At 63.9% G+C, this 55,213-nt stretch carries 57 protein-coding genes and 2 tRNA genes (2 of these 59 running past the window's edge); 34 read left to right on the top strand and 25 right to left on the bottom strand.

Annotated elements, in window-relative coordinates; all coding sequences use genetic code 11:
* Together pgi and map are read left to right on the top strand one after the other, a co-directional pair.
* Positions 1-401, top strand: the 3' end of a protein-coding gene (gene pgi, locus CCK88_RS05900; protein WP_086470838.1) for a glucose-6-phosphate isomerase. It extends 1,240 nt beyond the left edge of the window; 401 of the gene's 1,641 nt are visible here — the last part of the coding sequence; its start codon lies beyond the left edge, outside the window; it ends in the stop codon at positions 399-401.
* 3 nt (positions 402-404) lie between these two features.
* Positions 405-1,160, top strand: coding sequence for a type I methionyl aminopeptidase (gene map / locus CCK88_RS05895; RefSeq protein ID WP_086469551.1), 756 nt, complete (start codon positions 405-407; stop codon positions 1,158-1,160).
* A gap of 160 nt (positions 1,161-1,320) precedes the next feature.
* On the opposite strand, the gene CCK88_RS05890 is transcribed toward map, so the two are convergent.
* The 4 genes from CCK88_RS05890 to CCK88_RS05880 form a co-directional block, all read right to left on the bottom strand.
* The gene (locus CCK88_RS05890; protein WP_086469550.1) at positions 1,321-1,848 is read right to left on the bottom strand and encodes a hypothetical protein; all 528 of its coding nucleotides are present in this window, start codon (positions 1,846-1,848) and stop codon (positions 1,321-1,323) included.
* 55 nt (positions 1,849-1,903) lie between these two features.
* Positions 1,904-2,077 carry a hypothetical protein gene (locus tag CCK88_RS18375; protein WP_170926372.1) on the bottom strand — a complete coding sequence of 58 codons (174 nt, stop codon included), beginning with the start codon at positions 2,075-2,077 and terminating at the stop codon, positions 1,904-1,906.
* An 85-nt stretch (positions 2,078-2,162) separates the two neighbouring features.
* Positions 2,163-2,237, bottom strand: a tRNA-Lys gene (locus CCK88_RS05885).
* Positions 2,238-2,311: 74 nt separating this feature from the next.
* Positions 2,312-3,109 (bottom strand): coiled-coil domain-containing protein, encoded by a 798-nt coding sequence (locus CCK88_RS05880; protein ID WP_086469549.1) that lies wholly within the window; start codon positions 3,107-3,109, stop codon positions 2,312-2,314.
* Between the two features lie 138 nt (positions 3,110-3,247).
* Between CCK88_RS05880 and glmU the strand changes: the two genes are divergently transcribed.
* Both glmU and glmS read left to right on the top strand, forming a co-directional pair.
* The gene (glmU, locus tag CCK88_RS05875; protein ID WP_086469548.1) at positions 3,248-4,600 is read left to right on the top strand and encodes a bifunctional UDP-N-acetylglucosamine diphosphorylase/glucosamine-1-phosphate N-acetyltransferase GlmU; all 1,353 of its coding nucleotides are present in this window, start codon (positions 3,248-3,250) and stop codon (positions 4,598-4,600) included.
* 1 nt (position 4,601) lies between these two features.
* Complete coding sequence (gene glmS / locus CCK88_RS05870) at positions 4,602-6,428, top strand: glutamine--fructose-6-phosphate transaminase (isomerizing) (RefSeq protein WP_086469547.1); 1,827 nt, start codon at positions 4,602-4,604, stop codon at positions 6,426-6,428.
* A 49-nt stretch (positions 6,429-6,477) separates the two neighbouring features.
* Here glmS and recG read toward each other — a convergent pair whose 3' ends face one another.
* Complete coding sequence (recG, locus tag CCK88_RS05865; protein WP_086469546.1) at positions 6,478-8,628, bottom strand: ATP-dependent DNA helicase RecG; 2,151 nt, start codon at positions 8,626-8,628, stop codon at positions 6,478-6,480.
* A 171-nt stretch (positions 8,629-8,799) separates the two neighbouring features.
* On the opposite strand from recG, the gene CCK88_RS05860 reads away from it, so the two are divergent.
* The 3 genes from CCK88_RS05860 (at position 8,800) to CCK88_RS05850 (ending at position 13,521) form a co-directional block, all read left to right on the top strand.
* Complete coding sequence (locus CCK88_RS05860) at positions 8,800-9,090, top strand: FAD assembly factor SdhE (protein WP_086469545.1); 291 nt, start codon at positions 8,800-8,802, stop codon at positions 9,088-9,090.
* Complete coding sequence (gene mfd / locus CCK88_RS05855) at positions 9,087-12,575, top strand: transcription-repair coupling factor (RefSeq protein ID WP_086469544.1); 3,489 nt, start codon at positions 9,087-9,089, stop codon at positions 12,573-12,575. Before CCK88_RS05860 ends, mfd begins: the two co-directional genes overlap by 4 nt.
* Positions 12,576-12,720: 145 nt before the next feature.
* Positions 12,721-13,521: an invasion associated locus B family protein gene (locus CCK88_RS05850; protein WP_170926371.1), complete on the top strand. Its 801-nt coding sequence runs from the start codon at positions 12,721-12,723 to the stop codon at positions 13,519-13,521.
* Between the two features lie 86 nt (positions 13,522-13,607).
* Here CCK88_RS05850 and CCK88_RS05845 read toward each other — a convergent pair whose 3' ends face one another.
* Genes CCK88_RS05845 through CCK88_RS05835 form a run of 3 tightly spaced genes read right to left on the bottom strand, consistent with a single transcriptional unit; the run spans position 13,608 to position 15,687 of the window.
* On the bottom strand, positions 13,608-14,765 hold the full coding sequence (locus tag CCK88_RS05845) for an FAD-dependent monooxygenase (RefSeq protein WP_086469542.1): 1,158 nt from the start codon (positions 14,763-14,765) through the stop codon (positions 13,608-13,610).
* The gene (locus CCK88_RS05840; protein WP_086469541.1) at positions 14,762-15,235 is read right to left on the bottom strand and encodes a DUF6691 family protein; all 474 of its coding nucleotides are present in this window, start codon (positions 15,233-15,235) and stop codon (positions 14,762-14,764) included. Before CCK88_RS05840 ends, CCK88_RS05845 begins: the two co-directional genes overlap by 4 nt.
* A complete protein-coding gene (locus tag CCK88_RS05835; RefSeq protein ID WP_086469540.1) occupies positions 15,235-15,687 on the bottom strand; it encodes a YeeE/YedE family protein in 453 nt (150 codons plus the stop codon). Before CCK88_RS05835 ends, CCK88_RS05840 begins: the two co-directional genes overlap by 1 nt.
* 187 nt (positions 15,688-15,874) lie before the next feature.
* Between CCK88_RS05835 and CCK88_RS05830 the strand changes: the two genes are divergently transcribed.
* From CCK88_RS05830 to CCK88_RS05795, 9 genes are all read left to right on the top strand, one after another.
* Positions 15,875-16,834: a TerC family protein gene (locus tag CCK88_RS05830; RefSeq protein ID WP_086470837.1), complete on the top strand. Its 960-nt coding sequence runs from the start codon at positions 15,875-15,877 to the stop codon at positions 16,832-16,834.
* A complete protein-coding gene (locus tag CCK88_RS05825) occupies positions 16,831-17,802 on the top strand; it encodes a quinone oxidoreductase family protein (protein WP_086469539.1) in 972 nt (323 codons plus the stop codon). Before CCK88_RS05830 ends, CCK88_RS05825 begins: the two co-directional genes overlap by 4 nt.
* Before the next feature lie 246 nt (positions 17,803-18,048).
* Positions 18,049-18,138, top strand: a tRNA-Ser gene (locus CCK88_RS05820).
* A 55-nt stretch (positions 18,139-18,193) separates the two neighbouring features.
* A complete protein-coding gene (locus CCK88_RS05815) occupies positions 18,194-18,712 on the top strand; it encodes a hypothetical protein (RefSeq protein WP_086470836.1) in 519 nt (172 codons plus the stop codon).
* Between the two features lie 84 nt (positions 18,713-18,796).
* A complete protein-coding gene (locus CCK88_RS05810) occupies positions 18,797-19,033 on the top strand; it encodes a hypothetical protein (protein ID WP_086469538.1) in 237 nt (78 codons plus the stop codon).
* Between the two features lie 289 nt (positions 19,034-19,322).
* Complete coding sequence (locus CCK88_RS18370) at positions 19,323-19,499, top strand: hypothetical protein (protein WP_170926370.1); 177 nt, start codon at positions 19,323-19,325, stop codon at positions 19,497-19,499.
* Positions 19,500-19,633: 134 nt separating this feature from the next.
* Positions 19,634-20,296 carry a 5-oxoprolinase subunit B family protein gene (locus CCK88_RS05805; RefSeq protein ID WP_086469537.1) on the top strand — a complete coding sequence of 221 codons (663 nt, stop codon included), beginning with the start codon at positions 19,634-19,636 and terminating at the stop codon, positions 20,294-20,296.
* Positions 20,293-21,186 carry a 5-oxoprolinase subunit C family protein gene (locus tag CCK88_RS05800; protein ID WP_086469536.1) on the top strand — a complete coding sequence of 298 codons (894 nt, stop codon included), beginning with the start codon at positions 20,293-20,295 and terminating at the stop codon, positions 21,184-21,186. The genes CCK88_RS05805 and CCK88_RS05800 overlap by 4 nt, the downstream gene beginning before the upstream one ends.
* Positions 21,183-21,944 carry a LamB/YcsF family protein gene (locus tag CCK88_RS05795; protein WP_086469535.1) on the top strand — a complete coding sequence of 254 codons (762 nt, stop codon included), beginning with the start codon at positions 21,183-21,185 and terminating at the stop codon, positions 21,942-21,944. The genes CCK88_RS05800 and CCK88_RS05795 overlap by 4 nt, the downstream gene beginning before the upstream one ends.
* 120 nt (positions 21,945-22,064) lie before the next feature.
* Here the strand turns inward: CCK88_RS05795 and CCK88_RS05790 are convergent, their stop codons facing one another.
* The 5 genes from CCK88_RS05790 to CCK88_RS05770 all read right to left on the bottom strand — a co-directional run bounded on the left by CCK88_RS05790 (position 22,065) and on the right by CCK88_RS05770 (position 27,294).
* Positions 22,065-22,823 (bottom strand): ABC transporter ATP-binding protein, encoded by a 759-nt coding sequence (locus tag CCK88_RS05790; RefSeq protein ID WP_170926470.1) that lies wholly within the window; start codon positions 22,821-22,823, stop codon positions 22,065-22,067.
* 11 nt (positions 22,824-22,834) lie between these two features.
* Positions 22,835-23,602 (bottom strand): ABC transporter ATP-binding protein, encoded by a 768-nt coding sequence (locus CCK88_RS05785; RefSeq protein ID WP_086469533.1) that lies wholly within the window; start codon positions 23,600-23,602, stop codon positions 22,835-22,837.
* Positions 23,603-23,611: 9 nt separating this feature from the next.
* Positions 23,612-24,754: a branched-chain amino acid ABC transporter permease gene (locus CCK88_RS05780; protein WP_086469532.1), complete on the bottom strand. Its 1,143-nt coding sequence runs from the start codon at positions 24,752-24,754 to the stop codon at positions 23,612-23,614.
* A gap of 1 nt (position 24,755) precedes the next feature.
* Positions 24,756-25,787, bottom strand: coding sequence for a branched-chain amino acid ABC transporter permease (locus CCK88_RS05775; RefSeq protein WP_086469531.1), 1,032 nt, complete (start codon positions 25,785-25,787; stop codon positions 24,756-24,758).
* 148 nt (positions 25,788-25,935) lie between these two features.
* Positions 25,936-27,294 (bottom strand): substrate-binding protein, encoded by a 1,359-nt coding sequence (locus tag CCK88_RS05770; RefSeq protein WP_086469530.1) that lies wholly within the window; start codon positions 27,292-27,294, stop codon positions 25,936-25,938.
* A gap of 190 nt (positions 27,295-27,484) precedes the next feature.
* Here CCK88_RS05770 and CCK88_RS05765 point away from each other — a divergent pair, with 190 nt between their 5' ends.
* Genes CCK88_RS05765 through CCK88_RS05750 form a run of 4 tightly spaced genes read left to right on the top strand, consistent with a single transcriptional unit; the run spans position 27,485 to position 32,481 of the window.
* Positions 27,485-29,107 (top strand): XRE family transcriptional regulator, encoded by a 1,623-nt coding sequence (locus tag CCK88_RS05765; RefSeq protein WP_086469529.1) that lies wholly within the window; start codon positions 27,485-27,487, stop codon positions 29,105-29,107.
* A gap of 56 nt (positions 29,108-29,163) precedes the next feature.
* Complete coding sequence (locus tag CCK88_RS05760; RefSeq protein WP_086469528.1) at positions 29,164-29,547, top strand: response regulator transcription factor; 384 nt, start codon at positions 29,164-29,166, stop codon at positions 29,545-29,547.
* Complete coding sequence (locus tag CCK88_RS05755) at positions 29,534-29,764, top strand: hypothetical protein (protein ID WP_086469527.1); 231 nt, start codon at positions 29,534-29,536, stop codon at positions 29,762-29,764. The genes CCK88_RS05760 and CCK88_RS05755 overlap by 14 nt, the downstream gene beginning before the upstream one ends.
* A complete protein-coding gene (locus CCK88_RS05750; protein WP_086469526.1) occupies positions 29,764-32,481 on the top strand; it encodes a sensor histidine kinase in 2,718 nt (905 codons plus the stop codon). Before CCK88_RS05755 ends, CCK88_RS05750 begins: the two co-directional genes overlap by 1 nt.
* Here CCK88_RS05750 and CCK88_RS05745 read toward each other — a convergent pair.
* The gene (locus tag CCK88_RS05745) at positions 32,478-33,284 is read right to left on the bottom strand and encodes a potassium channel family protein (RefSeq protein WP_086469525.1); all 807 of its coding nucleotides are present in this window, start codon (positions 33,282-33,284) and stop codon (positions 32,478-32,480) included. The two genes, CCK88_RS05750 and CCK88_RS05745, sit on opposite strands and share 4 nt — an antisense overlap.
* 86 nt (positions 33,285-33,370) lie before the next feature.
* Positions 33,371-34,141 carry a FecR family protein gene (locus CCK88_RS05740; RefSeq protein ID WP_170926369.1) on the bottom strand — a complete coding sequence of 257 codons (771 nt, stop codon included), beginning with the start codon at positions 34,139-34,141 and terminating at the stop codon, positions 33,371-33,373.
* A gap of 207 nt (positions 34,142-34,348) precedes the next feature.
* Between CCK88_RS05740 and CCK88_RS05735 the strand changes: the two genes are divergently transcribed.
* From CCK88_RS05735 to CCK88_RS05720, 4 genes are all read left to right on the top strand, one after another.
* Entirely contained in the window at positions 34,349-35,092 is a 744-nt protein-coding gene (locus tag CCK88_RS05735) for a glycosyltransferase family 2 protein (protein WP_086469523.1), read from the top strand.
* Positions 35,093-35,186: 94 nt separating this feature from the next.
* Positions 35,187-37,130 carry a flagellar hook-length control protein FliK gene (gene fliK, locus CCK88_RS05730; protein WP_086469522.1) on the top strand — a complete coding sequence of 648 codons (1,944 nt, stop codon included), beginning with the start codon at positions 35,187-35,189 and terminating at the stop codon, positions 37,128-37,130.
* Positions 37,127-37,399, top strand: a complete 273-nt coding sequence (locus tag CCK88_RS05725) for an EscU/YscU/HrcU family type III secretion system export apparatus switch protein (protein ID WP_086469521.1) — start codon at positions 37,127-37,129, stop codon at positions 37,397-37,399. Before fliK ends, CCK88_RS05725 begins: the two co-directional genes overlap by 4 nt.
* A gap of 58 nt (positions 37,400-37,457) precedes the next feature.
* Entirely contained in the window at positions 37,458-37,997 is a 540-nt protein-coding gene (locus CCK88_RS05720; protein WP_244557436.1) for a DUF2076 domain-containing protein, read from the top strand.
* Between the two features lie 6 nt (positions 37,998-38,003).
* Here the strand turns inward: CCK88_RS05720 and CCK88_RS05715 are convergent, their stop codons facing one another.
* Together CCK88_RS05715 and CCK88_RS05710 are read right to left on the bottom strand one after the other, a co-directional pair.
* Positions 38,004-38,477: a cell wall hydrolase gene (locus CCK88_RS05715; RefSeq protein WP_086469520.1), complete on the bottom strand. Its 474-nt coding sequence runs from the start codon at positions 38,475-38,477 to the stop codon at positions 38,004-38,006.
* 91 nt (positions 38,478-38,568) lie between these two features.
* A complete protein-coding gene (locus CCK88_RS05710) occupies positions 38,569-38,889 on the bottom strand; it encodes a hypothetical protein (RefSeq protein ID WP_086469519.1) in 321 nt (106 codons plus the stop codon).
* A gap of 103 nt (positions 38,890-38,992) precedes the next feature.
* Here CCK88_RS05710 and CCK88_RS05705 point away from each other — a divergent pair, with 103 nt between their 5' ends.
* Complete coding sequence (locus CCK88_RS05705; protein ID WP_086469518.1) at positions 38,993-39,328, top strand: hypothetical protein; 336 nt, start codon at positions 38,993-38,995, stop codon at positions 39,326-39,328.
* On the opposite strand, the gene CCK88_RS05700 is transcribed toward CCK88_RS05705, so the two are convergent.
* Positions 39,325-39,915, bottom strand: coding sequence for a 5'-methylthioadenosine/S-adenosylhomocysteine nucleosidase (locus CCK88_RS05700; RefSeq protein ID WP_086469517.1), 591 nt, complete (start codon positions 39,913-39,915; stop codon positions 39,325-39,327). The genes CCK88_RS05705 and CCK88_RS05700 overlap by 4 nt on opposite strands.
* 193 nt (positions 39,916-40,108) lie before the next feature.
* Here CCK88_RS05700 and CCK88_RS05695 point away from each other — a divergent pair, with 193 nt between their 5' ends.
* Together CCK88_RS05695 and CCK88_RS05690 are read left to right on the top strand one after the other, a co-directional pair.
* Positions 40,109-40,324 (top strand): hypothetical protein, encoded by a 216-nt coding sequence (locus CCK88_RS05695; RefSeq protein ID WP_086469516.1) that lies wholly within the window; start codon positions 40,109-40,111, stop codon positions 40,322-40,324.
* A 142-nt stretch (positions 40,325-40,466) separates the two neighbouring features.
* The gene (locus CCK88_RS05690) at positions 40,467-41,816 is read left to right on the top strand and encodes an MFS transporter (protein ID WP_086469515.1); all 1,350 of its coding nucleotides are present in this window, start codon (positions 40,467-40,469) and stop codon (positions 41,814-41,816) included.
* Positions 41,817-41,831: 15 nt separating this feature from the next.
* On the opposite strand, the gene CCK88_RS05685 is transcribed toward CCK88_RS05690, so the two are convergent.
* On the bottom strand, positions 41,832-43,055 hold the full coding sequence (locus tag CCK88_RS05685) for an MFS transporter (RefSeq protein WP_086469514.1): 1,224 nt from the start codon (positions 43,053-43,055) through the stop codon (positions 41,832-41,834).
* A gap of 289 nt (positions 43,056-43,344) precedes the next feature.
* Here CCK88_RS05685 and CCK88_RS05680 point away from each other — a divergent pair, with 289 nt between their 5' ends.
* Positions 43,345-43,911, top strand: a complete 567-nt coding sequence (locus CCK88_RS05680) for a VWA domain-containing protein (RefSeq protein WP_140048897.1) — start codon at positions 43,345-43,347, stop codon at positions 43,909-43,911.
* Positions 43,908-44,612 carry a DnaJ domain-containing protein gene (locus CCK88_RS05675; RefSeq protein WP_086469512.1) on the top strand — a complete coding sequence of 235 codons (705 nt, stop codon included), beginning with the start codon at positions 43,908-43,910 and terminating at the stop codon, positions 44,610-44,612. Before CCK88_RS05680 ends, CCK88_RS05675 begins: the two co-directional genes overlap by 4 nt.
* 28 nt (positions 44,613-44,640) lie before the next feature.
* Here the strand turns inward: CCK88_RS05675 and CCK88_RS05670 are convergent, their stop codons facing one another.
* Both CCK88_RS05670 and fni read right to left on the bottom strand, forming a co-directional pair.
* The gene (locus CCK88_RS05670) at positions 44,641-45,495 is read right to left on the bottom strand and encodes a sulfite exporter TauE/SafE family protein (protein WP_086469511.1); all 855 of its coding nucleotides are present in this window, start codon (positions 45,493-45,495) and stop codon (positions 44,641-44,643) included.
* 137 nt (positions 45,496-45,632) lie between these two features.
* A complete protein-coding gene (gene fni / locus CCK88_RS05665; RefSeq protein WP_086469510.1) occupies positions 45,633-46,643 on the bottom strand; it encodes a type 2 isopentenyl-diphosphate Delta-isomerase in 1,011 nt (336 codons plus the stop codon).
* Between the two features lie 148 nt (positions 46,644-46,791).
* Between fni and CCK88_RS05660 the strand changes: the two genes are divergently transcribed.
* From CCK88_RS05660 to CCK88_RS05640, 5 genes are read left to right on the top strand one after another with little or no spacing between them, the layout of a single operon-like run.
* On the top strand, positions 46,792-47,724 hold the full coding sequence (locus CCK88_RS05660) for a polyprenyl synthetase family protein (protein WP_170926368.1): 933 nt from the start codon (positions 46,792-46,794) through the stop codon (positions 47,722-47,724).
* Positions 47,721-48,668 carry an ABC transporter ATP-binding protein gene (locus tag CCK88_RS05655; protein WP_170926367.1) on the top strand — a complete coding sequence of 316 codons (948 nt, stop codon included), beginning with the start codon at positions 47,721-47,723 and terminating at the stop codon, positions 48,666-48,668. Before CCK88_RS05660 ends, CCK88_RS05655 begins: the two co-directional genes overlap by 4 nt.
* Entirely contained in the window at positions 48,665-49,870 is a 1,206-nt protein-coding gene (locus tag CCK88_RS05650) for an ABC transporter permease (protein WP_086469508.1), read from the top strand. Before CCK88_RS05655 ends, CCK88_RS05650 begins: the two co-directional genes overlap by 4 nt.
* Positions 49,871-49,883: 13 nt before the next feature.
* A complete protein-coding gene (locus CCK88_RS05645) occupies positions 49,884-50,654 on the top strand; it encodes a fatty acid desaturase (protein ID WP_086470833.1) in 771 nt (256 codons plus the stop codon).
* Positions 50,651-51,187 (top strand): sterol desaturase family protein, encoded by a 537-nt coding sequence (locus CCK88_RS05640; protein WP_086469507.1) that lies wholly within the window; start codon positions 50,651-50,653, stop codon positions 51,185-51,187. Before CCK88_RS05645 ends, CCK88_RS05640 begins: the two co-directional genes overlap by 4 nt.
* On the opposite strand, the gene CCK88_RS05635 is transcribed toward CCK88_RS05640, so the two are convergent.
* The 4 genes in view from CCK88_RS05635 to CCK88_RS05620 are tightly spaced (at most 19 nt apart) and all read right to left on the bottom strand, a layout consistent with a single transcriptional unit that may run on beyond the window.
* The gene (locus CCK88_RS05635) at positions 51,188-52,111 is read right to left on the bottom strand and encodes a phytoene/squalene synthase family protein (RefSeq protein ID WP_086469506.1); all 924 of its coding nucleotides are present in this window, start codon (positions 52,109-52,111) and stop codon (positions 51,188-51,190) included.
* Positions 52,108-53,601, bottom strand: coding sequence for a phytoene desaturase (locus CCK88_RS05630; protein WP_086469505.1), 1,494 nt, complete (start codon positions 53,599-53,601; stop codon positions 52,108-52,110). The genes CCK88_RS05635 and CCK88_RS05630 overlap by 4 nt, the downstream gene beginning before the upstream one ends.
* The gene (gene crtY / locus CCK88_RS05625; RefSeq protein ID WP_210189903.1) at positions 53,598-54,836 is read right to left on the bottom strand and encodes a lycopene beta-cyclase CrtY; all 1,239 of its coding nucleotides are present in this window, start codon (positions 54,834-54,836) and stop codon (positions 53,598-53,600) included. The genes CCK88_RS05630 and crtY overlap by 4 nt, the downstream gene beginning before the upstream one ends.
* A gap of 19 nt (positions 54,837-54,855) precedes the next feature.
* A protein-coding gene (locus CCK88_RS05620) for an arylesterase (protein ID WP_244557435.1) crosses the window boundary here: on the bottom strand, positions 54,856-55,213 show its 3' portion. The gene runs 272 nt beyond the window's last position; the window shows 358 of its 630 coding nt (coding positions 273-630); its start codon lies off the right edge, out of view; its stop codon occupies positions 54,856-54,858.

Here is a 55,213-nt window from a genome sequence, read left to right as displayed (position 1 = left end):
ACGACAAGCTGGTCGCCAATGTGCTGGCGCAATCGGAAGCGCTGATGCTGGGCAAGACCAAGGACGAGGTGGTCGCCGAGCTCAAGGCGCAAGGCCTCGACAAGGACCAGATCAAGGCGCTGGCGCCGCACAAGGTGTTCCCGGGTAACCGGCCATCCAATACGCTGTTCTACAAGCAACTGACGCCGGAAGTACTGGGCTCGCTCATTGCGCTCTACGAGCACAAGGTGTTCGTGCAGGGCGTGATCTGGAACGTCAACTCCTACGACCAGTGGGGCGTGGAACTGGGCAAGCAGCTTGCCAAGGCCCTCCTGCCCAAGGTGAAGGGCGAAGAGAGCGGCGAAGGACACGACGCCTCGACGCAGGGGCTGCTCGGATACTACCTTGCCAACAAGGCCTGACGCTTGATCATCACGACTGACGAACAGCTCGACAAGCTCAAGGCGATCGGGCGGATCTGCGCCATGGCCCGCGAGGCCATGGCGACGGCCATGCGGCCGGGCATGACGACGCTGGAGCTGGACGAAATCGGCGCCAAGTTTCTGGCCGGGTATGGCGCGGTATCTGCGCCGGTGCTGACCTATGACTTTCCGGGCGCGACCTGCATCTCGGTGAACGAGGAGATCGCGCACGGCATTCCGGGCAATCGGGTTCTTGCCGCCGGCGACCTCGTCAATATCGACGTTTCAGCCGAACTCGATGGCGTGTTCGCCGATTGCGGCGCGTCCTACATTCTGGGCAAGGCTGACAAGCGGCTGGAAAACCTTTGCCGTGACGGCAAGAAGGCGATGTGGGCCGGGATCAATGCGGTGAAGGCGGGAGGCGCGCTGGCCGATATCGGCACGGCCATCGGCAAGGTGGCCAAGAAGGGCGGATACACGCTGATCCGCAACCTCGCCAGCCACGGCGTCGGTGCCAGTCTTCACGACGAGCCTGGCGAAATTCCGACCTGGCCGGACCGGTCGGAGCGGCGAAAAATTCAGAATGGCCTCGTCTTTACCATCGAGCCGTTCCTGTCGATGGGCGGTCAGATGGCCGAGCAGATGTATGATGACGACGAGTGGACGCTGACGGCCGAGCCCCTGGCGCCGACCGTGCAGTACGAGCATACGGTGGTAGCGACGCCGCGCGGGGCGGTGGTTGTCACGCTGGCGGGATGATGTTCGTGGAACCGGCTCGCCACATAAGCTGCCCACATCCACCGTACCGCCCTCGGACCTGATCCGAACGCCACTTGCAATATTCGCGCATATCGCAGCTGTTCCGACGGTCAGGCCCGGGGAGCAGGTGGCGCTTGGACAAGACTTTCCTGCGGCGCGCCTAAAGCCAGACCAGCAGCAACGGCCCCAGCACAATCATGCCGACGCCGATGGCGAAGCGCAGGTTGCCCAACTGCCGCAGGGCGGGAACCGCGAGAAACGTCGAAAGCACAAAGAAGCCTGCCAGTGCGATCAGCGCTGGCATCAGCGGATTGAGGTTGAGCGCTGTGTTCTCGGTGAGCTGCAGATAGACCATGTGGCCGACTGCAAAGCCGAGCAGGGCCACGATAACCACCGCGACGGCCTTTGCTGTGATCAGCAGCGCCTGGTCGATGGTGGCGCTGGTGAGCAGCAGGGCGATGCCGGAGCCGGTGACATGCACCGCTGCCAGCGTGCCGAAGACGCCACTGCCGGCCAGGATGGGTATCAGTTCGGGTGGCGCGCTGAGCGGCAGGGAGCCGACCATGGGCAGGTTGGCGCCGTATTGCGCGAGCAGCAGGATGCCATAGAGCATGACCAGTGTGCTGGCGGCAAAGACCAGCAGGGTTACCGCCAGGACCTTGAGAAGGTCGGTCGTTGCTTGAGACATGACATTTCCTCGACGCGCCGTGGCCCTTGCCGATAGTACGGCATGGGGCTGATTCTCAAATGCGAATGCGACCGGGATTGGCGCTGAGACGCGTTCGCGTTACCCGCTGGTGGCGTTGAGCGTCCCGATGGATGCGGATCGGCTTGCGAAAGTCTTCCGACAGCTCGCCAGCGTCGGCCCGATAGTCGAGTTCAGCATAGGGATCGGGATCGTCGATTGTCTGGGTCATCGCTGGAGCGGGTCCAAAGCCTCTGGCGCATGTGCCGGACCAATGTGACCGCGGCGCGACAATCGAGATCGATCGGGAAGAAGTGTGGTACGCCGGGTGGGGATCGAACCCACGACCATTCGATTAAAAGTCGAATGCTCTACCACTGAGCTACCGGCGCCTACATTATCAACGCCTTGGGACGTTGCGGCGGAAAATAGCCAGACTCGTCCGGCTGTCAACCGAATTTGGCTGCTATTGCCCAGCGGCGAGCGGCGTGCCGCTGTAGGGCATGGGAATACAGGCGATGGAAACGCGCTCGAAGCGCTGACAGAGCGACCGGGCCTCGGCCAGCTGCTCGATCGGGCCGACGACGATGCGCTTGTTGTCGCCGCTGGCGTCGTCGACCACGAGCGGCGCAAGGCCGAAGAGAAGCGGCCCGAGCTTGAGCGTGAGGTCACTCCAAAGAGCTGGTGTTTCATCGAAGGGGACCGCACTGCCGATAGCGATGCCGTAAGCACTGGTATCTGATGTAGCCAGGGCCGTGTCGGTCGAGAGGATGTCGGGCAGGGTCTGCGCGGTACTGCCAGTCGTGGCCGCCGCATCGGGAATGGCGGATTGGCGGACGGCGACCGAGCCGCCGTCGGCGTCGAAGGTCAGCGTCTGGTTGGCGCCAATCGACGACGTATAGGTCGAACGATCGATCAGAGCATCCGGCGGCATGTTTTCGAGCAGGCGTGGAACACTGACCTCGAGCGCGCCGACGCGGCGTGTCACCTCGTTGTTGGAGCGTTCCTGCATGGTGAAGCGTGTGACGAGCAGTTCGTTCTCACGTTTCAGACGGGCGGTTTCCTCGCGCAGGTCCGAAACCTGGAGGCGAAGGGTCTCGATCGAGGCGCCCGCAACGCGCGGCTGGTGCAGTCCGCCGATGATGCTCTGCGGCACCAGCAGCGAGATGTTTGATCCGAACACGGCGAGAGCGACGCAAACAAGCGCAACGACGCCCCAAATGGTGACGTCCGATTGCCGGAACTGTTCGGATGCTTTAGCCAAGCGACGAGACCTCTGAAGCGCCCGAATCGCCGGGCTTATCGCGGCTAGAGTGGTCCCATTGTTAGGGGTTCGCCAACTGTTGGCTGCCATAAATTTGTGTAAATGCCCCGCGATACGTAGCGGCCTGGGGAGCGCGTCATGACTGAGTTGCTGTCGATCATTCTTGCGGCAGGTGAAGGCACGCGGATGAAGTCCGCGACCCCGAAGGTTTTGCACCCGGTAGGCGGACTGCCGATCATCGGCCATGTGGTGCGCGCGGCACGCGAGGCCGGCTCGAGCAAAATCGCCATGGTGACCGGGCCCAAGCACGGTGCGATCCGCGAGGCGGTTTCCGGCCTGGACGCGGATATCGTCCATTTCGAGCAGACCGTGGCCAAGGGCACCGGGCATGCGGCGGCCCAGGCACGCGCGCTGTTCGAAGCGCATGATGGCTATATTGCCGTGGTTTATGGCGACCACCCGCTGCTGCGCGGCGAAAATTTTCGGGCGGTGCTCGATCGGCTCGATGCAGGCCTCGATGCCGCCATCCTGGGTTTCGAGCCCAAGGATCCGACCGGTTATGGGCGGTTCATCACCGAGGGCGAAACACTGCGTGCGATCCGCGAGCACAAGGATGCCAGTGAAGCAGAGCGCGCCATCGGGCTTTGCAATGCCTGCATCCTGGCTTTCCGGGCCGACGTGTTCCGCGATCTCATCGACCGGATCGACACGAACAATGCGCAGGGCGAGTACTACCTGACGGACCTCGTGGGCCTTGCCAATGCTGCCGGCAAGAAGGTGGGATACGGTGTGGCGCCGGAAAACGACGTGATGGGCGTCAATGACCGTTCGCAACTGGCGCGTGCCGAGGCCCTGTTCCAGGAGGTGCGCCGCGAGGACGCCATGCGCGCAGGGGTGACGCTGCGCGATCCTCCGAGCGTCTGGTTTTCATGGGACACAGACCTTGGTCGAGATGTGACCATCCATCCGAACGTGGTCTTCGGTCCAGGCGTCAAGGTTGCGGACAAGGTCGAGATCCGGACGTTCTGCGATATCGAGGATGCCGTCATAGGCGAGGGTGCCACGATCGGACCGTTTGCGCGCATTCGCGGCGGTGCAGAGCTGGGTGCCGATGTACATCTCGGCAATTTCGTTGAGGTGAAGAAGAGCAAGATCGGCGCCGGCACGAAAGCGGGTCACCTGAGTTATCTCGGCGATGCCGAGATCGGCAGCAAGACCAATATCGGCGCGGGCACCATCACCTGCAATTATGACGGTGTGAACAAGGACCAAACCATTATCGGCGACGGCGTCTTCGTCGGCTCTAATACGTCGCTGGTGGCGCCGGTGTCGCTCGGGAACGGCGCCTATACGGCGTCAGGCAGCGTGATCACGGATGACGTGCCTGATGACGCGGTGGCATTCGGGCGAGCCCGGCAGGTAAACAAGCCGGGCTACGCGCCCAAGCTCAAGGAAAAGGCGCTGGCCAAGAAGGCCGCGAAAGGAAAATAGCATGTGCGGTATCGTTGGGATTGTCGGTGATGCTCCCGTGGCCGGTCGGCTGGTCGATGCGCTCAAGCGCCTCGAATACCGGGGCTATGACAGTGCGGGTGTAGCGACCCTGGAAAGCGGCGCCATTGCGCGGCGCCGGGCCGAAGGCAAACTGGGCAATCTGGCCAGCAAGCTGGGCATGGAGCCGCTGGGCGGGCATATCGGCATCGGCCACACGCGCTGGGCGACCCATGGGGCGCCGACCGAGAACAACGCCCACCCGCATGCGACCGATCGCGTCGCGGTGGTCCACAACGGCATCATCGAGAATTTCCGCGAACTGCTGGCCGACCTCGAGCAGGACGGTTACCTGCCGCAGACGCAGACCGACACGGAATCCGTTGCCCTCTGGGTGACGCGCGAGCTGAACAACGGCGCCGAGCCTGAACTGGCGGTGGCGCGGACACTCAAGAAGCTCAAGGGCGCCTTTGCCCTGGCCTTCATGTTCAAAGGCGAGCAGGGGTTGTTGATCGCCGCCCGGCATGGCGCGCCGCTGGCCGTCGGCTATGGCACGACGGAAATGTATCTCGGGTCCGACGCGATGGCGCTGGCGCCCTTCACATCGCGCCTCACCTATCTCGAAGACGGCGATTGGGCCGTGATCACGCCCAAGGGCGTGACGATCCGGGACGGCAAGGATGCCATCGTCCAGCGCGAGCAGCTGGTCAGCCAGGCATCCGCGCTGCTGGTGGACAAGGGCAACCACCGCCATTTCATGGCCAAGGAAATCTACGAGCAGCCCGAGACCATCTCGCACACCCTCAGCCACTATGTGGACATGGGCGCCGAAAAGGTTGCCATCCGCGAGACGCTGCCATTCGATTTCGCCGATCTCTCGAGACTGACGATGAGCGCCTGCGGCACGGCGTACTATGCTGGTGCCATCGCCAAATACTGGTTCGAACGCTTTGCGCGGTTGCCTGTCGATATCGATGTGGCCAGCGAATTCCGGTATCGCGAACCGCCGCTGGAAAAGGGCGGGCTCTCGCTGTTCATCTCGCAATCGGGCGAGACCGCCGACACCCTCGCGGCACTGCGTTACTGCGCCGGTCAGGGCCAGCATGTGGCCAGCCTCGTCAATACGCTGGAATCGACGATTGCCCGGGAGTCCGGCGTAGTCTTTCCGATCCTCTGCGGGCCGGAAATCGGCGTTGCCTCGACCAAGGCGCTGACGGCACAGCTGACAGCGCTGGCCAGCCTTGCCATCGCTGCCGGCCGGGCGCGCGGGGTGCTGAGCGCCGAGCAGGAAGCCGAACTGGTGCGGGCCCTGACGGCGCTGCCATCAGCCGTATCGGCAGCGCTGGGTGCCGAGGCGCAGATTATCGACATCTCGAAGCGCCTTTCCAAGGCCAAGGACGTGCTCTATCTGGGCCGCGGAGCGATGTTCCCTGTGGCTATGGAAGGGGCGTTGAAGCTCAAGGAAATTAGCTACATCCACGCCGAAGGTTACGCGGCAGGTGAACTCAAGCACGGGCCGATCGCCCTGGTTGACGAGGCCATGCCTGTGATCGTCGTCGCGCCGTCGGACGAGCTTGTCGACAAGACCCTGAGCAACATGCAGGAAGTCGCTGCGCGTGGCGGCAAGATCATCCTGATCACCGACGAGGACGGCGCCGAAAGCGTCGGCCACGGTGTGGCTGACATCATCAAGATCCCGCATGTCCATTCCTTCGTCGCTCCGATCCTCGCGACCATCCCCGTGCAGTTGCTGGCCTATCATACGGCCGTGTTCATGGGCACGGATGTGGACCAGCCCCGGAACCTGGCGAAGTCGGTGACGGTGGAGTAGGGACCTGTTCTGAAGCGAAATTGCCCAGTGGGCGGGGCCCGCGTGTGCTTCACCCCGCCCGGATCAGCGGGATCGCGAGGTCTCTTCTGAACAGATACAACAGCGTACGTGCGGCTTCGCCTTCTTCGCCCGTCAGGCCGGGGTTGCGCTGCATCAGTGCCTTGGCGTCGTCGTGGGCGAATTCGAGCAGGTGGCGGTGGACGTCCGGGACGGCGAGGCGGTAGCCCGGCATGCCGGACTGGCGGGTGCCCAGGACGTCGCCCTGGCCGCGCAGTTCGAGGTCGCGCTCGGCGATGAGAAAGCCGTCTTCGGTCGATTTTATCGTTTCGAGACGGGCCTTTGCGGTTTCGCTGAGCGGGTCTTTGTAAAGGAGGAGACAGGCCGAGCGCTGAGTGCCCCGGCCGACACGGCCGCGCAACTGGTGGAGCTGGGCCAGGCCGAAACGCTCGGCGTGCTCGATGATCATGATGCTGGCATTGGGAACATCGACGCCGACTTCAATCACGGTGGTTGCGACCAAGAGCTTGATTTCATTGGCCTTAAATCGCCCCATTACGTCCTGTTTGGCGGCAGCCGACATGCGGCCGTGGACCAGGGCGACCTTATTACCGAAGATTTTCTGCAGTTCCGCGAAGCGATCTTCGGCGCTAACCACTTCCAGCGTCTCGCTTTCCTCGACCAGAGGACAGACCCAGTAGGCCTGGGCGCCTTCGGCCAGCCGGGACTGCAGCCGGGCGATGACCCGGTCGTAGTCGCCGATGGAAAGGACAGCCGTATCAATAGGTTGGCGGCCGCGCGGCTTTTCGCGAAGCACGCTGACGGCCATGTCGCCGAAGTGGGTGAGGACCAGCGTGCGGGGGATCGGGGTGGCCGTCATGACCAGGAGGTCGGTGTGGCGGCCCTTGTCGGACAAAGCGAGGCGCTGATGAACGCCGAAGCGGTGCTGCTCGTCCACGACAGTGAGGCCCAAGTCCTTGAATTCGATATCGGATTGGAAGAGTGCGTGCGTGCCGACGGCTATGCTGATCGACCCGTCGGCCAGACCCGCGAGGATGGCGCGACGCTCGGCGGCGGGCATCTTGCCGGTGAGCAATGCGCAGGTGAGTCCTGCTGCCTCGCAGATCGGCTGAATCGTCCTAAAGTGTTGTGAGGCAAGCAATTCCGTGGGCGCCATCAGCGTCGATTGCGCGCCTGACTCGGCCATTGCAGCCATCGCCATGAGCGCGACGACCGTCTTGCCGGAACCGACATCGCCCTGAAGTAGCCGGGACATGCGATCTGTCGCTCTCAAGTCGACAAAAATCTCCTCAAGAGCGTGTTTTTGTCCCTCGGTCAGCGAAAATGCTAGCAGGGCGCTAACCTTTGCGGGCAATTCGCCAGCGAACTGGCGCGCGACGCCCTTTGCGGCCACCATGGTCGAGCGGACGAGCTGCAAGGTGATCTGGCCGGCCAGATATTCGTCATAGGCAAGACGCTGCCGGGCAGGGGACCAGAGTTGACCCTCATCGGGGTTCTCCGGCAGGTGAACATTGCGCATGGCGGTCTGGAAGCTGGGCCACTTCCGTATCGCCATGGTCTCCGGGCCGATCCATTCGGGGAGTTCGGGCACGGTGTCGACCGCCTGCCGGACGAGTTTGGCCAGGGCCTTGGACGACAGGCCGTTGGTCAGGGGATAGACGGGCTCGACCAAGGGCAGGGTGGCGAACCTGTCCGGCTCGACGATGTAGTCGGGGTGGGTGATCTGCTTTTCGCCGTTGAAAAAGCCGATTTGGCCCGAAACGAAGCGCTCCTCGCCGACGGGCAGGGCCTTTTCGACCCAGCCGCCCTGGGCGCGGAAGAAGACCAGGTTGATGTCGCCGGTTTCGTCGTGGGCAAAAACACGATGGGGAATATGAGGCTTGCCGCGCGGCGGAGGCTGGTGGCGATCGATGTGGAGGCGCAGCGTGACCACCTGGTTGAGATAGGCTTCGGCAATGCCCACCTGTCGACGGCGGTCGACGACGCCTGATGGCATGTGCATGAGCACATCAAGAACGATCGCCTCCTGGCCTTCAGGCGCGCCGAAAAAGCGGGTCAACAACGCAGCCAGCTTGTCGCCCACGCCCTTGATGGCGTGGAGCGAAGCAAACAGGGGCTGGAGTTCTGCAGGGCGGGACAAGGCACGATTCTCCTGCGGGAGATGGAACAATCCAATAGGCATCGGCGCGCAGGGAGAGAACCCCTTACCCCGGATTTTGCTGACCGCAAACCCCGGTCCCTCTTCCCCGAGGGGCGAGGGGAGGCCGGTGAATGGCGATCGGCCAGAGTCAGGGCTGACAATCGCATTCAACGCGCGTAATAGACATGTCCAAATCGAGAACAAATTGCAATCATGGGTGTCGAAATGGCGGCCGGTGAAGATATTTCCATTCGTCGCAAGCGCCTGAAATACCGGGCCTGGCATCGGGGCACCAAAGAGATGGACCTGATCCTGGGGCCCTTCGCCGACGCCAATGTGGACGGTTACGACGAAGGGGAACTCGATCGGCTCGAAGCCCTTATGAACGAGGAAGACCCGCCGCTGCTGAAATGGGTGATGGGTCAGGAAGAGCCTCCCGCCAACGTGGACCGGGATTTTCTTGCACTCGTTGTCGCCGATCATCAGGCCCGTATCGCAAAATGAACGAACTTTCCGGGATCACCCCGCCGACGCGGACGATTTCCAACGTCCCCGACGGCATGCAGCCGATGGTGCTGGCCAGGCTCGTTGAAGACCGGCTGAAGGCTGCGCCTGATGCTGTCGCAAGCCTGGTGTTCGTCGCGCGAGACGGCCGCCGCATGCAGCGCATGGCCGAAATCCTCGGCGCCATGCTGCCCGGCCATGCGATCCTGACGCTGCCCGCCTGGGACTGCCTGCCGTATGACCGCGTTTCCCCTAACACGGTGACGATCGCGGCCCGCATGAACACTCTGGCGGCGCTGACTTCGGGTGCCAAGGGCACGATCGTGCTCACGGCCGTCAATGCGCTGATTCAGAAACTGCCGCCGCGCGACCTCGTCGAGACGATGAGCTTTTCGGCCGCGGTCGGCCGGGTGGTGGACAGCGACAAGCTGGTCGCCTGGGCCGCCAACAACGGCTACCTGCGCGTGCCGACAGTGCGCGAGAGCGGCGAGTTCGCGGTGCGTGGCGGCCTCGTCGACCTGTTTCCCGCCGGATCGGAGTCGCCGTTGCGCTTCGACTTTTTCGGCAGCCAGCTCGAATCGATCCGCACATTCGACCCGGACAGCCAGCGCACGACCGGCACGCTCAAGCGGGTAGACCTGACCCCGATGAGCGAGGTGGTGCTGAACGAGGAAACCATCAGGCGTTTCCGGCAGAATTATACGGCAACATTTGGCGGCAATACCGTCGACGACACGCTCTATGCCTCAGTCAGCGGCGGCTCGCGATATTCGGGCACCGAACATTGGTTGCCGTTCTTCTACGACCACATGGACCGCCTGGCCGACTACGTCGGCGATGCTCCCTTCGTATTCGATGACCAGGTGGGCGAGGCTTATTCCGAGCGCGCGACGCAGATCCGCGACTATTACGAGGCGCGCGAGGCGGCACGACAGGCGCCCAAGGTTGCCGGGGCCGGCGCTCCCTACAAGCCGATAAATCCCGAACTGCTCTATGATCTGGATGTTGCGCCGACAGCCCTAGCCGGGGCGTCCGTGGTGCAATTCTCGCCATTCCTGTCTCCGCAAACGGCGCGGGGCGACGATGCCGGCGGCCATATCGCTCCGAGCTTCGCCGCCGAGCGGGTGGCATCGGACATCAATCTCTTTCAGGCGGTCGTCGATCGACTGCTGAAGGAGCGTCGGGACGGAAGGCGGGCGATCATCGCCTGCTGGAGCTCTGGCACGCGCGACCGCATGGCGCAGGTTTTGAAGGACCATGGCCTTACCAATCCGCGCATGGCGGAAAACTGGCGCGACGCGGAGACCACGAGCGCGGCGACGACGTCGCTGGTGGTGCTGCCGCTCGAGACCGGGTTCGAGACCAAGGACCTGCTCGTCCTTTCCGAGCAGGATATCCTGGGGGAACGGATCCTCAGGCCGCAGCGCAAGAAGAAGGCATCGGACGCGCTGACCGAGGCGGCGAGCCTCAATGCCGGCGACCTCGTCGTGCATGTCGATCATGGCATCGGCCGCTTCATCGGCCTCAAGGTCATCGAGGCCGGAGGGGCTCCGCATGAATGCGTCGAGCTCGAGTATGGCGGCGACACCAAGCTCTACCTGCCGGTGGAAAATATCGAGCTGCTGACCCGTTACGGTTCGGACGACGGCAATGTCACCCTCGACAAGCTGGGCGGCGTCGCCTGGCAGGCCAAGAAGGGCAAGCTCAAGAAGCGCATCCGCGAGATGGCGGAACAGCTTATCAAGCTGGCCGCGCAGCGCCTGCTGACCAAGGCCGATGTCGTCGAAATCAATGCCGGGGCCTATGACGAGTTCGCGGCGCGCTTCCCCTATGAGGAAACCGAAGACCAGCTCAATGCCATCGAAGCGGTGTTCGACGACATCACTTCGGGCAAGGTCATGGACCGGCTGGTTTGCGGCGACGTGGGCTTCGGAAAGACCGAAGTGGCGCTGCGCGCGGCTTTCGCGGTGGCGCTGAGCGGCAAGCAGGTTGCCGTCGTGGTACCGACAACGCTGCTGGCCCGCCAGCATTTCAAGACCTTCTCCGAGCGTTTCCAGGGACTGCCGGTGCGCGTGCGCCATGCCTCGCGCATGGTGCCGGCTGCCGAACTCAAGGCGACCAAGGACGGCCTTGCCGATGGACAGGTGGATATCGTCGTCGGTACGCATGCGCTGCTCAGCAAATCGATAAAATTCAAGGACCTGGGGCTGCTGATCATCGACGAGGAACAGCACTTCGGCGTTGGCCACAAGGAGCGCCTCAAGGAGCTCAAGGCCAATGTGCATGTGCTGACGCTGACGGCGACACCGATACCACGCACGCTGCAGCTGGCCCTGACGGGCGTTCGCGACCTCAGCCTCCTGGCAACGCCGCCGGTCGATCGCCTCGCGATCCGTACCTTCATCTCGCCCTTCGATCCGCTGTCGATTCGCGAAGCGCTGCTGCGCGAGAAGTATCGTGGCGGCCAGAGCTTCTATGTGGTGCCGCGGATCAAGGACCAGCCCGACATCGCCGAATTCCTGCGCACCCAGGTGCCGGAAGTGTCGTTTGTCGCCGCCAATGGGCAGATGGCGCCGGGTGAGCTCGACGACATCATGAATGCCTTTTACGACAACAAGTTCGATGTGCTGCTGGCCACGACCATCGTGGAATCGGGGCTCGACATTCCCAACGCCAATACGCTGATCGTGCACCGGGCCGACAATTTCGGGCTGGCGCAACTTTATCAGATCCGCGGCCGCATCGGGCGGGCCAAGCAACGCGCCTATGCGCTGTTCACCGTGCCTCCGGACAAGAAGCTGACCGATACTGCCGAGCGGCGCCTGGGCGTGCTGCAATCGCTGGAATCGCTGGGCGCCGGCTTCCAGCTGTCCAGCCACGATCTCGACATCCGCGGTGCGGGTAACCTGCTCGGCGACGAGCAGTCGGGGCATATCCGCGAAGTCGGCTACGAACTCTACCAGGCCATGCTGGAGGAGGCGGTAGCTTCGCTGAAGAGCGGCGAGGAGGACTACGAAGACCGAAACGAGTGGAGCCCCCAGATATCGCTGGGCATGCCGGTCATGATCCCCGAGCACTACGTGCCCGACCTGCAGCTGCGCATGCAGCTCTATCGCAAGCTCGGCGACCTGACCGACTTCCGCGACATCGACGCGGCGGGCGCAGAACTGATCGACCGCTTCGGGCCGCTGCCCGAGGAGGTGGAGGCGCTGCTCAAGGTCATCCTCGTCAAGTCGCTGTGCCGGCAGGCCAATGTCGAAAAGGTGGATGCCGGGCCCAAGGGCGCCGTCATTACCCTGAGGAACAACGAATTCCCGAATCCGGCCGGGCTTGTGCGCATGGTCAGCGATCTTTCCAACCAGGTTCGCATCAAGCCCGATCAGAAGCTCGTGTTCGCCCGCAACTGGCCGACGCCGGAACAGCGGCTCAAGGGGACGGCGGCAATCCTCTCCAAGCTCGCAAAACTGGCCGAAACCGGGGCCTGACCGTGCTCGCGCGGCAACGCGCGAGCATAATGTTTTGGCAAGGTGCATCGGTCATGTTATTGCCCGATTTGAGCCCTTGAAGGGCAGTTCGAAATTGATGGCGGCGCGAAGCCGCCGGGACCGCCAAGGAAGGCAAGGATATTCTATGACTTTCAGGAAACCCCTCGTCGCCGGAGTCGCGGTGGCCGCAATGATGCTGTCCCCCCTCTCGGCGTTTGCGCAGGACACGACGACACCCGCCGAGGCGCCCGCCGCGGAAACCACCGAAGCTGCACCTGCCGATGCTGCGCCGGCCGAAGGCTCCGCGACGGCTGAGGTCGCAGCCGCTGTCGACAACCTGGCTTCGCAGAACTGGCTCAAGGTCTGCGATCCGCTGCCCGATGGCCAGAAAGCCTGCCTGATGCGCCAGGTTATCCTGGCGAACGGCCAGTTCCTCGGCTCGTTCCTGCTGCGTGACGACCCGGGCCAGGAATCGCGCCTGCTGGCCGTTGCCGCCGTGCCGCTCGGGGTGCTGCTGCCGTTCGGCCTGACCTGGCAGATCGACAATGCCAAGCCGGTGCGCGTGCCCTACATGCTTTGCGACACGCAGTCGTGCTCGACCCAGCTGGTGATCAACGAGCAGTATGTGAATTCGCTCAAGCGCGGCAACAAGCTGACGCTGACCGCCAAGAACCGCCAGAACCAGGATCTCGCCATCGAGATCGACCTTGCCGGGTTCACCGCGACCTATGACACCGATTCCGCGCTGACTTTCGAACAGCTGCAGCAGCAGGAATCGGGCCAGAACGCTCTCGAGCAGGTCCTGCAGGACCGTGCCGAGCAGCTGCGCAAGGAACTGACCACCGACGGTTCGACGCCGCCGGCCAATGGTGCCGTACCAGCCGATGGCGCCGCTCCTGCGAATGGCGCACCAGCCAACGGCACGGACGCTCCGGCCCAGCAGTAAGCGGACCGCGTAGACTTCTGAAACGGGCGCAGGAAACTGCGCCCGTTTCGCTTTTTTGGCATGGCGATGGAGAGCGCGTCGCTCGGTCAGCGTTCGCCCATGCCGAGGGCGAAGGCCTGGCGTCGCAGCGGCGGCAGGAGCTTCAACGCCCAGAGGCCGCCGGCGCGCAGCGCCTGGCTGGGCAGCATTTCTGCGAGCAGGGAGCGGAACAGGGCGTCGACCATGCCGCCAGTGCGGGCAAGGTCGCCGGCCCGACGCGCGGCGTAATCCTGGCTGGCCGCGATGCCCCAGGCCGGGTCGGTGCGGTCGGCCGCATCGACGGCCGCCACGAGATCGGCAGCGTCCCGCAGACCGAGGTTGAGCCCCTGCGCGCCGATGGGCGGGAAGGCGTGAGCCGATTCTCCGACCAGGGCGACGCCATCGCGTCCGGCCGTTTCGACGGTGAGGGTCGAGAGCGGAAAGACGAAGCTGGGCGAGGCCAGGGTCATGGTGCCGAAGAGGCGCTGGGCACGCTCATGCAGTGCGGCAAGGAGCCTGTCCGGGCCTTCGGACTGGAGCTGGCGCAGTTTGGCTTCCTCGTCGATCCAGACCAGATTGGCCCTGGTGCCACCGGCCGGCACGAGGGTGAAGGGGCCGCGCGGATAGTGGAATTCGATCGACGCACCGCCGATCGGGCGGGCGAGATCAAGGTCGCAGACAAGCGCGGCTTCGGCGAAATGGTGCTCGCGCGTGGCGATGCACGCCACAGAGCGGAGCAGGGATTTCTTGCCATCGGCGCCGACGACGAGTGGCGCCTGCAGCTCCGTGCCATCGGACAGGGTGACAACGCCCAGATCGCCGTCGCGGCGCCAGGCGGTGACCGCCTGACTGCGGGTCTCGAAGCCGGCGGACGGAGCGGCCTCCTGGAAACGGGCGAGAAGGGCGGCGTTGGCAAAGTTCCAGCCGAAGGCCGAGAGGCCGATCTCGGCGGCATCGAAGAGCGTTTCCGGCGCGCGGATGAGGCGCGGGGTCGCGTCGATGATGCGGATGGCGGTGAGGGCATGGCCGAGATCGGCCGGTTCGCCGATGAGGCCGGACTGGCGCAGGAAATCGACGCTGGGCATCATCAGGGCCGAGGTGCGCCGGTCGGGCGGGGCGGGGGGCGCGAGGTGGATCACCCGATGCCCGGACCGCGCGAGGCTGACGGCCGAGGCGAGGCCTGCAAGGCCACCGCCGACGACGATGATGTCGGTGTCGGCTTTCATCGGGCGGCCTCCGCAAGGCGGTGGGGCTTGCGGGTCGGAAACAGAAGACCGCCGGCCAGCGAACCCGCCAGCATGGCGCCAAGGAACAGCCAGAGGCCATCGGGCTGAAAGGCGATCAGCGAGATGGCCGGGCCGGGGCATATGCCCGACATGCCCCAGCCGAGGCCAAACAGCGCCGCGCCGCCGACGAGGGGGGCATCGATGCTGCTCGCCTTGGGCTCATGGAAGTGCGTGTCGAACAGCGGAGCGGCGCGCCGGCGTCCGATGCGAACGGCGACGAACATGACTGCGATGGCCGGGACGATGACAAAAGCGAGGCTCGGATCCCAGCCGCCGGTTGGGATGGCGGTGAAATCGAGAAAGCGCAGGACCTTGAGCGGATCGACCATCTGCGACACATAAAGGCCGGTGCCGAACAGGGCGCCGCTGAGGGCCGCGGTGACGAGGTAGGGCAGGCGGAGCGCGGCCATCAGACGATCCCCGTTATGGTGACGGTGAGAATGGCGACGCCGAAAAAGACGGCGACAGCCACCAGCGAGCGTGGGGACAGGCGGGCGAGCCCGCAGACGCCGTGGCCGGAGGTGCAGCCGTTGCCGATCCGGGTGCCAAAGCCGGTGAGGAGACCGGCGACGATCAGCCAGACGGGCATGGGTATGGCCCAGCCTGCTGGCGGGGGCACCAGTGCCGAGGGTTCGGCACCCCCCGCGCCAAGGCCCGGAAAGGCTTTTGCCGACAGGAAGGTGGCGGCGACGAGGGCCGCGAGGAACACGAAGCGCCAGGCCACGGTCCGTGCCGGGGGAAGCAGGTTGCCGAAGATGCCGGATATGCCGGCGATGCGGCCGTTGCCCAGCCAGAGGACGGCGCAGGCCAGACCGATCAGGCTGCCGCCGAGCGCGGCGGTGAGGGGAGAAAAGGTTTCCATGCGGCATTCCCGACTGAACTTTGGAACCGGAGCCTAGCACCGGACATTCGGGCGATACCAGCGGCCGGGGTGGAGGGCTATTCCGTTTGATGCCGCAGGCGCGCAAAAACTCGATTTGCCGCCTTCACCACCTGCAAAGCTGTCCCTAGATTGAACTGTCATTTCGACTCGCCGCATGGAGCGCTCGATGCTTGAACTGCTCGCCGATCCCAATGTGTGGATTGCCTTTGCCACGCTCACGATCATGGAGATCGTGCTAGGCATCGATAATATCGTGTTCATTTCGGTCCTGGTGTCGCGGCTGCCGCGTGAGCAGGCCGAATTCGCCCGCAAGCTGGGCATCGGTCTGGCGCTGGTGTTCCGCATCGTGCTGCTGTTCCTGATCAGCTGGATAGTGCAGTTGCAGGATCCGGTATTCTCGGCCTTCGGGCACGACTTCTCGTGGAAGGACATCATCCTGATCGCGGGCGGCGGGTTCCTGATCTACAAGGCCACGCACGAGATGCACGCGGCCATCGAGGACGATCACGAGGTCAAGCCGGGCGATGCTGCCAAGGCGACGCTGCAGGCGATCCTGCTGCAGATCGTGGTCATCGACATGGTCTTCTCGATCGACTCGATCATCACTGCCGTGGGCATGGTGCCGGCGGACCAGGTGGCGGTGATGGTGGCCGCCGTGCTGGTCGCCGTGGCCGTGATGTTCGTGGCCTCAGGCCCGATCGCGAAATTCGTGGCGGATCATCCGACAACCAAGATGCTGGCGCTGGCCTTCCTGCTGCTGATCGGCGTGACGCTGGTGGCCGACGGGCTCGGCTTCCACATTCCCAAGGGCTATATCTATTCGGCCATGGCCTTCTCGGTTCTGGTCGAAGCGGTCAACATCATCGCCAAGGGTCGCAAGCAGCGGCGTAGCGGCGCGGCGGGCAAGCCGCAGTTCACGCCCTTTACCGGGGATACAGGATCGGTCTCTACCGAGACCGCCCTGGCGGCCATGGGTAGCGCCGCCGTCGGCGCAGCGCGAACCGCGGCCACGGCTCCGAGCGTCGACCCGGTCACCGCGGCCAAGCTGCGTCCCAAGTCCAACCCGTCAGCACGGGCGCAATCGCGGCCCAAATCGGCGCCCCGCAAACCAAAGGCGCCGAAGTGACCCGGGTCGTCGTCGTCAACGCGCATGGCGGGCCGGATGTCCTCTCGGTCGAGGACTGGACCGTCGATGCGCCAGGACCGGGGCAGGCAAGGGTCAGGCAAACGGCCATTGGCCTCAATTTTATCGACACGTACCAGCGCTCGGGCCTCTACCCGCTGCCGCTGCCATTCGTGGCGGGGAATGAGGCTGCGGGTGTGGTGACCGCCATCGGTGAGGGCGTTACCGAGGTCTCGGTCGGGGACCGGGTGTGCTACCAGGGAACGCCGGGCGCCTATGCCGACGAACGCCTGGTGCCGGCCGCCAAGCTGGTGCCGATCCCCGAGGGCGTGGACGACAAGACAGCGGCGGCAGTGCTACTCAAGGGGCTCACCGCCTACTATCTCTTGTTCAAGACCTGGCCGGTGCAGAAAGGTGAGACCATCCTCTGGCACGCAGCCGCGGGCGGCACCGGACAGATCGCAACGCAGTGGGCGCGCGCCTTGGGCGCCACGGTCATCGGTACGGCCGGTGGCCAGGAGAAGGTGCAGATCGCGCTCGACCACGGGTGTCACCACGCCATCGACTACAAGGCCGAGGACTTTCCGGCCCTCGTGAAGGAATTCACCGGGGGCAGGGGCGTCGACGTGGTGTATGACGGCGTCGGCAAGGCGACGTTCGAAGGATCGCTCGACTGCCTGAGGCCGCGCGGGCTGCTGGCCAGCTTCGGCAATGCCTCGGGCGTGGTAAGCGTACCGGACCTCGGCATTCTGGCCCGTAAAGGCTCGCTGTTCGTGACACGACCGACCGGCACGCATTATTTCGCTAGGCGCGAGGATCTGCTGGAGGGCGCCAAGGCGCTGTTCGACGCGATCCTTGCCGGGGCGATCAAGGTGGAGGTGGGGCGGACATTCGCTCTCGCCGATGCCGCCGACGCGCACCGGGCGCTCGAGGGACGGGAAACGACTGGCTCGGTGGTGCTTCTGCCTTAGGGGCATGGGCACTGTAGGGCGCCATTCTAGCCCAGGGCCGTCGCGGCCCTGGTCCCCTTATCCGCTCTTCGGACACCTTCTCCCACGAGGGCAGAAGGCGATGGAGCCGTGGCATGCACTTGGTGATGGCGCCCTTATTTCATTTTGGAAGAAGGTTGGATCGCGCGCTGCGCAAGGCCGATGCGGGAACGGTGCCCGTCTACACTCTGGACAGCCCGTCGCTCTGCCTTTAAAGGCACGGGCCAGGGGTAGGTGGCAGAGTGGTTGATTGCTCCGGTCTTGAAAACCGGCGAAGGTGAAAGCCTTCCGGGGGTTCGAATCCCTCCCTACCCGCCACGCCGCGCATATTGACCTCCGCGCCGACCGGCGCGAACACAGCGAGGCCGGCGCCATGACCATACTCTATTCCGGCGCTTTTCCCGTCGCATACGGCCAGTTCTACCTGGAAGCCGGCAACCGCTTCGAGGGTGACATGGCGCGTTGCTTTGCGGGGCAAAGCAACGGACTGCTCGGCGCACGCGTGCCCGGCCTGCTGTTTGCCGTCACCGGACTGCACACCGGTATTGTGGGCCTCACCATCAGCCTCGAGGACGGCGAGCCGATCCTAGACGAGAGTTGGGACGAGATTGTCGAAGTGTCCCTGCAGGTGTCGGGTTCGGAGGTTGGCCTTCTCGAATGGTCAAGCGACGTTCCACATGGGCTTGCGGTCATGGCGGGCAGCTATCGCGTGCGATACGCGGCCTGCAACATGGACGCGGCCAGCGAAGCCGACACACATGAGGGAGCCGAGCCCATAGACCAGTATAGGCTGCAGCTGTGGCCAGCGTCGCCGCAACCCGACATGGTTATCCGGCAGACCGGCGCGACCGCGGAATACTGGCACGACTGGGCCCGGGGGCTGCAAACTTAGGGCCGTGGGCGAAACGTGCTTGAGCGCCACGCTGCGGTCGCGCTAAGAGGCGCCGATGCCTGATCTGACTTCGAGGATGATGCCATGAGCCGCAAGGAATTCGACGCTTCGCGCATGCGGCGGATGAAACGCGTGGCCGGGCGGCATGGGCTGACGATCCTGACAGCCGAAAAGATAAAGGTGCTGGGGCAGGCCGGCGGACACCAGGTACGGGACGACGAGACGTTCAAGATCGTCTACGGCGACATTCCCAAGCCGTTTTCGGCGTCGCTCGACGACATTGAAACCTGGCTCGAGCAGCTCGATGCAGAATCGGACTGAGCGTCAAAGTCATTGCGACCAGCGGCAACCTGTTGGGCGGCCGACCGTTTCCCGTGCGTGTGACAATTTCATGAAAGCGGGCGAAGCGTAAGCGAGACTGACCAGATGAACAACCCTTCTTCTGCCAGCGCCCGGTGCAATCCGTTATTCAAGCGGTAATGGAATCGACGCACACTGTTACCTGTAGGCTCGTCTGGAGCCAGTCTGGTTCCAGACTATCGTGATCGCGGGCTTCTGCGGAATCCTTACCTACGTCCGCATCCCGCTCCGTAGTGGAGGCGCGTTCCTCATGTTTACCCTGATCAACGCCGACGCCGAAGAAGACGACGCCGAAATCACCGACCCTCAAGAAATCGCAGAACTGTTTGCGGCCATTGCCGCCGTGGCCATCGAGGCCATCGGCGCCGGACAGGCCCGCACGCTGTTCGAGGCGGTCGTCGAGCAGGAGGGTCGCGACCCAAACTGAGCGCAGATCACGCCTTTCCAGACATCGCCAGATTGCATGGCATCGTGCCCTGATTATTCCTGGGCTTCAGACCTGACGGACCGCAGAACGGGGTGAACCCTCTGCGTTCCGTGAGCCCATGACAGCGGACCGCCATGACTCACATCGACAGCGCAAGCCTGCGCCGCGCCGAAATCTTGCCCCTGGGTGACGCTGCGCTGCTCGTCCGGTTTGGCACACGTCTCGACGAGAGCACCAACAGGTCGGTGCTGGCACTGGCAGAGGTGCTGCAGAGCGACCCAATCGCCGGCGTGCTGGAAGTAGCGCCGAGCCTCGTGTCGGTGCTGATCCGATACGACCCCGATACAATCTCATTGACGCGACTCGCCGGGGAAACCGCGCTTCGGCTACAGGCTCCAGACGGCCATGGGCAGAAGGCCGTCCATACTCTTGCGGTGCGATTTGACGGCCCGGACCTGGCTGAGGTTGCCGCCACGCTGGGATTGGAGCCTTCCGAGTTCATTTCCCGACATAATTCAGCGCCCCTCCGCATTCTGACGACCGGATTTGCGCCCGGTTTCGTTTATTGCGGCATGCATGGCCGGGACCTGACCTTGCCACGACGCCAGTCGCTGCGGCCAATGGTGCCCGCGGGGAGCGTGCTTTTCGCCGCCGGCCAGACGGCAATTGCCGCAACGGATATCCCGACAGGGTGGCACGTGATCGGCAGCACCGATTTCCGCAACTTCAGACCAGAGCGGGACCCGCCGACGATCCTGCGGGCTGGCGAGCTGGTGCAATTCACGGTAGCGCCATGACCGTTTGCATCCTGCGAGCCAGTCCGCTCAGCACGATCCAGGACCTGGGGCGGCCGGGATTGCTTGCGCAGGGTATCAGCGCGTCGGGACCGATGGACCGTGGCGCCTTCGACGCCGCGGGCCGGCTGGCAGGGGCGAGCGGGGACGCCGGCATCGAATTCACACGCGCCGGGATCGAGCTTAAGGTCGAGGATGGATCGTTCCGGATCGGCTGGGCGGGCGGCGCATTCACGGTGGCCATCAATGGATCGCTGGAGACCTGGCCCGGGGGCGCCCTGGTTCGCAGCGGCGACGTGATTTCGATCACGCCGGGGGCTGCTGGCAATTACGGCTATCTGCGATTTGGCCCGAGGCTGGATCTGCCGGAGGTGATGGGGAGCCGGGCGACCAGCACGCGAGCGCGGCTGGGCGGGCTTGATGGCCGCGCACTCATGGCGGGCGACGTGCTTGCTCTCCAGGGAAGCGGGGTGGAGCCTCGGAACGTGGCCATGCCAGAAGCCAGCGATGGCTCGATCCGCTTTGTCTGGGGCATCCATGCGGAGGCATTCGTCGCCGAGGTTCGGCAATGGTTCGTAACCGAGATGTTTCGTATCAGCCCGGTGATGGACCGCATGGGGGTGCGGCTGGAGGACCGGAGCGGCCTGTTTTCAGGTGCCAGTATCCTGTCGCTGATATCCGACCCGATCCTGCCGGGCGATATCCAGATCCTGGGCGACGGCACGCCAATCGTGCTGATGCGCGACCATCAGCCGACCGGTGGCTATCCGCGGATCGGCACGGTCATCGCGGCCGATCTCGACCGGTTTGCGCAAATGCGAGCGGGCCGCGAGATTGCATTTTCCCCGGTGACGGTCGAGCATGCGCAGCGCCTGTTGCGGAGCCGCCCATGACGAAAACGATCGACCTGAATGCCGACCTCGGCGAAGGCATGGGGACCGATGACGACCTGCTGGCCGTGGTCTCAAGCGCTTCCATCGCCTGCGGGGGGCATGCCGGGGATGCGGCCACCATCCGGCATATCCTGAAGGTCTGCAAGGCCCGCGGCGTGCGGGCGGGCGCCCATCCGGGCTATAACGACCCGAAACGCTTTGGCCGCTTCCGCCTGGTCATGCCGCTCGAAGACCTACTGGGGCAGATTCGCAGCCAGATGTTCCTAGTGCGCCATATCGCCGACGAGGTGGACGTGCCGCTGCGCTATGTGAAGCTGCACGGGGCGCTGGCCAACCAGACGGCCGAGGAACTGGCCTTTGCGGTGGGGATATTCGCCGCGATCCATGCGATGGATCCAAAAATGGCGGTGCTGGCGCTCGACAATAGCGAGCAGGTGCGGGCGGCACGGGCTGTAGGCTTGCCGCTGATCCGCGAGGCCTATGCCGACCGCGCCTATGGCGCGGATGGACTGCTGGTGCCGCGCACAGTAGAGGGCGCGGTGATCCACGATGCCGAGGCGGTCATTGCGCGATGCCTGCGCCTGGCGCAGACCGGCGAGATCGTGGCCGTGGATGGAACGGTGCTGAAATCGGCGGCGCGATCGATCTGCCTGCATGGCGATACGCCGGGGGCCGTGGACCTGGCGCGAGAGGTGCGCGACGCGCTGGAGAGCGAGGGGATCACCATAGCGCCGGTGGATCCCGAGGCGGCGACGTAGCTGGCGCGGGGGAGACGTACCCTGGGACCTCTGAGGAGGGAGAGGTGAAATCGGCGACATGCCTTTGGGTTCAAAGGACCCAGGGTAGCTGGTGGAGGGGGCGGGGGCCCCCTCAATGGTCTAGATGGCCAGGTATTCGTGGCGCAACTCGGCGTTGTCGAGCACTTCCTTGGCGGTGCCCGAGAAAACGACTTCGCCGGTATCGAGGATGACGGCGCGGTCGGCGAGCTTGAGGGCCGCGACGGCGTTCTGCTCGACAATCACCGTGGTGATGCCCAGCGGCTTGATCGAATGCAGGATGCGCTCGATTTCCTGCACGATGACGGGTGCCAGGCCTTCATAGGGCTCATCGAGAAGCAGGAGCTTGAGATCGCGGGCCAGGGCGCGCGCAATGGCCAGCATCTGCTGTTCGCCGCCGGAGAGGGTCACGCCTTCCTGGGTACGGCGCTCGGCAAGACGCGGAAAGCTCTCGTAGATCTGGTCGAGGCTCCACCCATGGCCGGGCGCGACGCGGGCGAGATTGAGATTTTCCTCGACCGTGAGGCCCTGGATGATGCGGCGATCTTCCGGGACCAGCTGAATGCCTGATCGGGCGGCCTGGAAGCTCTTCATCTGGTGCACGGGTTGTCCGTCGAGCCAGATTTCCCCGCCGCGCATTTCCGGATTGTCGGCGCGTGCGATGGTTCGGAGCGTGGAACTCTTGCCCGCGCCGTTGCGGCCGAGAAGCGCGAGGATTTCGCCCTTGCGCACATCGAGCGAGACACCCTGCACGATGTAGCTTTCACCATAATAGGCGTGGACGTCGCGCACCGAGAAAAAGGGGCGGGTGGTCTCGATATCGGCGGCGTGAGTGCCGGCCAGGGTGGTTTCAGAGGTCATGGCGACGGAACTCATTCGTGTGCTCCTCCGAGATAGGCTTCCTGGACCTTGGGATTGCCGCGCACCTGATCGGGGGTGCCGTCGGCGATGATGCGGCCCTGGGCGAGAACGGAAATCTTGTCGGCCAGCGAGAACACGACATGCATGTCGTGCTCGATGATGACCTTGGTCATGCCGCGGCTCTTGATCTTCTTGAGCAGCTCGATGGTGGTGTTGGTATCGTGGCGGCTCATGCCGGCGGTGGGCTCGTCGAGCAGCAGCAGGCGCGGATGCTGGATGAGGCACATGGCCAGTTCCATGCGCCGCTTGTCGCCGCGCGACAGCGAACCGGCCGGGCTGTCCTTGCGGTTGATGAGGCCGACATCCTCGAGCATGTGCTCGGCCTCGGCCCGGATGCCGGTCTCGCTGTCGAGCGTGCGCAGCATGTTGAGCTTGAACCTGCCGTCGCGCTTGGACAGGGCCGGGATCATCACGTTATGCAGCACCGAGAGATCGGCGAAGATCTCGGGGGTCTGGAACACGCGGGCAATGCCGAGCTGGTTGATCTGGTGCGGCTTCTTGCCGGTGAGGATGGCACCGTCGAACACGACCTGGCCACTGGAGGGCGCGAGCTTGCCGATGATGACATTCAGGAGGGTGGATTTACCGGCCCCATTGGGGCCGATGATCGCGTGGGTCTTGCCTTCCTCGATCTGGAGATCGATGTCGGCCAGGGCATGCAGACCCCCGAACCGCTTGTGGACGTCTGCGACGTGCAGGACAACGTTTCCATTGGACATGTGACGATCCTACTCTGCGGCTTGGGTCTGGGTGGTGGAGCGCGGCGTCGATCCGCGGTTGCGGAAGGCGGCGGCGATGCGGCGCACGCCTTCCATGATGCCACCGGGCAGGAAGATGACGATGATCACGAAGAGCAGGCCCAGCGTCAGGTGCCAGCCGTCGCCGACGAACTTGCCCACGACCTTGACCACGACGCTATCCATGCCATCGGGCAGGAAGTCGAAGAAACGGGCGAGGATATTGTCGTTGAGCGCCGAGAGGATGTTCTCGAAGTACTTGATGATCCAAGCGCCGATGACCGGACCCACAAGGGTGCCGACGCCGCCCAGAATGGTCATCAGCACGACTTCGCCCGAGGCGGTCCACTGCATGCGTTCGGCACCGGCAAGCGGATCGGTGACGGCGAGAAGCGCACCGGCAAGCCCGGCATACATGCCCGAGATCACGAAGGCGGAGAGCGCATAGGGACGGGTATTGAACCCGGTGAACTGCATGCGCGTCTGGTTGGACTTGATGGCCTTGAGCATCATGCCGAAAGGTGAGCCGGCGATGCGCTGGGCGAGGAAGAAGGTGATGATCAGGAAGCCGGCGCAGAAGTAGAAGCCGGCGTAACCGCCGATGGGCGTGCCCAGAAGGGTCGGGATCGGCTGGCCGACGAAGCCGTGGCCGACGGCCGCGTCGAGGACGCGCGGATCGCTCAGGGTGAGCTGCAGACCGGTTTCGCCATTGGTGATCGGGGTGAGCACCGAATAGGCGAGGTTGTAGCTCATCTGCGCGAAGGCGAGGGTGAGGATAGAGAAGTAGATGCCGGAGCGGCGCAGGCAGAGGAAGCCGATGACGAGGGCAAAGAGACCCGAGACGATGACGGCGAAAAACATGGCCGGGATGGCATCAAGCGTCAGCAGCTTGAGCGACCAGACGGCCGTGTAGGAACCGACACCGAAGAAGGCGGCGTGGCCGAAGCTGAGGTAGCCGGTGAGCCCGAAGAGGATGTTAAAGCCGACGGCGAAGATGCCGTAGATCATGAAACGCTGCAGCAGGTCCGGGTAGCCGGCGCCGAAGGGCGCCAGCCAGATTGGCATGGCCAAAACCACGACCGTGAAGCCGAGCAGCAGGAAGAGGTCGTTGCGGGACATGAGATTGGGGTTCATGTCAGGCCTCCATCACACCGCGCCGACCCATGAGGCCCCGCGGACGAACGAGTAGAATGACGACGGCGACGAGATAGATGATGATCTGGTCGATGCCGGGGAAGACGGCTTTCACCTGGTTCATGGACGCGAAGGACTGCAGGATGCCCAGGAGGAAACCTGCCAGGACGGCGCCGGGCAGCGAGCCCATGCCGCCCACCACGACGACAACGAAGGACAGCACCAGGAAATCCATGCCGATGTGGTAGTTGGGCGGCAGGATGGGCGTGTACATGACCCCCGCCATGCCTGCGACCACGGCGGCAAGGCCGAACATGATGGTGAAGCGGCGGTCGATATTGATGCCGAGCAGCCCCACGGTCTCCCGATCGGCCATGCCGGCGCGCACCACCATGCCGAAGGTGGTGAACTGCAGGAAGGCGAAGACACCGCCGATGACCACGGCCGCGAAGAGGAAATAGACCAGGCGCCAGATGGGGTAGGTGATGACATTGGCCTGCATGCCCAGCCACGCGCCGATATCGGCCGCGCCGCGGAAATCGGTCGGCATGGGCTGGGGCATCGGGTTTGGCCCGAAGATCGACTTGATCACTTCCTGCGCAACGATGGCGAGGCCGAAGGTGACAAGGATCTGTTCGGCATGGGGGCGCTTGTAGAAGTGCTTGATGATGCCGCGTTCCATGCCGATGCCGATGAGCAGCATGACCGGGATGGTGATGAGGATGGACAGGGGCACGGAATAGTTGACCAGAACCGCGCCAAAATCGCCAAACCACGCCTGTACCAGCGGTTCGCGGATTTCCAGCGGCTGTCCCCAGGGCGAGAGGCGTTCGGGGTCGATGGTGACCGTTTCCATGGTGAGGAACATTCGCACGGTCACGGCGCAGAACGCGCCAAGCATGAAGAGCGCGCCATGCGCGAAATTGACCACGCCCAGCGTGCCGAACACGAGGGTGAGGCCAAGGGCGATCAGCGCGTAGGCAGCGCCTTTATCGAGCCCGTTGAGGAATTGCAGAAAGATGACTTCGAACATGGATGGCTCCGTCGCGCCTGAGGCACGCTTCTATCGTCTCGGCCGTCACCGCCGGGCGTGACCCGGCGGTCCAGTTTGCGCTGGCGCAATGGCTGGATTGCCCGGTCAAGCCGGGCAATGACGAAGGTTGAGAGCGGTTGTCAGCCGATCAGCACTGCGGCACGGGTTCTGCCGGTCCCAGCTCGCCGCCGAAGATCGACGGGTCGTAGGTGGCAGCTTCGCGGTCGACTTCCTGAACGACGTTGAGGACGTCGAACTCGCTGGTCGGGGCCTCGTTGCCCTGCACCACCAGGACCGACTTCATGCACTGATGGTCTTCCGCACGGTAAAGCGTGCGACCATTGCCCATGCCGTCGAATTCGTGGCCTTCCAGCGCCTTGATGACTTCCGGCGGATAGAAGGTGCCGGCGCGTTCCACCGCATCCGCGTAGAGCAACATCTGCACATAGGCGGTGTGAGCGGCCTGGGACGGCGGGGAACCATAGGCGGCGCCGAAGGACTTGGTGAAGGCGATCGAGCCCGGATCCTGGAGGTTCCAGTGCCAGTTCGAGGTGCCGTAGACACCCTGCATGGCTTCGCCTGCGCCCTTGGCCATCAGCTCGGACACGAGCGGCGTGACGATCTGGAACTGCTTGCCGTTTGCTTCGCGGTCGCGCAGGCCAAACTGCACGGCCTGAGGCAGCGAGTTGACCATGTCGAGGCCGTAGTGGTTGAGGATCAGCACGTCGGCGCCGGAATTGAGGATCGGCGTGAGGTACTGCGAGTAGTCGGTGGAGCCGAGCGGGGTGCGGACCGTCGCCACGGTTTCCCAGCCGAGGGCTTCAGTCGCAGCCTTGATCGATTCTTCCTGCGTCCAACCCCAGGTGTAGTCTGCGGTGAGGTGGTAGGCGCGGCGGTCGGCGCCGTATTCCTGGCCGAGCACCGGACCAAGAGCGATACCGGACTGATAGGCATTGAAGAAGTGACGGAAACCGTAGCGCCGCTTGTCCTTGCCGGTCGTGTCGTTGGAGTGCGTCAGGCCGGCCATGAAAATGATGCCCTTTTCCTGGCACAGGCCCTGCACGGCAATGGCTTCGCCCGAGGACGAGCCGCCGGTGATCATGATGGCGCCATCGCGCTCGATCATGCGTGTCGCGCCGGCGCGGGCCACGTCGGACTTGGTCTGGCTGTCCGAGGACACATAGCCGACCTTCTTGCCCAGGATGCCGTTGCCCGTGAGGGCGGTCGGGGTCAGGACGTTGATCAGGCCGCCGTCGCCTTCGCCGTTGAGGTGGGCGATGGCCAGTTCATAGGCCTTCTGCTCATCGGCACCTTCTTCGGCGTATGCACCGGTCAGGGGCAGGTTGAGGCCGATGGTTACAGTGTCGCCAGTGGGGTTGTTGCAGAAGTCTTCCTGCGCCCATGCACCCTTGGTGAACATCATGGGCGCAACGCCCGTACCGATAATGCCGGCCATGCCGGTCTGCAGTACCCTGCGGCGGGAGAGCCCGCGCTTCAAAAGTGTCATTGATCTCCTCCTTTGGCGCGGGGCGACTGATGCTTTGCCAGAGGCTCACCGCTTGCCAAGTATTCGACACATTTGAAAACGACGGCAATACGTCGTTGTAATATCGAGCAAAAATTGTAAATACTTGTTCTGCTTGTGACTGATCAGCGTAAATTCGTTGACAGATCAGGCTGTGGGGAGGGCAGACATCATGCGGGCGCCGATCGGATTCCGGATCAGCAACAGGCGGAAATCGCTCAGAATTTCGCAGGCGGCACTGGCGCGGCTGGTCGGCATATCGCCGAGCTATCTGAACCTGATCGAGAACAACAAACGCGATGTGGGCGGGGCGCTGCTGCAGCGTGTCGCACTCCATCTGGACATCGGAATCGAGGACCTGACCGGGCAGGCGGAGCAGAAACTGCTCCAGGACCTCGAAGAGGCCTATGCCGATCCCATGGTTGAGTCGCTGCCTTTCCAGCCGGACGAGCGGCGGCAGATGGTGGCCCAATATCCGGCCAGTGCTGCGGCGATGGCGCGGATGCATCGCGCGTATGCCGACGCGGTGGCGAACGCCGATGCCTATGCCGACCGGCTGCGCTCGGACCCGATGCTCGGGCAGATGCTGCACCAGATCCTTTCGGGAATTACCGCGGTGCGATCGAGCGCGGAAATCCTCGAGGAAGTGCCTGATCTCGACGACACAGAGCGTCGCCGTTTCGTCGATGCCATCGGCCGCGAAGCGCGGGTGCTCAGCGATGTGGCGCGCAGCCTGATCGGGCAGTTCGAAAGCACCAGCCAGACGGCAAGCAGGATTTCGGCGCTGCGCGAAATCGACGACCTGATCATCGAAAACCGCAATTATTTCCCACATCTCGAGGAAACAGCGACGCAATTGCGGGCGGATGTCGAGCAGCAGGGACAGTTCGATCTGGGCGGGCTTGGCCACTGGCTTGAAAGCCGCTTCGGGGTGACCATTCGCATCGGCGGGGAGGCGCAGGTGCCGGATTTCCCCGGACAGTACAGGTTCGACGCCGAGAGCCTAACAATGTGGTTCCAGGGGACGACGACCCAGGCGACCCGGTACTTCCAGCTCGCGCGATTGCTGGGGGAGCTGTCGGCGCCCGATGTGCTGCGCCAGACGCTCGATGGAGCCGTGCTGACCTCGCCGACGGCGCGGCGGCTGGCGGCGCGGGCCATGGGGTCATATCTGGCTGGTGCGATGGTGTTCCCGTATTCGCGCTTCCTGGCGGAGGCCGAGCGGGCCGCCTATGACATCGACCAATTGAGGCAGGCGTTCAATGGCAGTTTCGAACAGGTCGCGCACCGGCTGGTGTCGCTGCGGCGACCGGGCGAGGAGGGTATTCCGTTCGGTTTTCTCCGCTCCGATCCGGCCGGGCGGCTGACCAAGCACTTTCCATTGCCTGGCCTGCTCCTGCCCAATGCCGGCCACGCCTGTCCGCTCTGGGCCATCTACGGTGCCTTTCGGCAGCCCGATGCCCTGCTGCGGCAGGTGGTGCGTTTCTCGGATGGCTCGCGCTACCTCTTCCTTGCGCGGACGCTGCAGCACCGGCCGCATTCGTTCCGCGACCAGCCGACCGTGATCTCGGTGATGCTGGCCTGTGACGCGCTGCACGCCGACCGCACCATATACGGCACCGGACTGAACCTTTCGGACCAGACGGCCGACGTGCCGGTGGGACCGAGCTGCCGGCTGTGCCCGCGGCGGGACTGTTCGGCAAGGCAGGAAGAGATGCTGGGGCCCGGTGGACAGCGTTCGGTGACACGCCTGCCGCTGATCCCGAAAGAATTCGGCCTTGGCGAACACGGGTGATTGCGCTTTATTGTCGCTGTTCGCGGAGGGGAGACCGCGGATGACTGGGGGGAAGTTTGGCTGTCGATGTTCTGATCGCCGAGGATGAGCCAAGTATATTGGAATCACTCGACTTCATTCTGCGACGCGCAGGCTGGAGCATCGATTCCGTGACGGACGGGGAAGCGGCGCTTGAAAGCGTCCGGCGAAACCGGCCACGAGTGCTGGTGCTCGACGTGATGCTGCCGCGCCGCAGTGGTTTCGACGTGCTCAAGCAATTGCGCGCCAGCATCGATACCAAGGACCTGCCCGTGCTGATCCTGACGGCAAAGGGGCAGCAGCAGGACCGACGGATCGCAGAGGAGCTGGGGGCGGACGGGTTCGTCACCAAGCCCTATTCCAATGCCGAAGTGGTCGGAGCCGTACGGCAGTTGCTGGGCGACGCGGATGGAACGCCGTAGGGTCGTCGGCGGCATGCTGGTGCTGACAGTGGCGGGGTTTCTGCTGCTGGTGCCGCCACTGGTGCAACTCTTCAATCACGACGTGCGCTTTGCGGGCGTGCCGCAGATCGTCGTTTATCTCTTCGGACTGTGGCTGGCGCTGATCGGGGGAACGGTGGCGTTGACGCGACACCTCGAGCCCGACCGGAACGACCTGTCCGACGAAGGCGACAGCTGATGTTGTCGGCCGATTTCGTCATTGCCACATCGATCGCCTATGTGGGGTTGCTGTTCGTTCTGGCCTATGTCGGCGACCGGCGGGCGCGGCGCAACAACAATTCCTGGCTGCATTCGCCGGCCGTCTATACGCTGTCCATATCGGTCTATTGCACAAGCTGGACATTCTACGGCGCCGTGGGAAATGCCGCGCGCAGTGGGCTGGAATTCCTCACGATCTATCTTGGCCCGACGCTGGTGTTCGTGGGGTGGTATTTCCTGTTGCGGCGGCTGGTGCGCATCGGCCACCTGCATCGCATCACCTCCGTGGCCGACCTGCTGTCGTCCCGCTTCGGCAAGTCGAGCCGGCTGGGCGTCATCGTCACCTGCATCGCTGTGGTGGGCATCGCGCCCTATATCGCCCTGCAGCTCAAAGCAGTGACATCGTCGATCCAGGCGGTCGCCGGATCGTCGGAATTCGGCCGCGGGAGCCTCAAGGGCATCGACGATGTGGGGCTGGCGCTGGGGGTGGCGGCGGCCATGGCGCTGTTCACCATTCTCTTCGGCACGCGGCACGTCGATGCCAAGGAGCAGCATCATGGCGTCGTGGCCGCCATCGCCTTCGAGGCGGTGGTGAAGCTGGCGGCACTCGTGGCGGTAGGGGTGTTCGTCGTCTATATCGGGGGCGGGCTTGACGCCATCTTCAGCCGGGCAGGCGAGATGGGCATCGTCGTGGATACGTCGGCATCGTTCGACAGCCGCTGGATCACCACGCTGGTGCTGTCGATCGCGGCGATCGTGTGCCTGCCACGCCAGTTCCAGGTGACGGTGGTCGAAAATTCGGATGAAAACCACCTGCGCGTCGCCGGCTGGGCCTTTCCGGCCTACATGATGCTGATGAGCGTCTTCATCCTGCCCATCGCAGTCTACGGACTGACGGTGATGCCCGCAGGTTCGAACCCCGACATGTTCGCGCTGACGCTGCCGCTGGCAGCCGGGCAGAACGGGCTGGCGCTGTTCGCCTTTATCGGCGGGTTCTCGTCGGCGACATCGATGATCATCCTCGAATCCATCGCGCTCTCGATCATGGTTTCGAACCACATCATCATGCCGCTGGTGCTCCGCTTCAGCACGAGCGAGCTGTCGGCGGACGGGCAGGGCGTGAGCCGGCTGCTGCTGGTGGCGCGGCGATTTTCGATCGTGCTGATCCTGTCGCTGGGGTTCTTCTACTTCTTCTTCACACGCGATTCCGACGCGCTGGCGCCGATCGGGCTGATTTCGTTCACGGCCATCGCGCAGTTCTTTCCGGCGCTGCTGGCGGCGATCTTCTGGAAGGACGCGTCTCTCAAGGCGGTGACGGCTGCGATCCTGGCCGGGTTCGTGGTGTGGGCGTGGTGCTGTTTCCTGCCCTCGTTCGAGTCGGTTTCGGAGGGCGTTGCCCTGCTGCTGCAGGTGGGGCCGTGGGGGATCGGCTGGCTGCGCCCCGAGGCCATGTTCGGGCTCGAAGGCTGGGATCCGCTGACGCATGCCGCGTTCTGGAGCCTTTCGATCAATATCCTGGTGCTGACGGTGGGCTCGCTGGTGACGACGCCTTCAGCACTCGAACGCATCCAGGCTACCGCCTTTGTCGACGTGTTCAGCCGCCGTGGGCTGCCGCAGGGCAATTTCGTGCGCGGTTCGGCGACGGCCAACGACCTGTTTTTCGTGGCCGAGCGCGTGCTCGGGGAAAAGCGTGCCGCGGCATTGTTCGAAACTGCCGCGCGCGAGCGGGGCGTCGATCCGGCGGGGCTGGAGCCGACGCCCGAATTCATCGCCCGGCTGGAGCGCGAGCTGGCCGGTTCGATCGGCGCGGCGTCGGCCCACGTGATGCTATCGAAGGTGGTGGCCGGCGGTGACGTATCGCTTGAAGAAATGATGCAGATGGCGGATGAGACGCAACAGGCCATCGAATATTCCCAGGAGCTGGAGCGGACCTCGGCAGAGTTGCGGGTGACGGCGCGGAAGCTTGAGGACGCCAATGCACAGTTGCGCGAACTCGACAGCCAGAAGGACGAGTTCCTGAGCCAGGTCAGCCACGAAGTGCGCACGCCGATGACCTCAATCCGCTCGTTCTCGGAAATCCTCATGGAGCCGGGCGATCTCAACGACAGCCAGCGCCAGCGCTTCGTCAGCACGATCCACCAGGAAAGCCTGCGACTGACCAAGTTGCTGGACGAGATTCTCGACCTCAGCGCGCTGGAACGGGGTGAGCGGAGCTGGCGCAATACGCCGGTCGACGCCGAGGCGGCACTGGACCGGGCGGTCGCGGTCTGCGATGCGCTGCTGCGGCAGAAAGGCATGCGGGTGGAGTTCGGCGAGCGGGCGCGAACGACGATGGTCGAGGGCGATGGCGACCGGCTTTGTCAGGTGTTCATCAACCTGATCTCGAATGCGGTGAAGTACAATCATACCGATAACCCGGTGGTGCGGATCACCTCGGGCGTGAAGGCGGGGCAGTTCGTGGTCGATGTCGCCGACAACGGCCCCGGTATTTCCAAGCCGAACCGGAAACTGATCTTCGAGAAATTCTGGCGCGGCGTCGAGGGTGCCGGCGACCAGGGCGGTGCGGGGCTGGGACTGGCGATCAGCCGCCAGATCGTGGCGCGGATGAACGGGTCGCTGGATCTCGTGCAGGGACCCTTGCCCGGCGCCTGTTTCAGGGTGCGGCTGCCTGTCATCAAGCAGGCGGCTCTGGCCTAGCCCTCACCCTCGTCGGGAATGTTGAGCAGGTGACCGCAGGCCTTGCAGTGCACGGCGTCGGGCTCGTGCCGCTGCAAGCCGCATTGCGGGCAGGGAAACTTGATCTTGACCGGACGGAAGATCAGCTGCGCCAGCCGCACGAAGAGCGAAATGCCGATAATCATGACGACGATCGACACAAGCTTGCCGAAGGTTCCGGGCAGCACGATGTCGCCGAAGCCTGTCGTCGTCATCGTGGTGACGGTGAAGTAGAGCGCGTCGACATAGCCGGCGATGCCGGATTCGCGGTTGGCAAATGCCGTGTAGACGAAACCGGTCACCACGAAGATGAAGACGAGCAGGTTGATCACAGCCTGGATGGTGTCGCGGTAATCCGCCAGACCCCGTTTTTCCAGCGGGCGCCAGACGAGGCTCGACCTGCTCAGCGTCCAGAGCCTCAGGATGCGCAGGAAGCCCAGGTTGAAGAGCCATGTCGGCGCCAACAGGGTGATGAGGATGAAGATGTCGATGATGACCGGAAGCTGCCTGATCCAACGGGTCGGGTGCGACGCTGCAAGAGCGCGCGCGCCCAGATCGACAGCCAGGACAGCGGCGATCGAATAGTCGATCCAGAGGAAGCTCTCGCTGTCGCGCAAGAGCGGCGTCGCGATGAAGAAGGCAATGATCGCGAGATCGACGACGAGTATGATGGACTGGAAGCGCAGCGCCTTTGGAGACTGGCCGTGATAAAGGAGCCTCAGGGTGGAGCGCAGTCGTTCCAGTCCCTGTGGCGGCGTCTCTTGTGCAGGATCGGTCGTGGCCACGTCATCTCACTTGCGCTGGCTGAACGGACAATTCACGAGGCGCCAAGTGGGTTGCACATTCAAGCGCTTAGAGCTGCCGTCGTGCGCTAACAGTTAAACAGGCGTGGATTGCAGGGCGGAGCCGGTGTCGTCGTAACCGTCTGTGGCGTGCTGCTTCCACCCGAGGGCGATATCGACGCATTGGACCCGGTGTCACGTGGGGCAAGGCAAGCTTGTGCACCCATGACCCGGAATTCCGGACGAAAGGCCGACTGGATGTTGGGCAGGGGGAAGTAGCCCACATATTCGGGGCGCTCGCGATGCGGCCAGTCGTAGAGACCGGAAACGGTACGGCCGGTGACGGCGATGTCGCAGCGGGAGTTCAGCTCGACGCATGTGGTGCCTTCGCACTGGGTGAGGGCGCCTTCGTACAGCATGGTGAGGCTGAGACCGTCGGCAACCGTCAGGTCGAACTTGGTGCCCCTGATCGCAATGGACGCCGTCGGCGTGTCAATCGAATAGGCAGGTTTCGGGCTGGTGCCGGAGATAAATCGGAAGGTACCCGCCAGCGCGTTGACGGCGAACTTTTCGGCGCTGCCATTGCCATTGAGCAGGTAGGTTTCGATTTCCAGCGTACTGCGCGGACCCACGACGAGCTTGGTCTGGTCATCGAACAGCAGCTGGACGTTGCCGGTCGGTCCGGTAACGATCAGATCACCGATGGAGACGTCGCTGCCGACCACCAGTATCTGCTCGGCCTGACCGGTGCGAGACAGGGCATCGGGCTTGACGCCGACGGCCGTACCCTCATCGGCCGCATTTGCCGACGCGAGCAGAATAATCGAAGCAAAGATGGCGGAGGCAGAGCGTTTCAACATGACCATACTCTCCGACATGCCCGCTGAACCGGCGATGAACTGGTTGTTGTCGCGCCCATATTAGCAGACAGTCAGATCGGACGAATAGCCATGCGCTTTCATCTGACGTCGATGGTTGCGGGCCGGACGGACGGTTGCCGCAGGGCGGATGTCAGGCTATGTGCAGCACAAACAACCACCGGCCCGACGTGGGGCAAAGGGGACTTCATGAAGCTGGCCTTCGTCATTCCTGCCTATAATGAAGAGGCACTGATCGGCAAATGCCTTGAATCGGTGCTGGCAGAAATCAAGCGCTCGGGCGTTCCTGCGGACGTTATCGTCGTCAACAACGCTTCCAAGGATCGCACCGGCGAAATTGCCAGAAGCTTCGAGGGCGTGCGCGTTGTGGACGAGCCCAAGAAGGGGCTGGTCAATGCACGCGATGCCGGCTTTGCGGCGAGCGAAGGCTACGACCTGGTGGCCAATATCGACAGCGACACGATGGTACCCGAGGGCTGGCTCACGACCGTCATGTCCGAGTTCGCCAAGGACAGCAAGCTGGTGTGCCTCAGCGGTCCCTACATCTACTACGACATGGCTTCGCACAATCGCGTGCTGATCAGCATGTTCTATGGGCTGACCTACCTCATCTATCTCATCAACCGCTTCGTGCTGCGCGTGGGATCGGTGGTGCAGGGCGGAAATTTCGTGTTCAAGCGCGAGGCTTGGGCCGCTGTGGGTGGCTACGACCGCAGCATCGATTTCTTCGGCGAAGATACGGATGTGGCGGTGCGCCTTTCCAAGGTGGGTGGCGTCAAATGGACCTTCGGGCTCAAGATGAAGACGTCGGGCCGCCGGCTGGAGAAGGAAGGCGTGTTCCGGACCGCAGGCACCTATACCCTCAATTTCCTCTGGGTGACGTTCAAGGGCAAGCCGATCACCAAGGACTATACGGATATCCGTCCGCAATAGACTGGAAAGGTTGACCCGCGGCCTGGGCTGGCGCCGCCGGCCCCATGCGCTAAGGTCGCCGCCAGCCACATGACGTGGCCGGAGTCGCCCGGCTATGAGCATTACGTCACAGTTGCCGCCCATTTCCCTCGCACAGGCCGGTGCCGGCATTCGGGCGCTGGCCAATGGCCAGACCATCGAGGCCAGGGTGCTCGGTCCATCTGCCAACGGTACGACGCAGGTGCAGGTCGGGCGACAGGTGCTGAGCCTGACGCTGCCACAGCAGCAGCCAGTCGGCGCGACATTGACCCTGTCGGTTGCGCAGAGCGACGGGCAATTGCAATTGTCGCTGGTCAGCGTGCGCCCGCCAGAGGCTCCACAGATATCCGTTCAGCAGGGTTCGCTGGCAACGCCGGCGACGTCGGTGCAGCTGTCGCCGACCGCGCTGTCAGCGTCGCCTGCCCCAAGCGGAGCCAGCGCCGCTCCGGCAGCGGAAGCCGTTGCTTCCCGACCTGCAGCTACAGCTCAGGCGCCGCAGGCGACTTCCAATAGAAGCGTCTCGACGGAAAGTCCGGCGCGGACGGCTTACACCGCGAATGCCACATCGCAGGCTGGAGCGGCCACGCCGGGAACGTCAGCAGCGGGGGCTCCTTCGAACGCGCCCGCCACGCCGCCGACCGGTTCGGCGAGCGCACAACCGTTACCGTTGGGGCAGGCTGGATCGTCCATCGTGTCGACGGCGCAGACGCAGGCCACCGTCGCAAGTTCGCCTCCGTCGGTCCAATCAGCGCTGGCGCAGGGTGCGGCGCCCCCCGGCTCGTCCGCACAACCCGTTGGCACCCAGCAACCGGTGCAAGCCACCTTGCCGACCGGGGTGTCGGCTCTGCCAGCCGCCGGAGCAGCGCCGGCATCGGTGGCACCGAGTGCGGGCGGTGTTCCCGTGCGGGTCGACATTCCATACGCCGTCGCGGCGCCCGCTGTAGGTCCTACCATCGCCAGCAGCGTCGCCCGCCCTGCGGCGCCAGTGGTGGCCCCAATTGTACAGGCCACAGCAGCGGGCGCGCTTGGCCAGCAAACCACTTCATCGAATTTTTCGGGGTCGCCCATGTCGGCGACGCCCATGCCGGCTGCACCGCAAGGACCAGCCAATCCGCAGGCGGCGCTGGCGCAAATGGTGCAGCAGGCGCTGCCGCGTCAAGACAGCGTCTTGAGCCTCACCGGTGCGCTGACGGCCATTGCCGGAAAAGTGGCACTGCCGGAGCCGGTCGCCAAGGCTGCCCAACAATTGCTGGCCGCGCGAACGCCGCTGGATGGCGGAAAGCTCACCGGCGCCGTGATCAAGAGCGCTGTGCAACAAGCGGGCATTTTCCAGGAGGCCATGCTGGCGTCTGGACAGGGCCAAGCGGCCGCCGGAGACGTGAAAAGTGCGCTCCTGGCGCTCCGCCAGGGCCTGGGCGCTTGGCTCGGCAACCAAGCGCCGGTGGCACAGGTCGGCAGTGTGCCGCCGCCGCTGCGGGGCCACGTGCCGCGGGCGCGTGCTGGAGAGGGCCAGCCGCCTGACATCCCTGAGGATCCCCTGGAAATCGGCAAGATGCTGCTCGAAAGAACCGACGCGGCACTGCACCGTGTGCGCCTGCACCAGAACGCGTCCTTGCCCGATCCAAACCAGACGCGGCAGGATACGCAATGGAGCATGGACCTTCCGGTGATCGTCGGTGGCCAGCAGCAGGTCCTCCATCTGCAAATCCAGCGCGATGCGGAGCAGGATGCCGAGCGCCCGGAGGATCGCGGCTGGCAGGTGCGGTTCGCCATCAATCTTGCCGAGCGTGGCGAGGTGGGCGCACAGGTTTCGTTGCGGGCGAAAAATACCAGCGTCCTGCTGTGGTCGGATCATGAGGACACGGCGCGGAGCCTGGCCATCGAGGCGGAGGCGCTTCGCGAAGAGTTGGCTGAGGTGGGGCTTGTGCCCGGAGCCATCGTGGTGCGAGCGGGTACCCCCCACGAAGAACCACAGCAGCCTGCAAATGGCGCCGGCCATGTTGTGGATGCGGAACGATGAGCGAGGACGACGTGCGCCAGAGGGCGCTGGCGGTGGCGCTGCACTACGAAAAGGGGTCCAAGGAAGCGCCGCGGGTCGTCGCCAAGGGCAGGGGGCTCGTGGCCGAGCGCATCGTGGCCCTGGCCGAGGAGAACGGCGTGGTGATCGAGGCCAATCCGATCCTCGCCGAGGCGCTGAGCGGGGTCGAACTCGACGATACCATTCCGCTCGAACTTTATGACGCCATTGCCGTGGTGATCGGATACGTGCTGAGGCAAACGCGTCGCTGAACCTTGTGCCCGGCTCACGGGTTTCCCATGTCACTGGGGACGAGGTGAGGAGAGCGACATGCTGAGACGAGAAGACGAAGACGCCATCAATGATCTGTTCGAGCGCCTCCGGCGCGTGGAAGGCCAGAGCGGTCCGCGGGACGCCGACGCCGAAGCGCTGATCCACCAGCGGCTGTCGGAAAATCCGGCCGCCGCCTATTACCTTGCGCAGACCGTGGTGGTGCAGGAAGCGGCATTGCGGGAGCAGCAGGCGCGTATCGCGGAACTGGAACGTTCAGGCGATCGTGGCCGGTCCGGCTTCCTCGGCGGCATATTTGGCGACGACCGTCCCGAGAGCCGGGAGCCTCAGGCGCAACGGCGGGGCGGCCCCTGGGGTCAGCCGCAGGGCGGTGGCTTTCTGGCAGGCGCCGCGCAGACGGCACTCGGGGTCACCGGCGGCCTGTTGCTCGGCTCGGCCATTGCAGGAATATTCGGAAGCACGCCGGCTATGGCCGCCGAGGACACTCCCCCAGCCGATGAACCGGCTGCGGACGACGGCGGCATGGATGGTGGCGGCGACGACTGGGGCGGCGGCTTCGATATCGGTGGCGATTTCTAGCGTCGGCTAGCGAACGGTTCGCTTTTCGTAGAACTCGTTGCCACCGGCTTCGAGCACATAAAACATGTTGTTGTATGGGAAGCGCAGGCCGGCCGTGTGGAAATGCTGTGCGTTCTGGACGCCCGGGTGGCGCGCGCCAGAGAGAACCTGATCCGCCATCTGCGCGGCGAGCACGGCGCCGCTGTCGGTCATCGGCTTGGACAGGACGCCCTGGGCGAACTGGTTCTTCTGGCCCACGACGCCGCAGACGGTCTTGGGATAGCGCGGGTCGTTGTAGCGGTTCATGACCACGGTCCCGACGGCCAGCATGCCTTCGGCGCTGGAGCGATTGGACTCGAAATACATGGCGCGCATCATGCATTCCTTCTCGCTCATCTGGTTCATGGCGAAATTGATGCCCAGAAAGCTGCAGCCGCCGAGGCTGGTGGCCACGACGGCTAAAGCTGCGATGCGCAGAATGTTCGGCGTAAGGGCGCGCATGAAAACTCCGGACTGTGGCGGAAAGGCCGCTTGGTCCGAAAATGCGCGCTCAGCCTTAAGGAAAGCCTGAGCGGCTAGGTAAATGAAGCGTTTACTGGCGCTTGAGGAGGCGGGCGAGCAACAGACCCGTGCCGATCACGGCAATCAGGGGCAGGGGATCGCGCCGGATCGTGTCCGCGCCACGCAGGGCCTGTTCGCTGGCCAGGTGAGCGAAATGCGAGGTCTGGCGAGCGGCGTCGCGGCCGAAGTCGCTGAACTGATCTGCCCAGTCGTCGGCGCGGTGACTGGCGTGGTGTGAAAGGGTCTTGCCGATGCGGCGAACCTCGCGGCGCATGGCATGGAGCTGGGCTTCGAGACTGTGCGGGTCGTGGCGCTGAAGGCCGAGCTGTGTGAGTAGGCTATCAAGGGACATGAGACGCTCCGTGTTTAGGGATCAACGAAGCAGCAGGGCCGCCAGTTCCGCGCTCTTGAACTCCGTGGCGACACAGGCCATTTAGTTCGCACTGGAGGCGCGCATGAGCAAAAGTGCAGATCGGCTCAACCGGCTGTTTGATCGTCTGGAACGTCGCGTCCCCGCAATGGCTGCCGGATGGCTGGCGCGCGTGCGCCGTCCTGAGGCGCGCTGGGTGCGCATTCCGCTCGGCGTGCTGCTGGTGCTGGGCGGCATTTTCAGCTTCCTTCCGGTGCTCGGCATCTGGATGCTGCCGCTCGGATTGCTGCTGCTGGCGCTGGATCTGATCTTCCTGCAGAGCCCGGTGAACCTGGCGATCCTGCGCGGCGGACGGATGTGGACGCGCTGGCAGCGGTCACGTCGCGACAAGAAGCGGGCTCGCGAGAACAAGCTGCCCTAGCAGACCTGATAGTGGGCGGCGACGCGATCGACCGCCGCTGCCAGCTTTTCATCGATGATGTGGAGATAGCGCGTCCAGTCGGCCATGCCGCCGAGGGGTGCCTTGCCGTCGGATATGCCGCGCAGGGCGAGCAGCGGTATGCCGAAGCTCTGGCACGAACGCAGGACCGCATAGGTCTCCATATCCACCATGTCTTCGGGGATGGCGTCATATGCCGGGCCGGAAATGACACCCGCGCCGGTGGAGAGGGACGCCGGATCGAGGCCGGGCACCAGCGGCTCGAGCGGCAGGGTTGCCGGGAGGTCAAGAAAGGGCGTGACGCCCCTGGCGAAGCCCAAGGGCGAGGCGTCCATGTCGCGATAACTCACGGTCACGGCCTGATAGACGCCGCAGTGATCGAGACTGCGCGAGCCGGCAGAGCCAAGCGAAACGACAAGCCGCGGCAGTGCATTGCGTCGCTCGTACAGCGCGCGGGTCGTATTCACGGCTGCCTCGACAGGGCCGACGCCGATCATCACAGGCGAGATGCGAGCGCGCAGTTGCTGGCCGTATTCGGCTTCTGCGGCCATGAGGTAAAGGATGGTCATGGCTGACCTTTAGCATGGGACGAGCCGACTCAGCCGTCATTTTCAGTTCCGTAACCAAGCGGAGTTAATCTCCCGGGATGGCGCGGCAGAAGGCCGACGCCCTTCGGAACGGCACGACATGCGCTTCGCAGAGATCCGGGATAGTCGAGAGTGGAGTGAACTGCAGGTAGGCCTGGCCAGAAGGGGCCAGACCGTGGACGCGGTTCAGGTGGAAAACGAAGCCCGCCGGCGCAAGAGCCTGTTGCGGCTGGACGAATGGGAGTTGCGCGAGTTCGTGACCGACCGTCCCGTGCCCGAGCATATCGTGCAGCTTTGCGTGCAGATCGACCTCGCCGCCGCAGCGCTGGCGCGGCTGTCGCCGATACCAGCGGACTATGCCGACGACCTCTACTGGCCGCGCGTCTGGTAGGCATGTCGAAACGACAGCCGTTCATGCGTCATGACGATGAAGCGGTGCCGCTGACAGGATGTGTCATCGTCGCCGGTTAGATGTTGAGCCGTCTCCGGCGCGGGACTAAGGTCTCGCCCGGCCATCAGAACTGGATCATGACATGACGCCGTTCCACTGGATCCTGGCAAACAATCTCGTTGCCAATGTCACCAATTTCACCGTGTGGTTCGCGGTGACCTTCTGGGTCTTCCTCGAAACGCAATCGGTCTTTGCGACCGGCATGATCGCCGGCATCTATCTGGTGTTCACGGCCGCCTTCGGCATCTGGTTCGGCTCCCTCGTCGACCACAATTCCAAGACCAGGGTGATGGCGGCGTCGAGCGCGGTGTCCGCCGTGCTCTATGTCGTCGGGCTGGTGCTGGTGGTGATGGAGCCCGAGGGGGCGTTCTCCAATCCATACGGCCCCTATCTCTGGGCCTTTATACTGATCGTGATGCTGGGCGTGATCGCGGGCAATATCCGGTCGATCGCGCTGCCTACCCTGGTCACGATCCTTATACCCGAGGACACGCGGGACAAGGCAAACGGGCTTGTCGGAATGGTCAGCGGCATCGGTTTCCTGACGACGTCAGTTATCTCGGGCTTTCTCGTCGCCTATACCGGCATGCTGGGCGTGATGGTTCTGTCGCTGGTCGCCACGGTCGCGGCGCTGCTGCACATGCTGACGGTCAGGGTCGATGAAGGCCGCGTGGCCGCGGAGGCCGGCAAAGAGGAAGAGCCAAAGCGGGTGGACATCGCGGGCACGATCCGGGTCATCGCGGCCGTGCCCGGGCTCTTCGCGCTGATCTTTTTTGCGTGCTTCAACAATTTTCTGGGTGGTGTCTTCATGGCGCTGCTTGACGCCTACGGCCTCTCGCTGGTGCCAGTGGAAGTGTGGGGTCTGACCTTCGGGGTGCTGTCGCTCGGCTTCATTCTCAGCGGCATCATCATTTCCAAGACTGGGCTAGGAAAGAACCCGCTCAAGACCCTGCTCATGGTCAATGTCATCACCTGGTCCGTTTGCTGCGTGTTCACGATACAGCCATCGTTCTGGCTGCTGGTCGGTGGATGTTTCGTATGGATGTTCCTGGGGCCATTCGCCGAGGCGGCGGAGCACACGACGCTTCAAAAGGTCGTGCCGCTCGAGCGCCAGGGCCGCGTGTTCGGGTTTGCCCAGTCCATCGAGCAGTCGGCATCGCCGCTGACAGCGTTCATGATCGGGCCGCTGACGCAGTTCGTGGTGATCCCGTTCATGACTGACGGGGCCGGCGCCGCCACGATCGGAGGATGGTTCGGGACCGGACCGGATCGGGGTATCGCCCTGGTCTTCACCATTGCCGGTCTGGTGGGACTGATCGTCACTATCATCGCCTTCAATTCCCGCTACTACCGGCAACTTTCGGCCGCCTATGTCGCAGGCAAGGATGACGATGACCAGGATGGCGGGGCAGCCGTTGCCGCCCCGGCCTGAGAGGTCACTGCGCGACTACGCCGGCAGTGCGTCTGTCGGCGTTGTCTCCTGCCGCCTTGGCGGGAAGGCCAGTGCGAGCATGGCCGCTGCCAGGCCCACGCCGGCCGAGGCGACATAGAGCCAGTGGTAATCGCCGAACGTGTCGTAGAGGTAGCCGCCGCCAACGGGACCGAAAGCCATGCCGATGGATGAGGTCATGGTGATGCCGCCAAGGACGGTGCCGAGCACACCGGGACCGAAATAGTCACGCGCGAGGACCGAATAGAGGGGCATGACCCCGCCATAGACCAGCCCAAGAACCGCTGACAGCATGTAGAAGTGGCTCAGTTCGCTGACATAGATGTAGCTGTAGATGCCCACGGCCTGAACAACGAGGCCCATCACGATGACGCGCTTGACGCCGATGCGGTCGGCCATGACCCCGAAAATCACGCGGCCGAACAATCCGGCAAAGCCTTCGACGCTGTAGATGCTGGCGGCTGCAAGCGCAGAGGCGCCGCAGAGCATGGCATAACTGACCGTGTGGAAGATCGGCCCGGAATGGGCGCCACAGCAGAGAAAGAAAACAGCGGCCAGCACGATGAACTGCGGCGTGCGGAAAATGGCGCCGATACTGGTCGGCGGCTTTTCGGCCGGGACGACGTCGCTGGCCGGCGTCGGGCTTTCAGCGACGGCCTGGGGAGCGCGGCGGATGAGGAAGGCCGCGGGAATGATGAGCGCCGCCGCGGCAATGGCCGTCATCATCATGGCGTTGCGCCAGCCATAGGTGCCAATGAGGACGGTGGCGAGCGGGGTTATGGTCATGGGCGCCACACCGCCGCCGAGCGAGACGAGCGAGACCGCAAGGCTCCGGTGTTTGTCAAACCAGCCCAGCGTCGTGGCGATCAACGGCGCGAAGAAGGCGCCGCCCGAGGCACCCACAAGGCCTCCATAGGCAAACTGGAAGACCAGAAGGTCCCTGGCCTGGCTGGCCACGAAAAGGCCAAGGCCGAGCATGACGGCAGCGACCAATATGACGGGACGCGCGCCGATGCGGTCGGTGAGCGTGCCCCAGAGGAAACCGGCGATGCCCATGACGATGAAGCCAACGGTCATGGCGCCGGAAATGCCGGCGCGGGTCCAGCCGGTTTCATCAGCTATGGGTTGGAGATAGACGGGCAGGGCAAACATGGCGCCCATTGCCAGACAGGTGATCACGGCCCCCGCCGCGACGATCACCCAGCCATAGTGTCGTTCCATTTGGAATGTCCCTCCTTGCAGGAATTCACCTGCACGACGGATGGAGCGCCCGAGAATCGACAGCTGCAAGTGAAATTTATCGACGCCCGGCGTCCTCCAGCTTGCCGCAGCGGAGGTCGGGCCACATATTCGGTTCATGAGCGAGAAACATCCGACGCACCGCACAGACGCTCCCGCAGCTTCCGGGCCCGTGCGCAACGAAATTGCCGATTTTGTGAAAAAGGTCGGGCAGCTCGCGCGACCCAATGCCGGGGAAGATGGACGGCTGCTGTTTGCAATGGATGCAACAATGAGCAGGCAGCCGACCTGGGATATGGCGGTATCGCTGCAAGCCGGCATGTTCGAGGCTATCCCCAAGGAAGCGGCATTGCAGGTGCAGCTTATCTATTTCCGGGGGCTCGGTGAGTGTCGCGCCTCGAAATGGGTTCGCGATGCAGGTGCACTGGCGAAGATGATGAGCACCATCGCCTGCCAGGGCGGCAATACCCAGATCGGCAAGGTTCTTGGTCATGCGCGGGACGAACACGGCAAACGCCGCATTCATGCTGTGGTCTATGTCGGGGATGCAGTGGAAGAGAATGTCGACGCGCTCTGCGCCAAGGCTGGTGAACTGGGCCTGATGGGGCTGCCGCTCTTCGTTTTCCAGGAAGGGAGAGACGCACGGGTGGAAGCGGCCTTCAAGGAATTCGCGCGCCTGAGCAAAGGCGCCTATGCCCGCTTCGATAGCGGTGCGCCCCAGCAGCTTGCCGATCTCCTCAGGGCCGTCGCGGCCTATGCCAGCGGTGGACGATCGCAGCTCAAGCTGGAAACCAGCCCTGCCGCGCGAGGGCTGCTGACGCAGATCGAGGGTCGATGAGCTGGGTCTTTCTGGGTTTGCTCGGCATTATGGGCCTGCTGTGGCTCGGCTATGGCCTTCGCAACATGGATCGGCGGTTGCTTATGCAGGGCCTGCGTTGGGTTATCGGCGTAGGGGCCGGCGCGATCGCCGCCGGCGCCTTGCTGTTCCGGCGCATCGACCTAGCCATGATCATGGGCGCTGTGGCGGCTTCCGTCATCCTGCGCGGGCGGCTGGGACAGTTTTCATTCGACAGTGTCGGGCGCAGCAAGGGCAATGTCTCGCGCGTCAAAAGCCGGTTTCTCGACATGGAACTCGACCATGACACCGGAGAGCTCAGCGGACGCGTCGTCGACGGCACTTTTGCCGGTTGGGACCTGATGGACCTTGGGGAGCAGGAGACACGACGCCTGATCGACGAGATCGGCCATGACGCAGAGAGCGTCAGCCTGCTCGAGAGCTGGCTGGACACCAACCGCAGCGGCTGGCGCGAATATTTCGCCGAAACCAGGTCCGGTGAGGGCGGTTCCCAAGAGGGCATGCCGGGGCGCGATCCGGTGGCAGAAGCCTATGCGGTGCTAGGATTGCAGCCCGGCGCCAGTCAAGATGATATCAAGGCCGCGCATCGTGAGCTCATGAAGGGCGTGCACCCTGATCGGGGCGGCTCGGAATTCCTGGCCGCCAAGATCAACGAGGCGCGCGACCTGCTGCTCGGCCGTTGATCCCGCGCGATGCCCGATCCGCGATGCGCTAAGTCAGCAGGTCGAACAGGAAGCGGCCGGCGACAAGCAGCAGGAAAAGGCCGAAGGCCATTTCCAGCCGACGCTTGGGGAGGGCATGGGCGACGCGCACGCCAAGTGGGGCAAAGAGCATGCTGGTCGGGATGAAGAGGATGAGGCCGACCAGCGATACATAGCCCAGCGCAAGCGGGAACTGGATCGCTGCGACCTGCGGGAACTCGGCGGCACGCGGCCAGCCGGCATAGATGTAACCCAGGGCGCCGGGGATGGAGATCAGCATGCCCAGACCCGACGAGGTGGCGACCGCCTGATGGATGGGCCGGCCATAAAAGGTCATGAACAGGCTCGAGAGCTGACCGCCGCCGATGCCCATCAAGGCCGAGAGCACGCCGATGACCACGCCATAGGTGCGCATGATCCACTTACCCGGGATCTCGTCAGCGAAGCGCCAGCTGTCCTTGCCGAACAACAGGCGGAATGCGGAAATGCTGGCAACGGCTACAAACACCCACTTGAATAGTTCAGCCGACGCGTAGCGTGCGATAACGCTGCCGACGATGACGCCGAGGATCGCAGGGATTGCCCAGACGCGAATGATGGACATGTCCACCGCGCCCCGCTTCCGATGCGCATTGAACGACTGGATCGACGTCGGGATGATGATGGCGAGGGATGTGCCGACGCAGAGTGGCATGCGGATGTCGTCGGGGACATCGAGCGCCGTGAACAGTTCGTACAGCACCGGAACGATGACGGCGCCGCCGCCGACCCCGAAGAGGCCAGCAAGCAGTCCGGTGGCGGCACCCGCCAGGAGCAGGCCAGCGGCCAATATGGCGAGTTCCGCGTAGGGTATGCCCATGAACATGGGATCGGCTCCTGAAGTCGGGCCACCTGGCCATCCGAGCGGGGACAGGTTCCCCACAGCACCAGCCTTGCACCGGATTGCCGCGCGCAATCAAGGCTTAAGCGCGCCAAATCCAGACTGGAATGCTGCGGCTGTGCCTAGAGAAGCGCCGCGGTCCGGAGGGCTTTGAGGTTTGCCGAGCCCGTGCAGAAGCAGGCAATGCGCAGTTGCGCCGTGGTGACCGACACATGGTCGATGACGGCTTGAGCCGATATTGTAGCGGCCTGCAAGACACCTGCAGCCTGGCCAACGACGTCGGCGCCGAGGCGAATGGCCTTGGCTGCATCGAGGCCATTGCGAATGCCGCCCGAGCCGACGATGGTCGTATCGGGGCAAGCGGCCCTTACGTCCGCGATGGCTGTGGCGGTGGGAATGCCCCAATCGGCGAAGGCCCGGCCGATCGCTGCCTGACGAGGGTCTTTGCAACGCTCGGACTCAACCGCGGCCCAGCTGGTGCCGCCGGCTCCGGCAACATCAATTACGGAAACGCCTGCATCCGCGAGGCGCCGGGCCAGTCGACCGGATATGCCGGCACCGACTTCCTTGATGACAAGGGGTTCGTCCAGCCGTGCCGCCAGCGTTTCGATATGGGCGAAAAGGCCCCGCCAGTTGCGGTCGCCTTCCGGCTGGACTGCTTCCTGCAGCGGATTGAGATGAATGATCAGCGCGTCGGCCCCGATCATCTCGATTGCCCTGCGGGCCTCGTCAACGCCGAAGCCGAGATTGAGCTGGGCGGCGCCGAAGTTGGCGAGGATGGGGATGTCGGGCGCGTGGCGGCGCAGCTCAGCCCCCAGCCCGCCGACGTCGCCGCTCTCAATGGCAACACGCTGCGAGCCGACAGCCAGCGCGATACCCAGATGCTGGCAGGCCTCCGCCAGATGGGCGTTGATGGCGCTGGCGCGCGCTGGACCGCCGGTCATCGAGCTCACCAGGAGCGGCGCGTTGATCCGCTTGCCCAGGAATTGCGTATTAAGGTCGATCGCGTCGAGATCGAGCTCGGGGAGGGCGTAGTGTTCAAAAACGATGTCGTCAAAGCCGGTTGTCGTCCGTGATACGCCCCGGCCGTCCAGAACGATATCCAGATGTTCATTCTTGCGATCGGTCAGCAAACACTTCCCCCCGGCGGGGACTGGCCCCGATCTCGACTTGGTACCTTACCATCGGACCGAAAAAATCAAACGGTCACTTCAGTGCTTACGCTTGCGCTCGGATTCTGGTTCACTGCCGATCGAGCGGTCTGCCACGGGAGACACATCGATGACCTCAATTGGCTCTTTTGCCGAAGCCGGCGCGCTCTCGAGTGGCGGATCGATCGACATCGCCGAGATCCGTGCAGCGATAGAAGACCGTCTGGAGCGGCAGATCGACTTCGATCCCATTGTGCCGGCCAACCTGCAGGCGGCGCTACGCCACGCGCTGATGGGGCAAAGCAAAAGGGTTCGGCCCACGCTGATGTACCTGATCGCCGAGCCGGATGGCGCCGCGATCGGCGCGGTGCTCGACGCCGGCTGCGCACTGGAGATGGTGCATACCGCCTCGCTGATTATCGACGATCTGCCGTGCATGGACGATGCAGCCATACGCCGGCAACGGCCGACCACGCATGTGGCTTTTGGACAACCCACGGCGATTCTTGGAGCCATAGCGCTTCTGACACGGGCGTTCGGCATCATCGCCGAGCTCGACGGCGTTCCGACGGCGACGCGAAACCGAATGGCTACCGTTCTTTCGCAGGCCGTCGGGTGGAACGGGCTCGTGGCCGGGCAGGAGATCGACATCAACAACCGCGCGGAGCTCGGCAATGCCGAGCAGGTCGAGCAGCTCAACTGGCTCAAGACCGGCGTCCTGTTCGTGGCTGCGGCGAAGATAGGCGCGATCCTTCGGGGGCTCGAGGGGGAGCGGCTTGAAGCCGTCGGGCATTTCGCCCGACATTTCGGGCTGGCGTTCCAGACAGCCGACGACCTGATCGACAGGACCGAAACCGTTGCCGAAGCCGGCAAGGACGTGGGCAAGGACGGCGACAAGGCGACACTGGTTTCGCTGTTCGGCGCCGATCACGCCCGGATGACATGCCAGCAGCACATCGCCCATGCCGAGCAGGCGCTGCTTGCGAGCGGCATCAACGGCGCTCCGATCAGGGCGCTGATGATGCGCCTGCTCGACAAGGGGCAGAAGGTCATGCCTTTGTGAGCGAGACGACCGCCGCGCTGAACATCGAAGGACTGGTCGTCCGCTACGGGGACCGCGACGTGTTGCGCGGGCTTGGGCTCAGCGTCGCCCGGGGCGAGATCTATGGCCTGCTCGGTCCCAATGGGGCGGGTAAGACGACCTTGATTCGCACCATCTGCGGACGGGTTCGGCCGGTGTCGGGCAGGGTCATCGTGGCCGGCCACGCTCCGGGGCGGACCGCCCTGCGGCAGATCGGGCTCGTGCCGCAGGAAATCGCGCTCTACACGCATTTGACGGTGCGGGAAAACCTCGAGGTTTTCGGCCGGTTGTCGGGCATGGGGGCGGCGTCGACCCAGGCGGCCATCGAATGGGCGTGCGCGGCGGCCAATCTCACGAGCCGGCTCAACGACAGGATCGACATTCTTTCCGGGGGGTGGAAACGGAGGGTCAACATCGCTGCCGCGATCCTGCATCGTCCGGCCCTGCTGATCCTCGACGAGCCGACCGTGGGGGTGGATGTCGATGCGCGGAACGGGCTGCATGAGGTTATCCAGCAGCTGAGCCAAACCGGGATGGCGGTGCTGTTGGCGACGCACGATCTCGACCAGGCCGAGACCATCTGCAACAGCGTCGGCTTCCTGCGCGCTGGTGTGGTCGCGCCGCAGGGGAGGCCGCGAGAGCTGATCGCAGAGGCTTTCGGATCGCAAAAGGAAGTCATTCTCGAATTGCGGCAATTGCCTTCCCCCGATCGGGTGGTCGTGCTCGAAAGGGCGGGGTTCTCGGCCTTCAACGGCGGGCTGGGCTGGGTGATGCTGGGGCAGGCCAACGAGCGCACAGTTGCGGAACTGTCGGCATCGCTGGAGCAGGCCGGCATCGAGGCCCGCGAGGTCCGGCTGCGCGGGCCTGGTCTCGACCGGCTGTTCGTGCACCTGTCGCGCGCGACACGCATGGAGGGGGCGCGATGATCGTCGCCATGCTGCGCGTGATGGCGCTGAGCCTTATTCGTGACCGCGGTGCGCTGGTGATGGCGTTCCTGTTGCCGCCGACAATCTTCGTGATCTTCGCCGCGATTTTTGCGGGGACGAGCGGCGATGAGTTGCGGCTGCAGGTGGCGCTGGGTGTCGGCGAGCCGTCAAGCCTGAGCGAACGGCTGGTGGCGGCGCTGCGTGCCGACGATTCGCTGCGCGTGTTGCCGGAGACCTATGCGACCGCGGACCAGGTGGTGGATGAAGTCGAGAGCGGGCGCGCCGATGTGGGGCTGATGCTACAGGGTGCTCTCGAACAAACCACCAGCACGCCGGCCGTCGTCTATGTCGACCCGGGCAAGGTGATGGCCGGCGCCATTCTTGCCGGCCAGGTTCAGCGCGTCATCGGCATCGACCTGCCAGACCTGGCCCTCGCGCGCAGTGCGCCGACCATTGAGACATTGGTCGGAGGGTTTACGCCGGAACAGTCAGCCAGGCTCGACGCCGCCATTGCGCAATTGGCGGAGAACGGCAGCAGCGATGCGGAAAACCAGGCCGGGCTCGTCGAGTCCCGGACGGTAGGGCCGCAGGACGGGTCGGGAGCAACAGTCACCTACTACGCCGGCGCCGTCGCGATCCTTTTTCTGCTGTTTTCAGCCATGCAAAGCGCCGCGACGCTGATCGAGGAGCGGCATTCGGGGATCATCGACCGCATCGCGGTCGGGCCGGCAGGAACCGATGTGGTCGTGATCGGCAAATTCCTGTTCCTCAGCGTCCAGGGCATCGTGCAGGTGTCACTGATCTTCCTTGTGGCCGCGCTGGTCTACGATGTCGAAGTCATCAGCCATCTCGGCATCTGGCTCTTGACCACCTTGGTCGCGGCGGCGGCTGCGGCGGGACTGGGGCTGGCGGTCGCGGCATTGTGTACGACCAAGCAGCAGGCGCAAACTATCTCCACATTCGTGGTGCTCTTATGTTCTGCAGTGGGCGGGTCAATGGTGCCGCGCTTCATGATGCCGCCATGGCTGCAGGAAATCGGGTGGTTTACCCCCAATGCCTGGACGATCGAGGCCTATCATGGCGTATTATGGCGCGGCGAAGGGCTTGCCGAATTGTTGCCCGAACTGAGCTGGCTGCTGGCTCTGGGCATGGTCGGCACCCTGGCAGCATTGGCGGTTTCGAGGCTGCGACTGCGCCTCTGAAGGGATGTGTGACATGGCAGGATCGACCCGCGTGGCGTCTGTCAGCCGAAACGACACACTGATCGGGCTGGGTCTTTCGTGCGCCATCATCGCGGCATGGCTGACGGTCCACGTCTCGTCGATTTTCCTGATCGACTGGACGCAAGGCTGGACCTGGGTAGCGGCCCCTCTGGTCATCGCCGTGCAATGCTGGCTCAGCGTCGGGCTCTTCATCGTCGCTCATGACACCATGCATGGCTCGCTCGCCCCGCAGTATCCGTGGTTGAACCGGGCCATCGGCCGTTTCTGTGTATTCGTCTACGCCGGCTTCTCGTACGAGAAACTCTACCAGAACCACCACGCGCACCACCGCAATGCGGGTACGCCTGATGATCCCGATTTCGATCCAGAACACGCGTCGCGTTTCTGGCCCTGGTACATCAAATTTTTCAGGCACTATTTCGGCTGGCGCGAGTTCGGAATGTTGACCATTGCGGTGCTGATCTACCTGGTAATCCTGCGCGAGCGCTTTCCAACCATGCTGGTGTTCTGGGCGCTGCCGGCGATCCTGTCGTCGCTGCAGCTCTTCTATTTCGGGACCTACCGCCCGCACCGCATCGATGACGAACCCTTTCGCGACGAGCACCGTGCCCGCAGCAACGATTTCTCGCCACTGGTGAGTTTGCTGACCTGCTTCCACTTCGGCTATCATCATGAGCACCATGACGCTCCGTGGGTGCCGTGGTGGAAGCTGCCGGCGCACCGCCGGTCGGTGCTGGATGCGCAAGCAAGCGAGGCGCTATGATCCAAGACGTGCTGCATTATCTGGTGCCGATCCTGCTGGTCGTCGGAACCGTGGTCTTCATGGAGTGGTTCGCGGCCTGGTCGCACGAGCACATCATGCATGGCTGGGGTTGGGGCTGGCACAAATCGCACCATGAGCCCCATGATGACGCGCTGGAACAGAACGACCTCTACGCGGTGGTCTTCGCCGCTTTCTCCGTGTTCCTTTTCTGGATCGGATCGGTCTGGTTTTGGCCGGTGTGGTGGATCGCCGTAGGGATTTCCATCTACGGCATCCTCTATTTCTTCTTCCACGATGGGCTGGTGCACCAGCGCTGGCCGTTCAAATACATTCCGCGCCGGGGTTACCTGAAGCGAGTGTATCAGGCACATCGACTGCATCATGCCGTTGAAGGCCGGGATGGGTGCGTGAGTTTCGGCTTCGTCTATGCCGAACCGGTCGATAAACTGGTCAAGAAGCTGCAGCAGAACAAGAACGGCTATGACCGGAACGCCCTCGATGACCAAGATCAGGGACGCCCGACCGCCCGCTGATCAGGGTCGGTTCCAGAGGCCTTCGCGCGGTTGATCCGTGGGGCCGAAACGCGTGACGCCCACATCGCCCAGTCCGAGGGCCAGCAGGGCGATCTTTTCAGCCTTTGTGGTGGAGACACGCTCATCCCATGCTTGCGGGCCCCCGGCGCGAAGCTTGCTGCCGATGGCGCGGTAGACGCGGCGCGCCGCTGCAATGGCCCAGGCGGAGCGGGGCGGCAAGGCGGCCATGCCGACATAGGCGCTGGAATAATAGCGTTCCGCGAGATCGAGCAGATCGAGTGCGGCGGCGTGAAGGGCAGGGCGCTGCGTCCGATCCTCGGGATCGATCCGGTCGATGCCGTGACGGGCGAGGATGTCATCAGGCAGGTAGACGCGGCCGGCGCGTGCGTCATCGATAACGTCGCGGGCGATATTGGTCAGTTGAAAGGCGAGACCGAGATCGCTGGCGCGATCGAGCACTCTCGGATCACGTGCGCCCATGATCATGGCCATCATGACGCCGACGACGCCGGCCACGTGATAGCAATAGTCCAGCGTGTCATCGATGGTGGCATAGTGCCTGTCGGCGACGTCCATTTCAAAGCCCGCCAGGAGTTCAAGGGGGTGGCGGGCAGGGATCTGGTGACGCTCGACGACCCGTCGCAGGGCTTCGAAGGTCGGGTCGTCGGTGCTCTCGCCGGCAAGGGCGGCGGTGGTCTTCTCGCGTAGTGCATCGAGGCGTGCCTGCTGTCCGGTGCGAAAGTCAGCCTGCTGGGCGTGCCCCAGGGTCTGCCCATCGATGACGTCGTCACAATGCCGGCACCAGGCATAAAGCATCACTGCATCGTCGCGCGTCTGCCGGTCGAAGAGGCGCGCCGCGGCGGCAAAGCTCTGCGAGCCCTGAGCGATGGCAATTTCGCTGGTCGCAACCACGGCGTCGCTCATGGCTTTGAATCCTCGATCATCAGGCCTGCCGTCGCCTTTGCCGATCCCACAACCCCAGGAATGCCTGCCCCGGGATGTGTCCCCGCGCCGACGATGTAGAGGTTGCTGATATCGTCGTCGCGATTGTGCGGCCGGAACCAGGCACTCTGGGTGAGGATCGGTTCAACCGAGAATGCCGATCCGAGATGGGCATTGAGCTGGTCGCGGAAGTCGAAGGGCGTGAAATGGCGCACGGTCACCAGGTCGTCCAGAAGGCCTGGGATGTAGTGATCATCGAGATATTTGAGGATGCGGTCCCGATATTTCGGACCTTCGGCGGCCCAATCGATGTCGGCGGTTCCCAGATGCGGGACCGGTGAGAGCACATAGTAGGCGCTCGATCCAGACGGGGCGAGGCTGTCGTCGGTGACGGAGGGCGCGTGGAGGTAGAGCGAAAAATCGTCCGCGAGCCCATCGGTGTGGAAGATCTCGGAAATCAACTCGCGATAGCGTGGCCCGAACAGGACCATGTGGTGCTTGAGCTCTGGATGTGTGGTCCTGAGGCCGAAGTAGATGACGAAGAGCGACATGGAGAAGCGCTTCTTCTCGAGCGCCCTGGCATTGCTGGCCCCGCGATCTGTCCCGCGGAGCATGTGCTTGTAGGTATGCACAACATCGGCATTGGAGGCGATCTGATCAAAGGCGTGCCGCGTTCCCTGCCTGAGTACAAGACCGGCGGCGCGATCGTGCTCGACTTCGATGCGATCGATCTCGGCATTGAGGTGCACGGTGCCGCCGAGATCTTCGAACAGCTTGACCATGCCTGCGATCAAGGCCCCGGTGCCACCCTTGGCAAACCATACGCCACCCTTGCGTTCCAGCGCGTGGATCAGCCCATAGATCGATGAGGTCTCGAACGGATTGCCGCCCACCAGCAGGGAGTGGAAGCTGAAGGCCTGGCGCAACTGGTCGTCCTTGATGAACTGGCTGACCTTCGAATAGACGCTGCGGTGACTTTCGAGCCGAACCAGTTGCGGTGCGGCCTTGATCATCGACCAGAAATTGAGGAACGGCACGGTCCCGAGCTTCTCGTAGCCCTCGCGATAAAGGTCTTCCGAATAGCGCAGGAACCGGTGGTAGCCGTCGACATCATCAGGCGACTTGGCGCGAATTTGCCGGTCGATTTCCGCTTGGTCGTTGGCGTAATCGAAGCGGTAGCCGTCTTCCCAGCAGAGTTGGTAGAAGGGTGTGACCGGCAGGAGCGTCACGTAATCGGAGAGCTTGCGGCCGGACAGGGCCCAAAGCTGTTCCAGACAGTCGGGGTCGGTGATGACCGTGGGGCCAGCATCGAAGGTAAAGCCATCATCGGTGTAGACGTAGGCGCGTCCGCCCGGCTTGTCGCGCTTTTCGAACAGGGTGGTTTGTATGCCGGCGCTCTGCAGCCTGATAGCCAGAGCCAGGCCGCCAAAACCGGCGCCAATGACAGCCGCAGTCTTCTGGGTGGTGGTCAAAGCTTTTTCGCTTTCAGCATTGGCGCTTCCCGCAGGCAGGCGAGGGCGCGATGAATGGGCACGGGTGGTTTCCCGACAAGGATACGAACGATGTCCGCAACACCAGTACGTCCGGAATAGAACCTCTCGATCAGTCCCTTTGGCAATTTATAGAAGCGCCGCAAAACGAGATGCCGTTTTTCCGGCTTCGCGGCGCGAAACAGCATGCGGTTGAGCAGGCGGTAAAATGCCTGTTGCCGATGGCGGGTGCGTGCATGGGCCCAGATCCTGGGTGCCAAAGCCGCGCTGCCGACAGGCCAACTGCTGCCGACCAGACTGGCGACGCGAACCGCCTCGGGGAGGCTGTAGCCAGTCGTCGGGTGGAAAAGTCCGGCGCGCATGCCCGCCTGAGGGATATCATCCGGCCTTTCCGCCCAGAAGCGCTCGAAGTCATGCGCAAGGGCGATCGGCAGCACGCCGTTTTCCTCGCGCACGATGCGAAGGATCGACCAGCCCTGATCCTCGGCATAGCGATTAATGTCGGCGGCCAATGCCTGCAGGTCCAGAGCTTCGCCATCGGAGTAGCGGGTATCCTCGATGAGAAGCCGGGTGGGACTGAAGGGAAGCAGGTAGACGAAGCGATAGCCGTCTCGCTGATCCACCGAGGCATCCATGATGACGGGATCGACGAGACCGTGGGGGGCTTCGAGTTCAACTTCGAGGCCGACGAACTTTTGATAACCCAAGACCAGCGCGGGGCTCGGCTGGTAGCCACGGCAATCGATGACGCAGGATGCCTCGACAACCGTTCCATCGGCCAGGGTGACGCTGGTTGGAGCAACCGAGGTGACACGGGCGCCGGTACGCAAATCAACATTGGGCAGTTTGGCGATGGCCGCAGCGACCGAGGCAGAGGTCAGCGACGCGTAACCGCTGTCGAGGTGCCTGTTCAGGTTCTGAAACCGTACGGACTGTCCCTGCCAGCGATGTGCGACCATGGTGTCGAGCCAGGCACGGTCGGCCGGTTCGACGTCGGCATCGTGGAAGGACCAGGTGTGTTCGCCAAACGGCTCGGTCGATCCCTCGAGGATCACGATCGATGGACCGGCGCCGCCATGGGACAGCCTCATGGCAATCAGGGCGCTGGACAGGCCCGCCCCGACGAGAACGAGCGGACGCTCTGCTGATGCTGGCAAGCCGATCTCCCTAAACGGTTGTCTTCTATCACGCATCGGTACGTGGTGAAACGTGCCCACGAGCGGGAGGTGGGTCAGGTCAGCGGTTTAGCAGCGCCTCGACCTCCGGCAGGATGCCTTCGACGATCACGGCCACTCCTTGTGCGTTAGGATGCAGGCCATCGGCCTGGTTGAGCGATGGATCCGTGGCGACGCCGTCCAGAAAGAACGGGTAGAAGCGCGTGCCGAATTCGGCGGCCAGTTCGGGGAACACAGCTTCGTAGGCGTTGACATAGTCGGTGCCGAGGCCGGGGCTGGCGCGCATGCCGGCCAGCAGCACGGGAATGTTCTCGTCCCCAAAGCGCTGGAGGATGGCCGTCAGGCTTTGTCGCATGGTGTCAACGGATCGCCCCTGAAGCATGTCGTTGGCGCCCAGTTCGAGAATGACCGCGTCCGGC

It is taken from the genome of Devosia lucknowensis (genome assembly GCF_900177655.1).
GTDB lineage: Bacteria > Pseudomonadota > Alphaproteobacteria > Rhizobiales > Devosiaceae > Devosia > Devosia lucknowensis.
The sequence above is the reverse complement of the archived record's forward strand: the minus strand, read 5'-3'. Positions and strand labels throughout refer to the sequence as shown.

What these genes read in the sequence shown, in the direction of transcription:
- CCK88_RS05675 (WP_086469512.1), top strand. Translation starts at nt 43,908, where the DNA reads ATGAGCTGGGTCTTTCTGGGTTTGCTCGGCATTATGGGCCTGCTGTGG.
- CCK88_RS05830 (WP_086470837.1), top strand. Translation starts at nt 15,875, where the DNA reads ATGCTTGAACTGCTCGCCGATCCCAATGTGTGGATTGCCTTTGCCACG.
- CCK88_RS05645 (WP_086470833.1), top strand. Translation starts at nt 49,884, where the DNA reads ATGGCAGGATCGACCCGCGTGGCGTCTGTCAGCCGAAACGACACACTG.
- recG (WP_086469546.1), bottom strand. Translation starts at nt 8,628, where the DNA reads ATGCCTATTGGATTGTTCCATCTCCCGCAGGAGAATCGTGCCTTGTCC.
- CCK88_RS05680 (WP_140048897.1), top strand. Translation starts at nt 43,345, where the DNA reads ATGAGCAGGCAGCCGACCTGGGATATGGCGGTATCGCTGCAAGCCGGC.
- CCK88_RS05815 (WP_086470836.1), top strand. Translation starts at nt 18,194, where the DNA reads ATGACCATACTCTATTCCGGCGCTTTTCCCGTCGCATACGGCCAGTTC.
- CCK88_RS05635 (WP_086469506.1), bottom strand. Translation starts at nt 52,111, where the DNA reads ATGAGCGACGCCGTGGTTGCGACCAGCGAAATTGCCATCGCTCAGGGC.
- CCK88_RS05850 (WP_170926371.1), top strand. Translation starts at nt 12,721, where the DNA reads ATGACTTTCAGGAAACCCCTCGTCGCCGGAGTCGCGGTGGCCGCAATG.
- CCK88_RS05710 (WP_086469519.1), bottom strand. Translation starts at nt 38,889, where the DNA reads ATGTCCCTTGATAGCCTACTCACACAGCTCGGCCTTCAGCGCCACGAC.
- CCK88_RS05790 (WP_170926470.1), bottom strand. Translation starts at nt 22,823, where the DNA reads ATGACCTCTGAAACCACCCTGGCCGGCACTCACGCCGCCGATATCGAG.
- CCK88_RS05780 (WP_086469532.1), bottom strand. Translation starts at nt 24,754, where the DNA reads ATGAACCCCAATCTCATGTCCCGCAACGACCTCTTCCTGCTGCTCGGC.
- CCK88_RS18375 (WP_170926372.1), bottom strand. Translation starts at nt 2,077, where the DNA reads ATGACCCAGACAATCGACGATCCCGATCCCTATGCTGAACTCGACTAT.
- CCK88_RS05690 (WP_086469515.1), top strand. Translation starts at nt 40,467, where the DNA reads ATGACGCCGTTCCACTGGATCCTGGCAAACAATCTCGTTGCCAATGTC.
- CCK88_RS05835 (WP_086469540.1), bottom strand. Translation starts at nt 15,687, where the DNA reads ATGGAAACCTTTTCTCCCCTCACCGCCGCGCTCGGCGGCAGCCTGATC.
- CCK88_RS05670 (WP_086469511.1), bottom strand. Translation starts at nt 45,495, where the DNA reads ATGTTCATGGGCATACCCTACGCGGAACTCGCCATATTGGCCGCTGGC.
- CCK88_RS05800 (WP_086469536.1), top strand. Translation starts at nt 20,293, where the DNA reads ATGACCGTTTGCATCCTGCGAGCCAGTCCGCTCAGCACGATCCAGGAC.
- CCK88_RS05775 (WP_086469531.1), bottom strand. Translation starts at nt 25,787, where the DNA reads ATGTTCGAAGTCATCTTTCTGCAATTCCTCAACGGGCTCGATAAAGGC.
- CCK88_RS05700 (WP_086469517.1), bottom strand. Translation starts at nt 39,915, where the DNA reads ATGACCATCCTTTACCTCATGGCCGCAGAAGCCGAATACGGCCAGCAA.
- CCK88_RS05685 (WP_086469514.1), bottom strand. Translation starts at nt 43,055, where the DNA reads ATGGAACGACACTATGGCTGGGTGATCGTCGCGGCGGGGGCCGTGATC.
- CCK88_RS05805 (WP_086469537.1), top strand. Translation starts at nt 19,634, where the DNA reads ATGACTCACATCGACAGCGCAAGCCTGCGCCGCGCCGAAATCTTGCCC.
- glmS (WP_086469547.1), top strand. Translation starts at nt 4,602, where the DNA reads ATGTGCGGTATCGTTGGGATTGTCGGTGATGCTCCCGTGGCCGGTCGG.
- glmU (WP_086469548.1), top strand. Translation starts at nt 3,248, where the DNA reads ATGACTGAGTTGCTGTCGATCATTCTTGCGGCAGGTGAAGGCACGCGG.
- mfd (WP_086469544.1), top strand. Translation starts at nt 9,087, where the DNA reads ATGAACGAACTTTCCGGGATCACCCCGCCGACGCGGACGATTTCCAAC.
- CCK88_RS05715 (WP_086469520.1), bottom strand. Translation starts at nt 38,477, where the DNA reads ATGCGCGCCCTTACGCCGAACATTCTGCGCATCGCAGCTTTAGCCGTC.
- CCK88_RS18370 (WP_170926370.1), top strand. Translation starts at nt 19,323, where the DNA reads ATGTTTACCCTGATCAACGCCGACGCCGAAGAAGACGACGCCGAAATC.
- CCK88_RS05660 (WP_170926368.1), top strand. Translation starts at nt 46,792, where the DNA reads ATGACCTCAATTGGCTCTTTTGCCGAAGCCGGCGCGCTCTCGAGTGGC.
- CCK88_RS05795 (WP_086469535.1), top strand. Translation starts at nt 21,183, where the DNA reads ATGACGAAAACGATCGACCTGAATGCCGACCTCGGCGAAGGCATGGGG.
- CCK88_RS05725 (WP_086469521.1), top strand. Translation starts at nt 37,127, where the DNA reads ATGAGCGAGGACGACGTGCGCCAGAGGGCGCTGGCGGTGGCGCTGCAC.
- CCK88_RS05890 (WP_086469550.1), bottom strand. Translation starts at nt 1,848, where the DNA reads ATGTCTCAAGCAACGACCGACCTTCTCAAGGTCCTGGCGGTAACCCTG.
- CCK88_RS05765 (WP_086469529.1), top strand. Translation starts at nt 27,485, where the DNA reads ATGCGGGCGCCGATCGGATTCCGGATCAGCAACAGGCGGAAATCGCTC.
- CCK88_RS05650 (WP_086469508.1), top strand. Translation starts at nt 48,665, where the DNA reads ATGATCGTCGCCATGCTGCGCGTGATGGCGCTGAGCCTTATTCGTGAC.
- CCK88_RS05705 (WP_086469518.1), top strand. Translation starts at nt 38,993, where the DNA reads ATGAGCAAAAGTGCAGATCGGCTCAACCGGCTGTTTGATCGTCTGGAA.
- CCK88_RS05720 (WP_244557436.1), top strand. Translation starts at nt 37,458, where the DNA reads ATGCTGAGACGAGAAGACGAAGACGCCATCAATGATCTGTTCGAGCGC.
- fliK (WP_086469522.1), top strand. Translation starts at nt 35,187, where the DNA reads ATGAGCATTACGTCACAGTTGCCGCCCATTTCCCTCGCACAGGCCGGT.
- CCK88_RS05735 (WP_086469523.1), top strand. Translation starts at nt 34,349, where the DNA reads ATGAAGCTGGCCTTCGTCATTCCTGCCTATAATGAAGAGGCACTGATC.
- CCK88_RS05770 (WP_086469530.1), bottom strand. Translation starts at nt 27,294, where the DNA reads ATGACACTTTTGAAGCGCGGGCTCTCCCGCCGCAGGGTACTGCAGACC.
- CCK88_RS05755 (WP_086469527.1), top strand. Translation starts at nt 29,534, where the DNA reads ATGGAACGCCGTAGGGTCGTCGGCGGCATGCTGGTGCTGACAGTGGCG.
- CCK88_RS05860 (WP_086469545.1), top strand. Translation starts at nt 8,800, where the DNA reads ATGGGTGTCGAAATGGCGGCCGGTGAAGATATTTCCATTCGTCGCAAG.
- CCK88_RS05845 (WP_086469542.1), bottom strand. Translation starts at nt 14,765, where the DNA reads ATGAAAGCCGACACCGACATCATCGTCGTCGGCGGTGGCCTTGCAGGC.
- CCK88_RS05840 (WP_086469541.1), bottom strand. Translation starts at nt 15,235, where the DNA reads ATGGCCGCGCTCCGCCTGCCCTACCTCGTCACCGCGGCCCTCAGCGGC.
- CCK88_RS05750 (WP_086469526.1), top strand. Translation starts at nt 29,764, where the DNA reads ATGTTGTCGGCCGATTTCGTCATTGCCACATCGATCGCCTATGTGGGG.
- CCK88_RS05640 (WP_086469507.1), top strand. Translation starts at nt 50,651, where the DNA reads ATGATCCAAGACGTGCTGCATTATCTGGTGCCGATCCTGCTGGTCGTC.
- CCK88_RS05740 (WP_170926369.1), bottom strand. Translation starts at nt 34,141, where the DNA reads ATGTTGAAACGCTCTGCCTCCGCCATCTTTGCTTCGATTATTCTGCTC.
- CCK88_RS05810 (WP_086469538.1), top strand. Translation starts at nt 18,797, where the DNA reads ATGAGCCGCAAGGAATTCGACGCTTCGCGCATGCGGCGGATGAAACGC.
- CCK88_RS05785 (WP_086469533.1), bottom strand. Translation starts at nt 23,602, where the DNA reads ATGTCCAATGGAAACGTTGTCCTGCACGTCGCAGACGTCCACAAGCGG.